The 57,671-nt window shown below is 64.0% G+C and carries 51 protein-coding genes (2 of these 51 only partly in view); 20 read left to right on the top strand and 31 right to left on the bottom strand.

Annotated elements, in window-relative coordinates; all coding sequences use genetic code 11:
- Together KUW00_RS21710 and KUW00_RS21705 are read left to right on the top strand one after the other, a co-directional pair.
- A protein-coding gene (locus KUW00_RS21710) for a carbon-nitrogen hydrolase family protein (protein ID WP_222570107.1) crosses the window boundary here: on the top strand, positions 1-124 show its end. The gene continues 743 nt to the left of window position 1, outside the view; only the last 124 of its 867 coding nucleotides appear in the window; its start codon lies beyond the left edge, outside the window; it ends in the stop codon at positions 122-124.
- 11 nt (positions 125-135) lie between these two features.
- The gene (locus tag KUW00_RS21705; RefSeq protein WP_249742892.1) at positions 136-663 is read left to right on the top strand and encodes a macro domain-containing protein; all 528 of its coding nucleotides are present in this window, start codon (positions 136-138) and stop codon (positions 661-663) included.
- A gap of 78 nt (positions 664-741) precedes the next feature.
- Here the strand turns inward: KUW00_RS21705 and KUW00_RS21700 are convergent, their stop codons facing one another.
- From KUW00_RS21700 to KUW00_RS21690, 3 genes are all read right to left on the bottom strand, one after another.
- The gene (locus KUW00_RS21700; protein ID WP_222570106.1) at positions 742-2,037 is read right to left on the bottom strand and encodes a TRAP transporter large permease; all 1,296 of its coding nucleotides are present in this window, start codon (positions 2,035-2,037) and stop codon (positions 742-744) included.
- Positions 2,027-2,503: a TRAP transporter small permease gene (locus KUW00_RS21695; RefSeq protein ID WP_045994089.1), complete on the bottom strand. Its 477-nt coding sequence runs from the start codon at positions 2,501-2,503 to the stop codon at positions 2,027-2,029. Before KUW00_RS21695 ends, KUW00_RS21700 begins: the two co-directional genes overlap by 11 nt.
- A gap of 89 nt (positions 2,504-2,592) precedes the next feature.
- On the bottom strand, positions 2,593-3,624 hold the full coding sequence (locus KUW00_RS21690) for a DctP family TRAP transporter solute-binding subunit (protein WP_045994090.1): 1,032 nt from the start codon (positions 3,622-3,624) through the stop codon (positions 2,593-2,595).
- Between the two features lie 415 nt (positions 3,625-4,039).
- On the opposite strand from KUW00_RS21690, the gene KUW00_RS21685 reads away from it, so the two are divergent.
- The gene (locus KUW00_RS21685; RefSeq protein WP_222570105.1) at positions 4,040-4,936 is read left to right on the top strand and encodes a DMT family transporter; all 897 of its coding nucleotides are present in this window, start codon (positions 4,040-4,042) and stop codon (positions 4,934-4,936) included.
- Here the strand turns inward: KUW00_RS21685 and KUW00_RS21680 are convergent.
- The 9 genes from KUW00_RS21680 to gcl all read right to left on the bottom strand — a co-directional run bounded on the left by KUW00_RS21680 (position 4,933) and on the right by gcl (position 14,653).
- On the bottom strand, positions 4,933-5,442 hold the full coding sequence (locus KUW00_RS21680) for a DUF192 domain-containing protein (RefSeq protein ID WP_213229144.1): 510 nt from the start codon (positions 5,440-5,442) through the stop codon (positions 4,933-4,935). The two genes, KUW00_RS21685 and KUW00_RS21680, sit on opposite strands and share 4 nt — an antisense overlap.
- 9 nt (positions 5,443-5,451) lie before the next feature.
- A complete protein-coding gene (locus KUW00_RS21675; protein WP_108132442.1) occupies positions 5,452-6,600 on the bottom strand; it encodes an ABC transporter ATP-binding protein in 1,149 nt (382 codons plus the stop codon).
- A gap of 2 nt (positions 6,601-6,602) precedes the next feature.
- The gene (gene modB / locus KUW00_RS21670) at positions 6,603-7,271 is read right to left on the bottom strand and encodes a molybdate ABC transporter permease subunit (protein ID WP_213229140.1); all 669 of its coding nucleotides are present in this window, start codon (positions 7,269-7,271) and stop codon (positions 6,603-6,605) included.
- A 7-nt stretch (positions 7,272-7,278) separates the two neighbouring features.
- The gene (gene modA / locus KUW00_RS21665; protein ID WP_213229138.1) at positions 7,279-8,094 is read right to left on the bottom strand and encodes a molybdate ABC transporter substrate-binding protein; all 816 of its coding nucleotides are present in this window, start codon (positions 8,092-8,094) and stop codon (positions 7,279-7,281) included.
- Between the two features lie 46 nt (positions 8,095-8,140).
- A complete protein-coding gene (locus KUW00_RS21660; protein ID WP_222570104.1) occupies positions 8,141-8,863 on the bottom strand; it encodes a GntR family transcriptional regulator in 723 nt (240 codons plus the stop codon).
- Positions 8,864-9,025: 162 nt separating this feature from the next.
- A complete protein-coding gene (pyk, locus tag KUW00_RS21655; RefSeq protein ID WP_045994096.1) occupies positions 9,026-10,501 on the bottom strand; it encodes a pyruvate kinase in 1,476 nt (491 codons plus the stop codon).
- 582 nt (positions 10,502-11,083) lie between these two features.
- Positions 11,084-11,995 carry a 2-hydroxy-3-oxopropionate reductase gene (locus KUW00_RS21650; protein WP_331281210.1) on the bottom strand — a complete coding sequence of 304 codons (912 nt, stop codon included), beginning with the start codon at positions 11,993-11,995 and terminating at the stop codon, positions 11,084-11,086.
- A gap of 19 nt (positions 11,996-12,014) precedes the next feature.
- The gene (hyi, locus tag KUW00_RS21645; protein ID WP_108132441.1) at positions 12,015-12,794 is read right to left on the bottom strand and encodes a hydroxypyruvate isomerase; all 780 of its coding nucleotides are present in this window, start codon (positions 12,792-12,794) and stop codon (positions 12,015-12,017) included.
- Between the two features lie 83 nt (positions 12,795-12,877).
- Positions 12,878-14,653, bottom strand: a complete 1,776-nt coding sequence (gene gcl / locus KUW00_RS21640; RefSeq protein WP_213229135.1) for a glyoxylate carboligase — start codon at positions 14,651-14,653, stop codon at positions 12,878-12,880.
- A 567-nt stretch (positions 14,654-15,220) separates the two neighbouring features.
- Here gcl and KUW00_RS21635 point away from each other — a divergent pair.
- A complete protein-coding gene (locus KUW00_RS21635) occupies positions 15,221-17,275 on the top strand; it encodes an EAL domain-containing protein (RefSeq protein ID WP_213229133.1) in 2,055 nt (684 codons plus the stop codon).
- A 60-nt stretch (positions 17,276-17,335) separates the two neighbouring features.
- On the opposite strand, the gene KUW00_RS21630 is transcribed toward KUW00_RS21635, so the two are convergent.
- The 3 genes from KUW00_RS21630 to puuE form a co-directional block, all read right to left on the bottom strand.
- A complete protein-coding gene (locus KUW00_RS21630) occupies positions 17,336-18,178 on the bottom strand; it encodes a bifunctional allantoicase/(S)-ureidoglycine aminohydrolase (RefSeq protein ID WP_213229131.1) in 843 nt (280 codons plus the stop codon).
- Between the two features lie 66 nt (positions 18,179-18,244).
- Positions 18,245-18,736 carry an ureidoglycolate lyase gene (locus tag KUW00_RS21625; RefSeq protein WP_108132437.1) on the bottom strand — a complete coding sequence of 164 codons (492 nt, stop codon included), beginning with the start codon at positions 18,734-18,736 and terminating at the stop codon, positions 18,245-18,247.
- A 77-nt stretch (positions 18,737-18,813) separates the two neighbouring features.
- On the bottom strand, positions 18,814-19,755 hold the full coding sequence (gene puuE / locus KUW00_RS21620; protein ID WP_045995184.1) for an allantoinase PuuE: 942 nt from the start codon (positions 19,753-19,755) through the stop codon (positions 18,814-18,816).
- A gap of 830 nt (positions 19,756-20,585) precedes the next feature.
- Between puuE and KUW00_RS21615 the strand changes: the two genes are divergently transcribed.
- From KUW00_RS21615 to KUW00_RS21605, 3 genes are all read left to right on the top strand, one after another.
- Positions 20,586-21,344 (top strand): aspartate/glutamate racemase family protein, encoded by a 759-nt coding sequence (locus KUW00_RS21615; protein ID WP_108132434.1) that lies wholly within the window; start codon positions 20,586-20,588, stop codon positions 21,342-21,344.
- A gap of 71 nt (positions 21,345-21,415) precedes the next feature.
- Entirely contained in the window at positions 21,416-22,777 is a 1,362-nt protein-coding gene (locus KUW00_RS21610) for an NCS1 family transporter (protein WP_108132433.1), read from the top strand.
- Positions 22,778-22,864: 87 nt separating this feature from the next.
- Complete coding sequence (locus KUW00_RS21605; protein WP_222570103.1) at positions 22,865-24,319, top strand: NCS1 family nucleobase:cation symporter-1; 1,455 nt, start codon at positions 22,865-22,867, stop codon at positions 24,317-24,319.
- Positions 24,320-24,441: 122 nt separating this feature from the next.
- On the opposite strand, the gene KUW00_RS21600 is transcribed toward KUW00_RS21605, so the two are convergent.
- The 3 genes from KUW00_RS21600 to uraH form a co-directional block, all read right to left on the bottom strand.
- A complete protein-coding gene (locus tag KUW00_RS21600; RefSeq protein WP_083970245.1) occupies positions 24,442-25,176 on the bottom strand; it encodes a GntR family transcriptional regulator in 735 nt (244 codons plus the stop codon).
- Between the two features lie 109 nt (positions 25,177-25,285).
- Complete coding sequence (locus tag KUW00_RS21595; protein ID WP_108132431.1) at positions 25,286-26,518, bottom strand: urate hydroxylase PuuD; 1,233 nt, start codon at positions 26,516-26,518, stop codon at positions 25,286-25,288.
- A 77-nt stretch (positions 26,519-26,595) separates the two neighbouring features.
- Positions 26,596-26,949, bottom strand: a complete 354-nt coding sequence (gene uraH / locus KUW00_RS21590; protein ID WP_045991737.1) for a hydroxyisourate hydrolase — start codon at positions 26,947-26,949, stop codon at positions 26,596-26,598.
- Between the two features lie 438 nt (positions 26,950-27,387).
- Between uraH and uraD the strand changes: the two genes are divergently transcribed.
- Complete coding sequence (gene uraD, locus KUW00_RS21585) at positions 27,388-27,906, top strand: 2-oxo-4-hydroxy-4-carboxy-5-ureidoimidazoline decarboxylase (RefSeq protein ID WP_045991736.1); 519 nt, start codon at positions 27,388-27,390, stop codon at positions 27,904-27,906.
- A gap of 689 nt (positions 27,907-28,595) precedes the next feature.
- On the opposite strand, the gene KUW00_RS21580 is transcribed toward uraD, so the two are convergent.
- Together KUW00_RS21580 and KUW00_RS21575 are read right to left on the bottom strand one after the other, a co-directional pair.
- On the bottom strand, positions 28,596-28,952 hold the full coding sequence (locus tag KUW00_RS21580; RefSeq protein WP_045991735.1) for a hypothetical protein: 357 nt from the start codon (positions 28,950-28,952) through the stop codon (positions 28,596-28,598).
- Positions 28,953-29,772: 820 nt separating this feature from the next.
- On the bottom strand, positions 29,773-30,486 hold the full coding sequence (locus KUW00_RS21575) for a glutathione S-transferase N-terminal domain-containing protein (RefSeq protein WP_108132429.1): 714 nt from the start codon (positions 30,484-30,486) through the stop codon (positions 29,773-29,775).
- A gap of 357 nt (positions 30,487-30,843) precedes the next feature.
- On the opposite strand from KUW00_RS21575, the gene KUW00_RS21570 reads away from it, so the two are divergent.
- A complete protein-coding gene (locus KUW00_RS21570) occupies positions 30,844-32,547 on the top strand; it encodes an L-lactate permease (RefSeq protein WP_108132428.1) in 1,704 nt (567 codons plus the stop codon).
- A 617-nt stretch (positions 32,548-33,164) separates the two neighbouring features.
- Here KUW00_RS21570 and KUW00_RS21565 read toward each other — a convergent pair.
- The 10 genes from KUW00_RS21565 to KUW00_RS21520 form a co-directional block, all read right to left on the bottom strand.
- Positions 33,165-33,689 (bottom strand): gamma carbonic anhydrase family protein, encoded by a 525-nt coding sequence (locus tag KUW00_RS21565; protein ID WP_045991732.1) that lies wholly within the window; start codon positions 33,687-33,689, stop codon positions 33,165-33,167.
- Positions 33,690-33,777: 88 nt separating this feature from the next.
- On the bottom strand, positions 33,778-34,806 hold the full coding sequence (gene ltaE, locus KUW00_RS21560; RefSeq protein WP_045991731.1) for a low-specificity L-threonine aldolase: 1,029 nt from the start codon (positions 34,804-34,806) through the stop codon (positions 33,778-33,780).
- Positions 34,807-34,907: 101 nt separating this feature from the next.
- The gene (locus tag KUW00_RS21555) at positions 34,908-37,916 is read right to left on the bottom strand and encodes an FAD-binding and (Fe-S)-binding domain-containing protein (protein WP_222570102.1); all 3,009 of its coding nucleotides are present in this window, start codon (positions 37,914-37,916) and stop codon (positions 34,908-34,910) included.
- 65 nt (positions 37,917-37,981) lie between these two features.
- Positions 37,982-39,205, bottom strand: a complete 1,224-nt coding sequence (locus tag KUW00_RS21550; protein WP_222570101.1) for a pyridoxal-phosphate-dependent aminotransferase family protein — start codon at positions 39,203-39,205, stop codon at positions 37,982-37,984.
- Positions 39,206-39,383: 178 nt separating this feature from the next.
- On the bottom strand, positions 39,384-40,571 hold the full coding sequence (locus tag KUW00_RS21545) for a CaiB/BaiF CoA transferase family protein (RefSeq protein ID WP_222570100.1): 1,188 nt from the start codon (positions 40,569-40,571) through the stop codon (positions 39,384-39,386).
- Between the two features lie 25 nt (positions 40,572-40,596).
- Positions 40,597-41,391 carry an enoyl-CoA hydratase/isomerase family protein gene (locus KUW00_RS21540; protein ID WP_222570099.1) on the bottom strand — a complete coding sequence of 265 codons (795 nt, stop codon included), beginning with the start codon at positions 41,389-41,391 and terminating at the stop codon, positions 40,597-40,599.
- A 28-nt stretch (positions 41,392-41,419) separates the two neighbouring features.
- Entirely contained in the window at positions 41,420-42,706 is a 1,287-nt protein-coding gene (locus tag KUW00_RS21535) for a TRAP transporter large permease (protein WP_222570098.1), read from the bottom strand.
- Between the two features lie 13 nt (positions 42,707-42,719).
- On the bottom strand, positions 42,720-43,286 hold the full coding sequence (locus KUW00_RS21530) for a TRAP transporter small permease (RefSeq protein ID WP_071211091.1): 567 nt from the start codon (positions 43,284-43,286) through the stop codon (positions 42,720-42,722).
- A 62-nt stretch (positions 43,287-43,348) separates the two neighbouring features.
- Positions 43,349-44,323: a TRAP transporter substrate-binding protein gene (locus tag KUW00_RS21525; protein WP_222570097.1), complete on the bottom strand. Its 975-nt coding sequence runs from the start codon at positions 44,321-44,323 to the stop codon at positions 43,349-43,351.
- Between the two features lie 436 nt (positions 44,324-44,759).
- A complete protein-coding gene (locus tag KUW00_RS21520) occupies positions 44,760-45,236 on the bottom strand; it encodes a GlcG/HbpS family heme-binding protein (RefSeq protein ID WP_222570096.1) in 477 nt (158 codons plus the stop codon).
- A gap of 237 nt (positions 45,237-45,473) precedes the next feature.
- On the opposite strand from KUW00_RS21520, the gene KUW00_RS21515 reads away from it, so the two are divergent.
- The gene (locus KUW00_RS21515; RefSeq protein WP_222570095.1) at positions 45,474-46,133 is read left to right on the top strand and encodes a GntR family transcriptional regulator; all 660 of its coding nucleotides are present in this window, start codon (positions 45,474-45,476) and stop codon (positions 46,131-46,133) included.
- Between the two features lie 46 nt (positions 46,134-46,179).
- On the opposite strand, the gene glcC is transcribed toward KUW00_RS21515, so the two are convergent.
- Complete coding sequence (gene glcC, locus KUW00_RS21510) at positions 46,180-46,953, bottom strand: transcriptional regulator GlcC (RefSeq protein ID WP_108132421.1); 774 nt, start codon at positions 46,951-46,953, stop codon at positions 46,180-46,182.
- A gap of 186 nt (positions 46,954-47,139) precedes the next feature.
- On the opposite strand from glcC, the gene glcD reads away from it, so the two are divergent.
- From glcD to KUW00_RS21460, 10 genes are all read left to right on the top strand, one after another.
- A complete protein-coding gene (glcD, locus tag KUW00_RS21505) occupies positions 47,140-48,639 on the top strand; it encodes a glycolate oxidase subunit GlcD (protein ID WP_108132420.1) in 1,500 nt (499 codons plus the stop codon).
- A gap of 393 nt (positions 48,640-49,032) precedes the next feature.
- Entirely contained in the window at positions 49,033-50,118 is a 1,086-nt protein-coding gene (gene glcE, locus KUW00_RS21500) for a glycolate oxidase subunit GlcE (RefSeq protein ID WP_222570094.1), read from the top strand.
- Positions 50,119-50,246: 128 nt separating this feature from the next.
- Positions 50,247-51,479, top strand: coding sequence for a glycolate oxidase subunit GlcF (gene glcF / locus KUW00_RS21495; RefSeq protein ID WP_045991719.1), 1,233 nt, complete (start codon positions 50,247-50,249; stop codon positions 51,477-51,479).
- 424 nt (positions 51,480-51,903) lie between these two features.
- On the top strand, positions 51,904-52,305 hold the full coding sequence (locus tag KUW00_RS21490) for a GlcG/HbpS family heme-binding protein (RefSeq protein ID WP_045991718.1): 402 nt from the start codon (positions 51,904-51,906) through the stop codon (positions 52,303-52,305).
- 141 nt (positions 52,306-52,446) lie between these two features.
- Complete coding sequence (locus tag KUW00_RS21485) at positions 52,447-53,343, top strand: DMT family transporter (protein ID WP_045991717.1); 897 nt, start codon at positions 52,447-52,449, stop codon at positions 53,341-53,343.
- Positions 53,344-53,525: 182 nt separating this feature from the next.
- Positions 53,526-53,840 (top strand): hypothetical protein, encoded by a 315-nt coding sequence (locus KUW00_RS21480; RefSeq protein ID WP_045991716.1) that lies wholly within the window; start codon positions 53,526-53,528, stop codon positions 53,838-53,840.
- Between the two features lie 533 nt (positions 53,841-54,373).
- Positions 54,374-54,724, top strand: a complete 351-nt coding sequence (locus KUW00_RS21475) for a hypothetical protein (RefSeq protein WP_108132416.1) — start codon at positions 54,374-54,376, stop codon at positions 54,722-54,724.
- Positions 54,725-54,999: 275 nt separating this feature from the next.
- Positions 55,000-56,574, top strand: a complete 1,575-nt coding sequence (locus KUW00_RS21470) for a bifunctional GNAT family N-acetyltransferase/carbon-nitrogen hydrolase family protein (RefSeq protein WP_045991713.1) — start codon at positions 55,000-55,002, stop codon at positions 56,572-56,574.
- A gap of 3 nt (positions 56,575-56,577) precedes the next feature.
- Complete coding sequence (locus tag KUW00_RS21465; protein ID WP_222570093.1) at positions 56,578-57,423, top strand: zinc-dependent peptidase; 846 nt, start codon at positions 56,578-56,580, stop codon at positions 57,421-57,423.
- On the top strand, positions 57,420-57,671 hold the beginning of the coding sequence (locus KUW00_RS21460) for a TVP38/TMEM64 family protein (protein WP_108132413.1). It continues 456 nt past the right edge of the window; only the first 252 of its 708 coding nucleotides appear in the window; its start codon is at positions 57,420-57,422; its stop codon lies off the right edge, out of view. Before KUW00_RS21465 ends, KUW00_RS21460 begins: the two co-directional genes overlap by 4 nt.

Genomic DNA, 57,671 nt, shown 5'->3' with positions numbered 1-57,671 from the left:
CGAGCGCGACACCCTGGAGCGTGCCAGGAAGCGGCTTCCACTGGCGGGCGACCGCCGTCAGGACATCGACCGGCTGGCCACAGGGCCGCTACCGTCACCGACGGTTACCACCGCAAGCCAATGACAGGAGTCTCCATGGACTATCCCTTGATCGAATGCATTACCGGTGACATCGCCCGCCAGGCCGACGTCGAGGCGGTGGTCAACGCAGCCAACGCCCAGCTGGAAAGCGGCGGCGGTGTGGCCGGCGCCCTTCACCGTGCCGCCGGCCCGGAGCTGGCCCAGGCCGGGCGGCCGCTGGCACCGATTCGCCCCGGCCAGGCGGTCATCACCGAAGGCTTTGCGCTGCCCAACGCCTGGGTGATCCACTGCCTCGGCCCGGTCTACGGCGTCGACGAACCGAGCGCCGAACTGCTCGCCGGCTGCTACCGAGAGGCGCTGGGCCTGGCCCAGCAGCAAGGCATCCGTCGGCTGGCGTTCCCGGCACTGTCCACCGGCGTGTTCGGCTACCCGCTGAACGAGGCGGCGGAAATTGCCGTGTCCACGGTCCTGACCACCCTGCCCGCCTGCCCCGATATCGAACTGGTACGCTTCGTGCTGTTCGACGAGGCTAGCCGAGACGTCCATCAACGCTGGCTCGAGACGCTGACCGACAACGACTGAAGACCATGAAAACAACAAGGCGCGAGCCATGCTCGCGCCTTGTGTCCCACCACTGCCCTGGGTACTGCCCCAGGCGGCCTAGACGTTGTAACCCAGCACCCGAGGCAGCCACAGCGCGATCTCCGGGAAGATCACCACCAATGCCAGCGCCGAGGCCATCGCCGCCACGAACACCATGGCCCAGCCCACGGTCTGCTCCAGCCTGACCTTGGCGACCTCGGTGGTCACCATCAGGTTGACCGCCACCGGCGGAGTAAACTGGCCGATGGCGATATTCATGGCCAGCAGGATGCCGAACCACACCGGATTCCAGCCGAAGTGCTGCATCACCGGGATCAGGATCGGCATCATGATCAGGTAGATCGAGATGGCGTCCAGCAGCATGCCCGCGGCCAGCACCGCCAGCATGATCAACAGCAGCAGCAAGGTGCCGTTATCGGATAGCCCGATGACCCACTCTGCCAGATGACGGAAGGTGCCGAGCATGGTGCCGGACCAGGCGAAGATGCCCGCCAGGGCGATGATCAGCATGACCACCCCGGACACCACCGCCGCCTCGCCCATCAGACCCCACAGGTCCTTGAGCGACAGCTCACGGGTCAGCACCAGGCCCACCAGGATGCCGTAGGCCACGGCGACCACCGCCGCCTCGGTGGGCGTGAACAGGCCACTGCGCAGACCGCCGAGGATGATCACCGGCGCGAACAGCGCCGGCAGCGCCTCGCGGAAGCTCTTGCCGATGGGTGGACGCTCCATCTCGGCAGGATCTTCCCAACCGAAACGCCGGGACAGCCACAACGCCGGAATCAGCAGCGAAGCACCGGCCAGCACCCCGGGAAAGAGTCCGGCGGCGAACAGCGCCCGCAGATCCACCCCCGGCACCACGATGGAGTACAGGATCAAGGCCACCGAAGGCGGGATCAGGATGGCGGTAGACGCCGAGGAAGCGATCAGGGTCGCCGAGAAGGGCCGCGGATAGCCCGCGCGGGTCATGCTCGGCAGCATCACCATCGCCACCGCCGCGGCGTCGGCGGGGCCGGAGCCGCTCATGCCCCCCATGATCATGCACACCACCACCGCGACCACCGCGAGGCCACCATGGCGAGGCCCGATCAGCGCCTGGGCGAAGCGCACCAGGCGTGCCGCGACCCCCGCCCGCTCGAAGATCAGCCCGGTCAGGATAAATAGCGGAATGGCGATCAGCGGATACTTGGCCACGCTGTTGTAGGTATTGGTGCCAAGGGTCGCCAGCATCGCCGGCGACAGCCCGGTGACGATGCCCACGGCGCCGGACAGACCCAGCGAAAAGGCCACCGGCACCCCGGCGATCAGCAGCACCAGAAAGGCGATCAGCATCCATACATCAGGCGTCATCGTGAGCACCTCCGCGCAGCCGCTCCAGGCTCGCCTGGCACTGGCGGAGGAACATCAGCCCCGACAATAGCGGCAGCCAGATCAGGTACCACCACTGGGGCAGCCCGAGTCCGGGCGACAACGACTGCCACTGGTACTCCTGCCAGGTCATGAGCGCACCGAACCAGGTGATCAGACCCAGCACCAGCAGCCCGCACAAGCCCTGGAAGATCACCAGCAGGCGATAGCCAAGCGGCGGCAGCGCCCGCTCCAGCAGGCCGATACGGATATGGCGATGGCTTCGCAGAGCCACCGAGGCGCCAGCGAAGGTCAACATGACCAGCAGAAAGACAGAAAACTCTTCGGTGAACGCAAAGGAACCACCGGTGATGTAGCGCACCACCACATTGACCAGGCTGATCGCACCGATGATCAGGATCGCCAGGGTGGCCAGGGTGCGCTCGATTCGTGCATCAGGACGTTTCATCGAGAAAGGGCGTCGGTCGGGAGTCAATCAACGCCGACCCTCGATCATGAGGGTCGGCACAAGGTTTACCGCCGCGTCAGAGCGGTTGCTCAGCGCGCGTCGATGGCGCTTCGGGCGGCCTCGACCAGGTCCTCGCCGATGCGCGGTACCCACTTCTCGTAAACCCCTTCGGTCGCCGCGACGAACGCCTCGTGCTGCTCCTCGTTCAAGTCGGTGACGGTCACACCACGCTCCTGAATGGCCGCCAGGCGCTCGCTCTCCTGCTCGCGGGTCATGGCGATCTCCCAGGCGCCGGCTTCGACCGCGGTCTCACGCAGCAACGCCTTCTCGTCATCGGACAGGGTGCTCCAGACCTGCTGGTTGGCGGCGAAGATCAGCGGATCGTTCATGTAGTTCCACAGCGTTACGTGCTCCTGGCCGACCTGGTCGATACGCGCCACGTCGAACACCGACAGCGGGTTCTCCTGGCCATCCACCGCGCCGGTGGTCAGCGCCGGCTTGGCGTCGGCCCAGCTCATCTGGGTCGGGTTGGCGCCCAGTGCGCTGAAGGTGTCCTGGAACAGCGGCGACCCCACCACCCGGATCTTCAGGCCTTCCAGGTCCGCCGGCTCGTCGATCACGCCCTGGGAATTGGACAGCTGGCGGAAGCCGTTCTCGCCCCAGGCCAGCGGCACCACGCCCCGCGACTCGATCGCCTGGAACACCAGCTCGCCGGCCTCACCTTCGGTGATCGCGTCCACCGCGCTCTCGTCCGGCATCAGGAAGGGCAAGGAGAACAGATTGAGTTCCGGCACCTGGGGCGACCAGTTGATGGTCGAGCCCACCGCCAGGTCGATCAGCCCCGAGCGCATCGCCGAGAACTCCCGGGTCTGGTCACCGCTGACCAGCTGGGAATTGGGAAAGACCCTGAGCGTCAGCTCGCCGTCGGAACGCTCCTCGACCAGGTCAGCCCACTTCTGAGCGGCCTGGCCCCAGGGGAAGGCATCGGAAAGCACCGTGGAGACCTTGAGTTCCCGCGCTTCGACGTCCGCCGAGGCGGCCAGCGAGCCAAGGGCGATGGCCGCACCGACCAGGGTGAGAGAGAAACGAGACGGCGAGCGCGAGCCGAACAGAGATGTCATGACGTGTCCTTGCATTGATGCCCCCTTGGCCAGGCCAACGCTGACCGGTACCTGACACAAACGCTGCATCAGAAGCCGGATCTAGCCTGGCGAAGGCTGGGGGTCGAGTGTGGTGATTAAGGGAGAAACGTATTGATCTTGTCGACTTTTCAATATGCCTGCAAACGGTAATCCGCGACAAGTGCCGCGCGATGCGCGAAAGGCCCGTTGGCCTTCGGACAAGCGCGCTCAGATGTCCTCGCCATGTCGTTCGTGCGAGGGCTGCACGGCTGGAGCGTGTGAGAGCGTGGGCATCGAGCGTCTGCGAAGGGGGGACCGATCATGACGTGGTGAACAAGGCAGTCGAACGAAGGCGCCCCTCGGACCGGCCCAGGGGCTCTGCTATGCTGCTCGTTTTACCCATCAAGGACGACCGGTGCCCCTACGCGACCTCCTTCTCGGCCTCCTGGTCATCGCCATCTGGGCGTTGAACATCATCGTCATCAAGCTTGGCGTGTCAGACATGCCGCCCTTGCTCCTGACCACCCTGCGCCTGGCATTGGTGGCCGCGCTGCTGGCGCCCTTTCATCCGGTGGCGCGCCATCAGCTGCCCTTCCTGGCACTGCTGTCGGTGACCTTCGGGGTGATGAACTTCGCCCTGCTGATCATCGGGCTCGGCCAGGCCGAGGCGGGTACCGGTGCCTTGCTGGTGCAGATGGGTACGCCCTTCGCCACCCTGCTGGCGGTGATCTTTCTCAGGGAGCGGCTCGGCGCAAAACGCCTGGTGGGACTGTTGCTGTCTTTCGGCGGCATTGGCGTGCTGGCCGGCGGGCCGACCCTGCCGGCGCCGCTGCCTACCGCACTGCTGCTGGCCAGCGCACTGGGCTGGGCGGTATCCCAGCTATTGATCAAGCTCGGGCCCAAGGTCTCGCCGATGGCGATGGCCGGCTGGATCGCGCTGTTCGCCACTCCCCAACTGGCGCTGGCCTCCTGGTGGTTCGAGGACAACCACTGGCAGGCCATGCTCGACGCCGGCCTTGCGGGATGGGGGGCGGTGCTCTACACCGCCCTGATGTCCTCGATCCTGGCCTACGGCATCTGGTTTGGCTTGATCCGGCGCCACGACGTCAACCGGGTGGTACCGCTGACGCTGCTGGTGCCGGTGCTGGCGGTGATCCTCGGCATCGTGCTGCTGGGTGACAGCGTCAACGCCTACAAGCTGGGCGGTGGTGGCATGGTGGTCGCCGGGGTGGCGCTGATCGTCATCCGCTTCGGGCCTGGTCGTGCTCCCGCCACCCCGCCGGTACCCACCGCCGTCAGCAAGGACCCCTAGCCGCTGCAGCTCCCGCTGCTGCCCGGCCAGCTGACACAGTCGCCGGGACCGACGCCCAGCGCCTCGAACGTCCCGGCCTTGACCTCCAGGGCAGCGTGGTAGCGCGACGCCGGACGGGTGGTCGGACATTCCTGGGCCTCGCCCTGGCAGGGCTCCATGCGACGAATCTCCTGGATGCGTCCGTCGGCACCGATAAAGGCGATATCCAGCGCCAGCAGGGTCTGGTACATCCAGAAGCCATTATGTACCCCCTGGGGACTGGCGTAGAGAAAAAGCATGCCGGCGTCATCGGCCAGTCGCTCGCGCCCCATCAGCCCACGGTTGCGCTCCGCCGCCTCGTCGGCCACCTCGACCGTCAGACGACTCGGCCCCTGGGATCCATGGACCACCAGGGTCACCTCTTCCCTGTCGGCGGCGGCAAAGGCCGACGTCGCCAGAAAGGGCGTAGAGAACGCCACCGGCGCGAGCGCCAGGGAGCTGAGGAATCGACGGCGAGTCAGGGTCATGGAGGCCTCTCAGTCAGGATGGTCATCGGCAGGCAAGGCAGGCAGCTTATCCGCTTGCATCAGGTGGATGCCAGCAGCCAGCAACGAGACATTGACCCAGGCACCCTGTGCAAGCCCATTGCGCCTGGCGGCGTGGGTCGAGATATCAAAGCGCAGGGGCTGGCTTTCGTGGGGCACCCTCAGGGTCACGGAACTCTGTCCGCCCAGCACCAGCAGCTCATCCACCCGCGCGGTGACCAGGTTTTCCCGCACCCCGCGGGAGGGCCGGTCGCGGCGCTGCAGCACGATATCGGATTCCGGCAGGTACCAGGTCACCCTGGCTCCCTCGCCGAGCCCCTCGAGGCCTGCGGCTACCTCAAGACACCACTCGCCCCAGCCAAGGCGCAGTCCCTGGGCGGTATCGACCACTCGGCCGCTGAAGATGTTCGGCCGGTCCAGCAGGCGCGCCACCTCGGGACTGTCGGGGCGCCGGAACAGCTCGCTCGGGGTGCCCTGCTGCAGGGTCCGGCCGCCATGCAGCACACACAGGCGATCGGCCAGGGCGCTGGCCTCGTTGAGGTCGTGGGTGACCAGCACGATGGGGATATTGAGGCGTTCGCGCAACTGCACCAGCTCACGCTGAAGCCGCCGGCGCGTCACCTGGTCCACTGCCGAGAAGGGTTCGTCGAGCAGCAGCACCTGTGGCTCCCTGGCCAGCGCCCTGGCCAAGGCCACCCGCTGACGCTGGCCGCCGGACAGCTCTCGCGGCAGGCGCCGCTCCAGCCCTTCGAGGTTGACTCGCTCGAGCCAGTGCGCGGCTCGCAGGCGACGTTCACGCCGCGGCAGGTGGCCCAGGGCGGTGGCAATATTGTCGGCGGCGTCGAGATGAGGAAACAGCGCATAGTCCTGAAACACCAGCCCCACCCTGCGCCGCTGCGGCGACCACACGACCCCCTGTTCGGCGTCAAACCACCGCTCGCCGCCACAGCGCACCGTCCCCGAGGCAGGAGCATAGAGCCCCGCGATGGCGCGCAGCAGGGTCGACTTGCCGCTGCCCGAAGGACCGACCAGCGCCAGCAACTCCCCCGGGCGGCAGGCGAACCGTGCCTCGAGCGGGATCGGCCCGGGCTGGGCCAGGTCGACGTCGAGTCCCGTATGGACATCCTGGTGATGGTGCATGCTCAACGCCCCCGCCAGCGGCGGCGCGCCGCCAACCCGTAGACCACGGCAATGGTCACGAAGGAGACCACCAGCAGCAGCGCCGACATCACCCCGGCGGCCCCCTCGTTGAAGGCCTGGACGTGGTCGTAGATGGAAATCGCCAGGGTGCGAGTCTCGCCATCGATGGCCCCTCCCACCATCAGGATGACGCCGAACTCCCCCAGGGTGTGGGCAAAGGTCAACGCCAGCGCCGAGATGACGCCAGGCATCACCAGCGGCAATTCGATGGTCATAAAAGTGCGCCAGGTCGATAGCCCACTGCACCAGGCGGCCTCACGCAGGTGGTCCGGCAAGGCCTCGAAGGCACGCTGGATCGGCTGTACCGCGAAGGGAATGTTGACCACCAGCGAGGCCAGCAGGATGCCGCTGAAGGAGAAATTCAGGCTGGTACCGGTCAGCGCCTGCCAGGCGCCGCCCAGCGGGGCGTCGGCACTGAAGGCGAGCATCAAGTAGAAGCCCATGACGGTGGGAGGCATCACCAGCGGTAGTGCCACCAGGGATTCCGCCAGCGGCCGCCAGCGTGACCGGCTGTGGGCCAGGCGCCGCCCCAGCCAGATACCCGGTGCCAGCAACAAGAGACTGGTCAGCAAGGCCAGCTTGAGCGAGACGACCAGCGCCAGAGCGTCCATAAAGCGGCTACTCGCCGGTCACGGGCGCAGTAAAGCCATAATCCCGCAGGATCTCCTGCGCCTCGGGCGTCTGCAAGAAGTCAAAGAAGGCCTCGGCGCCAGCGCCCGCCCCTTCGAGCAGCACCATGCGCTGTACCAGGGGTCGATGCCAGTCTGAGGGGATCAACCGCCAGCCAGCGCGCTCGGCCAGGCGTGGCGCCTTGACCAGGGAATAGGCGACCAGGCCACCGGAGGCCTCGGCGGACAGCGCGAACTGGGCGGCCTGGGCGACGTTTTCACCCAACAGTTGCAGGGGTTCACTTGCCTGCCACAGCCCTTGGCGTTCGAGCACCTCGCGGGCGGCCATGCCATAAGGGGCGTGGCGCGGGTTGGCCAGAGCGATACGCCGCGCAGGGCCTCCCTGCTCAAGCCCTGCGACCGCCTCGCGCACCGCCTCAAGCGGTGCGTCCTGCGGCGGCAGCGGTCGGTCGTCACGCTGCAGCCAGACCAGCCGGCCCTGGGCATAGTCGACGCCATCGCCCTGGGTCAGCCCGGCCTGCTCGAGGTCCCGGGCGCGGCGCTCATCCGCCGACAGAAACAGTGCGAAGGGCGCCCCCTGTTCGATCTGGCGCTGAAGATTGCCCGAGGCGCCGAAGGTGACGCTGAGATCGATGTCGCCATCCTTGCTGACACCGCTGTCGCTCGTCTTGAAGCGCTCGATCAAGGAGGGCATCGCGAACTGCAGCGAAGACGCCGCCGCGACGTGAACCCGGTCGGCCACGGCGGACATCGGTGCAAGCCCGAGAGACAGGCCAAGGAGAAGGATCGACAGGGGAAAACGCATGATCAACACGGCTCGCGGCGGCAATCAGGAAGAAAGGAGTCTCGCCTCAACCCTCGCCGCCCAGGATCGACTTGAGGTCGATACGGCTGTCCCGTGGTCCCAGGTCGAGAAGGCCCATCAGGCTGTCGAGGTGATGCTCGATGTCGTTGCGACTGGCTGCGGCGTCGCCACTGCGCAGGTGCTCGAGCAGACGGTGGTGATCGCCCTCGAGATAGCAGCTACCGAGCCCCTGGCGCTTGTACAGGGCGATGACGATCGAAGTGCGCAGGATCAGATCAGTGAGCATGGTGCCCAGCACCCGGTTGGGAGAATGCTCCGCCAGCAGGTGGTGGATCGCCAGGGAATGTTCGATGCGTGAAGGCTCATCATTGGCGAGAAAGGCCTGACGCTCACGGTCGGCACGATCCTCGATCTGCAGCAGTACCGTCGATGGCAGCGTGCCGGCGGTCAGCGCCGCCAGCTCACCTTCCACCAGGCGTCGGGCGGCAAAGGTCTGGCGGGTTTCGTCCACGTCCGGTGAGCGCACCCGCGCCACCTGATTGGGACGCTGGTCGACCACGTACTCGGAGGCCAGACGGGTCAGCGCCTTGCGCACCACCGAACGACTCACGCCGAACACCTCGCCCAGCGCCACCTCGGGCAGTCGAGTGCCCGGCGGCAGCCGCTGGGCCAACACGGCTCGGCGAACCTGGCGTACGATATCCCCATCGCTGATGCGTCCCCCGGCCTTGATCTCGGCCAGCACCTCCTGCTGCCAGGCGTTGCTCATTGCTGCCTACCCATCATCTTGGAAAGCTTGACCTTCTCACGTTTTCTGCCATTGCACCACATTCGGCGCATCATATGTATACACCAGTGGTGGCACCCCACAACGACCGCGCCCGATCCATTGGATCGGGCGCGGAACCTGTGCATCGGGCTGAGTGACGGTTCAGCCAGCGACGTGACCGTCGTTGACGTCCAGGATCTTCAGGGTATTGGTGCCACCGTGGGCGTTCATGTGGTCGCCGCGGGTCAGGATGACGTGGTCCCCCGGCACGGCCACACCGTGGTTGACCAGACGCTCCAGGGCACGGTCGTTGAGCTCGGAGGCGGACATTTCGCTGGTGTCGAAGGGCAGCGAGATGACCCCGCGATACAGCGCCATGCGCCGCTGGGCGATGGGGTTGTGGGCCAGCCCGACGATCGGCAGGCCCGAGCGGATGCGCGAGGCGATCAGCGGCGTATAACCGGTGGAGGTCATGCAGGCGATGGCGGCCACCCCCTCCAGGTGGTTGGCGGCGTACATCGCCGACAGCGCGATGGTCTCGTCGATGCGCTCGAAGCCTTCGTGGATGCGGTGTCCGGACTCCTGGGCGATACGCTCGCGCTCGGCGCCCAGACAGACACGATCCATGGCTTCGATGGTCTCCACCGGGTAGTCGCCGGCGGCGGTCTCGGCCGACAGCATCACCGCGTCGGTGGCGTCCAGCACCGCGTTGGCCACATCGAACACCTCGGCCCGGGTGGGCAGCGGCGACTCGATCATCGACTCCATCATCTGGGTGGCGGTGATCACCGCACGGTTGTGGCTGCGGGCATGCTTGATGATGCGCTTCTGGGTACCGATCAGCTTCTCGTCACCGATCTCGACGCCCAGGTCACCACGCGCCACCATCACCGCCTCACTGGCCTCGATGATGCCATCCAGGGTCTCATCGGAGGCCACCGCCTCGGCGCGCTCGAGCTTGGCGACCAGGCCGATCTCGGCACCGGCCTCGCCCAGCAGGCGACGCGCCTCCAGCATGTCCTCGGCGGTACGCGGAAAGGACACGGCCAGATAGTCGACGCCGATATCGATGGCGGTCTTGAGGTCTTCCTTGTCCTTGTCGGTCAGTGCCGGCGCCGACAGGCCACCGCCCTGCTTGTTGATGCCCTTGTTGTTGGACAGCTTGCCGCCGACCACCACACGGGTATGGATCTGGCTGCCGTCGACGCGGTCCACGTCCAGCACCACGCGGCCGTCGTCCAGCAACAGACGGTCGCCACCGGCCACGTCGTCGGCCAGTTCCTTGTAGTCGCAGCCGACCCGAGTGGCGTCGCCGGCCTGGGAATCCATCGACACATCGATGACGAAGTCAGCGCCTTCTTCCAGATTGACCGCCCCCTCGGCGAAGCGGGCGATGCGGATCTTGGGTCCCTGAAGATCCCCCAGCGCGGCCACACTGCGACCGAGTCGATCGGCGATGGTCCGGACCTCGTTCAGGCGGCGGCGATGGTCGTCGGCGCTGCCATGGGAAAAATTGAGGCGAACCACGTCGACGCCGGCACGCAGCATCTCCTCCAGGACCCCTTCACGATCACTGGCGGGCCCGAGGGTGGCAACGATCTTGGTACGACGTACGGGGGTATGCGGGAGTTGGCTCATGCTGTCCTCGACTGGTTCGAAAATGACGCAAGCAGGATAGGTGGAAGCCACTTCGATGGCATCCAGATCCGAATCCTGTAATTTTACTACAAAATGATCGCTGTAGCGACCACCACTAAAGGCCAAGATGCTGGTGCCGCCACCTATACAATGCGCCAAGGTTAGGCGCAACCTGATGATAGACAAGGATCATCACGGAATTCGAGCACGCCAATTCCAGCGCAGGAAAATTTGATCGCGGCCTGTAATTAAACTACAAAACTTTCGTGATAGCGGGGCTCGCCAGCAGTGATACCTGTTCAAGGCTGCCTTGCTCAAGAGGCTATCGCAATCCCTCTTTCCGTCGATACGACAGAGATGCCCAGGACGAAAGGCAGAGAGGGCTCAGGTCAGCATCGCCTGGCATCAAGCGTCGCCTGTCAGCAAAAAGAGCTCACCGATGGGAAAAATGGGGGGGGCCCATCGGCGAGCAAGGATCGCCTGCGCGATCCCGACGAGTGACGACCTCACACCCGCCGTTCAGGGAGCAGTCATCTCCCTGCCCGGCCCCCGGACCTTGCCGGCCCGAGGGCTCGAACCCGTCTACTGCCCGATTTCGTGATCGGCCAGGGCCTCGAGGGCACGCACGATACCGGCGTGATCCCAGTCGCTGCCACCCAGGGCGGCACAGGACTGAAACAGTTGCTGAGCGTTGGCGGTACCCGGCAGCGCCAGATTGAGCCCTCGCGCTCCTTCCAGCGCCAGATTGAGATCCTTCTGATGCAGGCGAATACGGAAGCCCGGGTCGAAGGTCCGCTGGATCATCCGCTCGCCGTGCACGTCGAGGATCTTCGACTGGGCCAGACCACCCAGCAGCGACTCACGCACCTTGGCCACGTCGGCACCTGCCTTGGAGGCGAACAGCAATCCCTCGGACACCGCCTCGATGGTCAACGCCACCACGATCTGGTTGGCCACCTTGCAGGTCTGCCCGGCCCCATGGCCGCCGATATGCGTAATGGTCTTGCCCATCACCTCCAACAGCGGCAAGGCACGCTTGAAGCCTTCCTCGGTGGCGCCCACCATGATCGTCAGGGCGGCATTGATGGCGCCCCCCTCGCCGCCGGATACCGGCGCGTCGACGTACTCGCCTCCGGCCTCGTGAATACGACGGGCAAATTCCTGGGTCGCCAGGGGCGCGATCGAGCTCATGTCGATCACCAGAGTGCCGGGCTTGAGCCCTTCGATCACGCCGTCTTCGCCGAACAGCACGTCTTCGACATCCGGGGTGTCGGGGACCATGGTGATGATCACCTCGCTGGCCTCGGCCACGGCCCTGGGGCTTGCGACCTCACTGAGCCCCTTTTCCGCCAGGGTCGCGTCGAGCTTGCCGCGCTTGACGCTGACCAGCTCATGCCCAGCATCCAGCAGATGTCCCGCCATGGGACGCCCCATGATGCCCAATCCGATAAAACCGATCTTGCTCATTGTGATTCTCCTTGCCTGATATTTCAGGGGGTTACGAATATCGGGATCACGCCCTGGCCTGGTCGAACCAGCCCAGGCCTTCCTGGGTGGTCGTGGCCGGCTTGTACTCGCAGCCGATCCAGCCCTGATAGCCGATCCGGTCGAGGTGGGCGAACAGGAAGGGATAGTGGATCTCGCCACTGCCCGGCTCGTGACGTCCGGGGTTGTCCGCCAGCTGCACGTGGGCGATGCGTGCGAGATGACGCTCCATCGTCGGCGCCAGATCCCCTTCCATGATCTGCATGTGATAGATGTCGTACTGCAGCTTCAGATTGTCGCTGCCCACCTCATCGAACAGCGCCAGCGCCTGTTCGGTGCGATGGAGAAAGAAGCCCGGGATGTCACGGGTATTGATCGGCTCGGCCAACAGCACGATACCGGCGTCGGCCAGGCGTTTGGCGGCGTAGCGCAGGTTGTCGACCAGCGTACGGTGAGCCTCGTCCTGACTGACGCCCTGGGGCACGATGCCGGCCAGACAGTTGACCTGACCGCAGCCCAGGGTGGTGGCGTACTCAATCGCGGTGTCGACGCCGGCACGAAACTCTTCGACGCGATCTGGATGGCAGGCGATACCGCGTTCTCCGGCGGCCCAGTCGCCGGCAGGCAGGTTATGCAGCACCTGGGTCAGGCCATGGGCGTCGAGCCGCGCCTTGATCTCCTCGGCGGGATGGTCATAGGGAAAGAGGTACTCGACACCCTGGAAGCCGGCCTTGGCGGCGGCCTCGAAGCGATCGAGAAAGTCCACTTCGGTGAACAGCATGCTCAGGTTGGCGGCAAACTTGGCCATGAAAATCTCCTGTTGCGCGTAGGACACTTCGTCGATCGACGACCGCCAGACCACGGCGGCCGTCGCTCTCAGTTAGAGCTGAATCAGGTCAAGGCAGCGATGGAACTCGGTGCGTCCTCGAGGTTCTCGGCCAGCGCCTCGAACTCGTTGATACCGGTCAGGTCGGTGCCCATGGCGATATTGGTGACCCGCTCGAGGATGACCTCGACCACCACCGGCACCCGATGCTGACGGGCCAACTCGCGGGCCTGCTCCAACGCCGGCGCAATGTCATCGGGCCGGCTGACCCTGAGCGCCTTGCAGCCCAGCCCCTCCACCACCGACACATGGTCGACGCCGTAGCCGTCGATCTCCTCGCAGTTGATGTTCTCGAAGGCGAGCTGCACGCAGTAGTCCATGTCGAAGCCGCGCTGGGCCTGGCGAATCAGGCCGAGATAGGCGTTGTTCACCAGCACGTGGACGTAGGGCAGCTTGAACTGCGCCCCCACCGCCAGCTCCTCGATCATGAACTGGAAGTCATAGTCCCCCGACAGCGCCACCACCTCGGCCTCGGGGTCCGCCCGGCAGACACCGAGGGCGGCAGGAATGGTCCAGCCCAGGGGGCCTGCCTGACCGCAGTTGATCCAGTGGCGTGGCCGATAGACGTGCAGGAACTGGGCACCGGCGATCTGTGACAGGCCAATGGTGCTGATGTAGCGGGCGTTGCGGCCGAAGACCTTGTTCATCTCCTCGTAGACCCGCTGGGGCTTCACCGGCACATCGTCGAAGTGGGTCTTGCGCAGCATGGTGCGCTTGCGCTCCTGGCAGGACTCGGCCCAGCCGCTGCGATCCTTGAGCCGCCCCTGTTCACGCCACTCGCGGGCCACCTCGACCATCATCTCGAGCGCCGCCTTGGCGTCGGAAACGATGCCGTAGTCGGGGCCGAAGATGCGCCCGATCTGGGTCGGCTCGATATCGACGTGCACGAAGGTGCGGCCTTCGGTGTAGGTCTCGAGATTGCCGGTGTGACGGTTGGCCCAGCGGTTGCCGATCCCCATCACGAAGTCCGACTCGAGCAGTGTCGCGTTGCCGTAGCGGTGGGAGGTCTGAAGCCCCACCATGCCCGCCATCAGCGGGTGATCGTCCGGCACCGCGCCCCAGCCCATCAGGGTCGGAATCACCGGCACTCCGAGCAGCTCGGCCAGGGTCTGAAGCTCGCCGGCGGCGTCGGCGTTGATGATGCCTCCTCCCGCCACCAGCAAGGGGCGCTCGGCCTCGTTGAGCATACCCAGGGCCTTTTCGCACTGGGCACGGCTGGCCCGCGGCTTGTAGGCCGCCAGGGGCTCATAGGCGTCTACATCGAACTCGATCTCGGTCAACTGGACGTCGATGGGCAGATCGATCAGCACCGGCCCCGGACGCGAGGAACGCATGATCTGGAAGGCCTGCTGGAAGGCGTGCGGCACCTGGGCCGCCTCCCGCACGGTGATCGCCCACTTGGTCACGGGCCCGGCGATGGCCTGGATATCCACCGCCTGGAAGTCTTCCTTGTGCAGCTTGCTGACCGGAGCCTGGCCGGTGATGCAGAGGATCGGTATGGAGTCGGCGCTGGCGGAGTAGAGCCCGGTGATCATGTCGGTCCCGGCAGGCCCGGAGGTGCCGATGCAGACCCCGATATTGCCGGCCTTGGTGCGGGTATAGCCTTCAGCCATGTGGGAGGCGCCCTCGACATGGCGCGCCAGCACATGGTCGATCCCGCCGACGCGTCGCATCGACGAATAGAAGGGGTTGATCGCGGCCCCGGGCACGCCGAAGGCCACCTCGATACCTTCCTTGATGAGTACGTGAACAGCGGCGTCGGCAGCAGTCATGCGAGTCATGATGCATCTCCTGAGCTATCTATTATTGTATACATTTTTGCACTGCAACATTATACGAAAATGATTTTTTGGAATTTCTTTCCATTATTTCTAGCAGCCAGGCAAGCGCCCCGCAAACATTTTTGGAAATTTTTTCCATTAGCCCATTGGCGTCAGCCAACTTGCGTAGGCAAGTCCCTGATACAACGAGTGATCGGCGAGATGTGCCGTAACGGGCGTCACCCATCAGGGCGAATCGCGCGACAACTGGCGGTCGCGCGGACAAGGAAAGGTTCGAAAGCACGGCGCCGTGCGGATGAACCAGAGGAAACGTCAAGAAGAGTGAGTGGAACAGCAACACTCACCCGCACAGCGAAGGGCTATACTCGATAAACTGTGCGGTCTAAAGCACGACAGGCCGCCGGATTGGCGGGCACCCTCCCTATTCGCCTCTGATGACCAGACGGGAAGGCAACCTTGACCTGCGGTTCACGGTGCGCCAGCCAATGACGCTCTTGCCCCTGCCCCGCTCTCCTGCGCGCAAGCGTCACCGGGCGCTCGAGATCGACTGCCACGGTGATCGACACGATGGCCAACTTTCGCGATATCGATGAGCGCTTGTCCAGCCTGTCGGCGCATCGCACCCTGCTGGCCATTCGCAACGCCTATCTGTCGATCCTGCCCTACGTCATCGTGATGGCAGCGGTGACCGTGGCCGCCAATCTGTTTCACTTCGCTGGCATCGACACCGGCATCGCCGTCTATGTCAGCCACCTGGCGCGCTATCTCGGAGAGCTGTTTCCCGAAGTGATCCTGCTGTCGTTGAGCTGGTCACTGAACAGCCACAACCGTATCCGAGCGCCGGCCGTCATGCTGGTGTCGCTGCCGGTGTTCTGGATCCTGTGTGGCTGGGACCAGCTCTACGCCGAAGTCGGCCAGCAGACCCGCAGCCTGGGGTCGACCATCGCCATCTACCCCGCGATCCTGCTGACCCACACCACCTTCAAGCTGTTCGCCCGGGAGAACACCCGGAGCCATCCCCAGCGCGTGGTCATGAGCCAGATGATCACCTTCAACCTGCGCTACGTGCTGCCTGGCGTCATGGCAGTCATGCTGGCCATTGTGCTGCGATTTGTCTTCGTTGCCCTTGCCGATCGCTACGCCCAGGACATCTATGCACTGCTGGTCGACCGTATTCCCTATCACCTGGAGGTCATCCTGTTCGTGATGTTTCTGCAGGTGCTGTCGCTGTTCGCCATCCACGGCTACGCCACCATGCTGGGGGTGTTCGAATACCTGCAGAACAAGAGTGACGTGCTGGGGCTGCCTTCGCCGGAGTTCTTCACCCTCTACGCCACCCCGGGCGGGGCGGGCTCGGTGTTGTGCCTGATGCTGGTGATGCTGGTGGTGAGTTCACGCCGGGAGTACAAGTCGCTGGCGCGCATCTCCGCCCCGCTGACCTTGTTCAACATCAGCGAGACCCTGGTCTTTGGCATACCGCTGGTGTTCAACCTGCGCATGGCCTGGGCCTTTATCTCGGTGCCGACGATCAATGCCAGCCTGGCCTACGCCGCCATGTCCATGGGCTGGGTGGCGCCGCCACCCAACAGCGTCCACTGGGCGGTGCCTTATCTGATCTCGAGCTACCTGGCCTTCGACGGCGTCTACCTGCCATCGATGCTGCTGCAACTGACCTGTATCGGCTGCGGGGTGCTGATATACAGCGTGGCGTGGCGCCGCTATGTTCACCGCGAGCGCTCCAGCAAGGACGAGTACCCGGTTTTTCCCTCGCGCAATGCAAGCGACTCGGCGTTTGGCGATGACGCCCTGGATATCGTGCTGATGGAAGAGAACGTCAGCCGCTGGAGTCGTATCAAGCAGGCAGACCGAACCCTGAAATGGCTGAACGAAGGCCAGCTCGAACTGGTTTTCCAGCCCATCGTCGACGTCAGGACTCACCGCATCAAGCACATCGAGGCCCTGCTGCGCTATCGCGATGCCCAGGGCCTGCTGCATCCCCCGCAGTTTCTGGACGTGCTGCGCCACCACGCCGGCGTCATGGAAGGCATCGAATGCTGGGTGATAAGGACTGCCGCTCACCATGTGCGGCAGTGGAATGAGGCGGGGTTTTCCAAGCGTCTGTTCATCAACGTGACGCCACTGTTCTTTTCCAGCGGCAACGTCCGGCGATGCTTCTTCAATGCGCTCAACGATTGCCCGGTCAACTCGCTGGGCATCGAGATCACCGAACAGGCCCTGCTAGAGGACCTTCCCCGGACGCTTTCCGATATCAAGCTGTTTCAATCCATGGACGTCCAGTTCGCACTGGATGACTTCGGCAGCGGTTACTCCTCCTTCAACTACCTGAGCCAGCTTGGCGTGGACTTCATCAAGCTGGACAAGACGCTGATCGACGATATCCACCTGCCCCGCCAGGCCAGTGTCGTCGAATCGGTGTACCAGTTGTGCCGGCACTTGAGCCTGCAGGTCATCTGTGAGGGCGTGGACAAGGACGCCAAGGAGGCTCGCCTCGAGCGAATCGGCGTCACCCTGATGCAGGGCTTCCTGCTCTACCGCCCGATGGAGGCCCCCGCGCTGGAAACCCTGCTGCGTCAGGAGCAGCACGCAGCAGGTTCCGAGTAAAGGGCGTGAGGGGTCGGGGGCCTCGATCGAGCTCGCTTTCCGGGTCGAGGCCCTGGTCGGTCAGTCCAGCGTCGGCAGCTTCATATGCCGATTGACGTCCTTGTACAGCAGATAGCGGAACGGACCGGGACCACCGGCGTAGCATGCCTGCGGGCAGAAGGCGCGCAGCCACATGTAGTCACCCGCCTCGACCTCGACCCATTGCTGGTTGAGGTGATACACCGCCTTGCCCTCGAGCACGTAGAGGCCGTGCTCCATGACATGGGTCTCGTCGAAGGGAATCACTCCGCCGGGCTGGAAGGTCACCACCGTCACATGCATGTCGTGACGCATGTCGTCGGGATCGACGAAGCGGGTGGTCGCCCACACCTCGTTGCAATCCGGCATCACCGTCGGCGCGATATCGTTCTCGTTGGTGACGATGGGCTCGGGCAGATCGATACCGTCGACGCGTTCGTAGGCCTTGCGTATCCAGTGGAAACGCACGGCTTCCTTGCTGCGATTGTGCACCTGCCAGTCGCTTCCAGGGGGGATAAAGGCGTAGCCGCCGGGCACCATCACGTGTACCTGGCCCGCCAGGGTCAGCTCCAGCTCCCCCTCGACGACAAACAGCACGCCTTCCGCCTGAGGGTTGGGCTCCGGACGTTCACTGCCGCCCTCCGGGCCGACTTCCATGATGTACTGGGAGAAGGTTTCGGCGAACCCCGACAGCGGCCGTGACAGCACCCACAGCCGGGTGTTGTGCCAATGGGGCAGCTTGCTGGTGACGATGTCCCGATAGACGCCCTTGGGGATCACCGCGAAGGCCTCGGTGAACATCGCCCTGTCGGTGGTCATCACCTTCTGGTCCGGATGCCCACCGCGGGGCGCATAGTAGTGTCGTGTCGGTTGAGAAGTGCTCATTGAAAAATCCTTGTTGTTGGCCCGTATGCCATGCAGCCGTGTCTTTCGCCCGGTCGATGGGGCTCGTCACTCACCCAGGGTGACGCGAATCTCGAGGGGGTATTCGTCGCAATTGTTGCCGTCACCACCGCGATCGACGACGAGAAACTCGCCTTCACGCTCCAGCACGGACTGGATGGCGTGCCAGGTACCGGCGCGGTAGTTGACGCCCTGACGGCCGTCGGTGACGAAGGCTCGCACCTCGGCAGGGTCGATGCTATCGCCGGCCGGAGCCACCACGATGATGAAGCGTTCCTCATGCAACGGCATGAAGGCCTGGCTGCCGAGAGGATGGCGCTCCAGAAAGGACAGCGTCAGCGGCAACTCGATGGGCTGGCTGACGAACAGGCTGATCATCGGCCGCGCGTTGTCGCCCAGGGTCTCGATCGGCACCAGATCATGGTGGCGCTGGGTGCGGCCAGCGTTGATCGGAAAGGAGGCGGAGCTGCGCGCGTCGATGACCTCGCCAAAGGGGGCGAAGGCCTCCGCCGTCAGGGGATGTGCGGTCAATTCGAGCATGGTATTTCCTGAAGTACGGGCGAGAAAGGGCTCCCCGAGGCGGTCGACACTCGGGGAGATCAGGGCGATGGCTTGCGTCAGCCGATCGGCGCCGGCGTCGGCGCGGGAAACTGCTCCGCCCAGTGACGGGCAATATCGATCCGCCGGGTGACCCAGACCCGATCGTGGGCCTCGATATGGTCGAGAAAGCGCTGCAAGGCGCGAAAACGTCCCGGACGGCCAATCAAGCGGCAGTGCAGGCCCACCGACAGCATCTTGGGAGAGTCCTCGCCCTCGGCGTAGAGCACATCGAAGGCATCACGCAGATAGGTGAAGAAGTGATCGGCGGTGTTGAAGCCCTGGGGCGCGGCGAAGCGCATGTCATTGCTGTCCAGGGTATAGGGCACCACCAGATGCGGATGGTGCTGGCCCTGGCTGTCGGCCTCGCAGGTCCAGAACGGCAGGTCGTCGCCGTAGTAGTCGCTGTCGTAGAGGAAACCGCCTTCGTCGAGTATCAGCCGCCGCGTGTTGGGGCTGTCGCGGCCGGTGTACCAACCCTGAGGACGCTCGCCGTAGAGCCGCTCGAAGATCTCGATGGCCTTGCGCATGTGCTCCCGCTCGACCTTCTCCGAGACCTGCTGGTAGTGGATCCAGCGATAGCCATGACAGGCGATCTCGTGCCCCAGCTCCTTGAAGGCGTGGGCCAGTTCAGGGTGGCGTTCCAGCGCCATGGCGACTCCGAATACCGTCAACGGCAGCCCCCGCCGCTCGAATTCCCGCAGCACTCGCCAGACCCCGGCACGGGAGCCGTACTCGTAGATCGATTCCATGCTCAGATGGCGATCGGGATAGCTGTCGGCACCGATGATCTCGGACAGAAACTGCTCGGAGCCCGCGTCACCATGGAGCACACAGTTCTCGCCGCCCTCTTCGTAGTTGAGCACGAACTGCACGGCGATCCTGGCCTTGCCTGGCCAGTTGGCATGGGGAGGCGTGCGACCATAGCCGATCAGATCACGCGGATAGGATGTTGTTGTCATGGGTAGCTTCTCCTGAAAGTCGGGCGATGGCCGGGGCCACCACTGCCGTGCGAGCGTGCAAGTACATAGGCGACAGAGCAAGGTGGCGTACCTGCGGCCCCGGACGCCTGCGGTTGAATGGGCACCTGAAACACGGTTTCTGAAACCTGGTGCCCGGGTCGTGGTGGCAGGCACACGGGACCAGGCGCTTTTAGCCAGACACATGAGCAACGACGCCTGGGGCTTCCTGAATGGCGCGCTTGGGCTGATCGTTTCAACGAGACACTTCCGCTGAACGCTACCTTCCGGTCGCAGCGTTTGCGCCTGCCTTCGCTCCTCCCTTGCGCCTCCTTTGTGCCTGGCTTGCGCCTGCCTTTGCGTGCCGTGCGTGACGTCACCGCACGCCATTATGTATACAAACTAAAAATAGACTGTACTCACTTTCTTGGCAACACCTTCATCGATCCCCTACCAGGGGAAAAAGGCACATCGTACTTCGCCGCAGAACTCGCCGCAGAACTCGCCACAGAATTCGCCGCGAGGCAACGCCCACGCCCCTCCCCTCACTGCCCATACCGTTCATGACGACAGGCCACATGAAGTCCATACACGAGAAACTGTATACAACAATCACCATTATATTGTACCGACTATATTGACAACCCAGTATTCACTTACAGTTTACACTCCTCATGATCGTGACCTTCGCACCACAAAAATACTCAATACGCTGTTTTTTAAAGCGTTTTCCCGCCAACCGCGTTCGACCAATTCAGCCCTTGATGCGTATCCGATATCGATCTATTTTGTGTACAAAGATATCTATTCCTCGTCCATGAAGGAAGACAGGCATGCATCTCCACCTGATCAACCCCAACACCACCGCCGGCATGACCGAGACGATTCGCCTCGCCGGCAGTGCCATCGCCGCGCCAGGCACGCGCATCACCGCCTCCCAGCCGGTCAGTGGCCCGGTTTCCATCGAGGGCCATTTCGACGAGGCGATCAGCGCCGTGGGCGTGGTCGAGGAAGTCCTGCGCATGGACAGGGAAGCCCAGGTCGATGCCTACGTGGTGGCCTGCTTCGGAGACCCGGGCCTGTTGGCGGCGCGAGAAGCCACCCGTGCACCGGTGATCGGGATCGCCGAGGCGGCCTTCCATATGGCCAGCCTGATCAGCACGCGCTTCTCGGTGGTGACCACCCTGGGACGCACCGTGATCATCGCCGAGCACCTGCTCGACCAGTACGGTTTCCGCCACCAATGTCGCCGAGTGCGTGCCGCCGAGATCCCGGTGCTGGACCTTGAAGACGATAGCGACTGCGCACTCGACAAGATCATCGAGGAGAGCCGTCGTGCCAGGGACGAGGACGGCATCGGCGCCATCGTGCTGGGCTGCGGCGGCATGGCCGACCTGACCGAGACCATCAGCCGCGAGGTGGGCCTGCCGGTGGTGGAAGGGGTGACGGCGGCGGTGAAGCTGAGCGAGGCACTGGTAGGGCTGGGCCTTGGCACCTGCAAGACCGGTGACCTCGCCTTTCCCCGACCCAAGGCTTTCAGTGGCACCTTCCAGCATCTGTCCCATCTGGATCTGGAGACCACCGGCCGCTGACCCCTTCCCTCTGCCCCCTGACCGCATGACAAGGCTTGACCCATAACAATCCACAACGAGCGAGGTCCAAGATGACCACTTCCACTTCCCGGCCAGGCGAGCCCCAGGGCGTCGCCGAGGCCACCACCAAGAGCGTCGGCGACGAATCGCTGGCCCCCCAGAAGACCCGTATCATGGGGCGCACCTCCTACCTGCTGGCCTGGTTCGGTGGCTGCGTCTCGATCGGCACCTTCACCATGGGCTCCAGCGTGGTCGGCACCCTCAACCTGATCCAGGCCACGGTGGCCATCGCCATCGGCTGTTTCGTCATCGGCATCGCCCTGGCCATCAATGGCGCCGCGGGCTACAAGTACGGCATTCCCTTCATGGTCCAGGCGCGCAGCGCCTTCGGTTTCCAGGGCACTCGTCTGCCAGGACTGGTCAGGGCGGTGCCGGCCATCGTCTGGTACGGCTTTCAGAGCTGGATCGGAGCGGGCGCCCTGAATCTGGTGTCGGCCACCCTGTTCGGCTACGACAACCTGATCGTGTTCTTCATCGGCTTTCAGTTTCTGCAGATCGGCCTGTCGGTGCTCGGCTTCCAGGGCATCAAGTGGCTGGAGAACGTGGGTAGCGCCTTCATCCTGGCCTCGCTGGTCTACATGTTCTACAGCACCGTGGTCCGCTACGGCGATGCCCTGTCGGCCAACCTGTTGACCATGGAAGGCTCCTGGGGGCTGCCTTTCTGGGGTGCCACCATGCTGTTTCTGGGCATCTACTCGACCATGATGCTCAATGTCAGCGACTACTCCCGCGAGCACGTCAAGGGCACCGGGCCGGGTCTGTTGACCACCATCTACGCCATGTCGATCCTGCCGTGCACGCTGTTCATGGGGTTGATCGGCTACATGGTGTCCGAGGCCACCGGCGTGGCCGACCCGATCAAGGTCTTCGCCAACGCCGTGGACAACACTCCGCTGTTGATGACCACCCTGCTGTTCATCGCCTTCGCCCAGGTCACCACCAACGTGCTCAACAACGTGGTGCCGCCCACCTACGTGCTGATGGACACCTTCAAGATGAGCTTTCGCAAGGCGACGGTGGTCGTCGGCCTGCTGGCCTTCGCGACCTTTCCCTGGGAGCTGGTCAAGGACGAGTCCGCCGCCGGCCTGCAGGTGTTCGTGCAGACCTACTCCTCCTTCCTCGGCCCGATCTTCGCGGTGCTGGTGGTGGACTACTACCTGATTCGCCGCCGCACCCTGGATCTGGACAAGCTGTACGACGAGAACGGCCCTTACCGTGGCGTCAATCTGGCCGCCTTCATCGCCACCGCGGTGGGTGTCGTCGCCGCCTTCAGCATGCCCACGGTGTCCTGGTACGCAAGCCTGATCCCGGCGGGCCTCACCTACCTGCTGCTGATGCGCTACTGGAAGGGCTGCCAGCGCTTTACTCAGTAACACTACCTATCAGTACAGCTATCGACGGGGCCTCTGGCCTCGTCGTCTCCATGTCATTCCATCTCTCCAACAACAAGAGACACCTTTATGTCCCATGACGATCTAAGCCTCGATACCTCCCGGGTCGATCCGGACCTGTACAACGAGGACCTGGCCCCGCTGCCCCACGCTCGGCGCAACTGGGGCGCCTTCGAGATCTTCAACGTCTGGTCCAACGACATCCAGAGCCTGTTCGGCTACACCCTGGCCGCCTCGCTGTTCTTGTCCTACAACCTGAGCGGCTGGGCGGTGATGGCGGCGATCATCCTGGCCGGGGTGATCGTGATGTTTCTGGTCAATCTGACCGGTGCCCCCAGCGTGCGCTACGGCATCCCCTTCCCGGTCATGGTGCGGGCGAGCCTGGGCGTGCGCGGCTCCAACCTGCCGGCGCTGTTGCGAGCCCTGGTCGGGATCTTCTGGTACGGCGTCCAGACCTACTTCGCCTCCACCGCCGTCACCCTGATGATCACCGCCCTGATCGGTACCGACGGCGGGGCCGGCATGCTCGGTCTGTCACCGGTCGCCTGGCTATCCTTCGTGCTGGTGTGGCTGTTTCAGATCGCGATCTTCTGGTCGGGGATCGAGCGTATCAAGCACTTCCTCAACTGGGCAGGGCCGCTGGTCTACGTGGTCATGGTGGCGTTGATGGTGGTGGTCTGGTGGCAGGCCGGCAGCGAGCTGCTGCCTGCGGTGGGCACCATCTTTTCGGCCAGTGGGGAAGGCGGTGGTGGCATCGGCGCCTTCGCTGCCGTGGTCGGTACCATGGTGGCCTACTTCGCCGCCGTGGTGATCAACTTCGGCGACTTTACCCGCTTCGTCAGAACCGAACGTCAGATGAAGCTTGGCAACCTGCTGGGGCTTCCCCTCAACGTCGCCTTCTTCTCCTTTATCGCGCTGATCATCACCGCCGGTACCCTGGTGCTGTTCGGCGAGGCCCTGACCAACCCCACCGATATCGTCGAACGGGTCGACGCCTTGCCGTTGACGCTGCTGGCGGCGGTCACCTTCTTCGCCGCCACCGTCGGCATCAACCTGGTGGCCAACTTCATTCCCCCGGCCTACGACCTGGCCAACCTCTTTCCTCGGGTGATCAGCTTCAAGGTCGGCGGCCTGATCACCGCCTGCGTGGCGTTCTTCGTCGGCGCGTTGTGGGTCTCGGTGATCAGCCAGATCGGCGTGCCCGGCTTCGTCAACGCCGTGGGTGCCATCGTCGCTCCGTTCTACGGCATCATTGTGGTCGACTTCTACCTGATCAAGGGCCGCCGACTCGACGTCCAGGCGTTGTTCTCGTCCCGTGAAGGCGACGCCTACACCTACACCAACGGCTGGAACCTGCGCGCCGTGGTGGCCTTTGCGCTGGCCGCGATCTTTTCGCTGGCGACGGTAGTGGTGCCGGCCCTGCAAGGACTGGCCGGCTTCGGCTGGATGATGGGGGCAGCACTCGGTGGCGCTATCTACTACGCGCTGATGCGCCAGCACAAGCAGGCGGTGACGGCCCACTGAGACTAGGCCCGGTAGCCGAGCTTCTTCGAGCAGCTCTCGGCAACCAACCAGCAACAAGGCTCCCGGCGATCGCTGGGAGCCTTGTCGTTTCGGAGCCAGGCATTCTAGAGACGCGGTGAGCGTCAGGGCGCAAAGATATCGAACAGGTTGGGCGCCTCGTCCTCTTCCTCGACGATCGACAACGAGGCCTCGATGGCCTTGAGGTGGCGGCCCATGAAGGCGGCGGCGCGCTCGCCCTTGCCGTCTTCCAGGTACTGGATCAGATCCTGATGGTCATGTGACTCGCAGCCCAGGTGCCCGGCGTTGCCGTAGACGGCCAGAATCAGCGAACTGCGCGAACACAGGCGCTCGACGAAATCCGCCAGGGTGCGGTTGCCGGAGACCCGGGCCAGATAGGTGTGGAAGTCGGCGGACAGGCGAATCGCGACGCTCTGCTCGCCGCTGCGCAGCGCTTCCCGCTCGCGCTGGGCCATGTCCTTGAGGGTGACGATGTCGTCCTGGGTGATGCGCCTGGCGATATCCGACATCAGCCCGCACTCGACCATCTGGCGGGCGTCGAACACGTCCTTGGCTTCGTCAGCGGTAGGACGCGTCACGCTGGCGCCACGGCGTGGCGTCAGGGTGACGAGCTGCTCCAGCGCCAGGCGCTGCAGGATCTTGCGAATGCCGGTACGACTGACCCCGAACACCTCAGACAGGGCATCCTCGCGCAAACGTGCGCCCGGCTTGAGCCGGTGCTCGATGATGGCGTCGCTGATCGAGCGATGAATGGCCTCGTGACGCTCGGCGCCGTCACCGTTCTTGCCCTGTCTGGGGGCCGGTGAGGCGGGGGGCGAAGGCTTCACGCGCTGATTCATCGACACTGTCCTCGGATGCAATATATCCCCATTGTATACGAGATATACCGACAGGAAAGAACCGCAGTTCCCCGCGTCTCGCCGGGGCAACTGCGGCTCATCCTGGCCTCTATTCGCCCCAGTTGGCGACCAGAGCGCGCTCCTCGTCGGTCATCTGGGTCAGGTTGCCAAGCGGCATATAGCCGCTGGCGACCACCTGCTGGATCGCGGCCTTCTGCTGCTCGACCTGGGCCTCGGTTTCCAGCGCCACACCGGCGGGCGGAGCGGTGAATCCGGCGTGGGCGGGCTGGGCGGCGTGGCAGCTGACACAGCGCTCCTGCATGACAGCATGCACCTGGGCCAACGGCGAAGCGTCTGCTGCAACCGGTGCACTGCTGCCGCTGTTGGCGTTGTCGGCGGCCGGACTGGTCGTCAGGCTCGGAGCCCCCACCGCGAAGGCCACCAGAATCAGCGCCACCCCGGCGGCCGGGTAACTCGGCTTGTGCTGACCGCTGTGCATCAGCACGAAGTACTGGCGAATCAGGGCGCCGGCAAAGATCAAGAGCGCCATGATCACCCAGGCCCAGTCGCTGGTATAGGCGAAGGAATAGTGGTTGCTGATCATCAGCAGCACCACCGGCAGGGTGAAGTAGGTGTTGTGCACCGAGCGCTGCTTGCCGCGCTTGCCGTCCAGGGGGTTGGGCGTCTCGCCCGCCTTCATCGCCTTCACCATGCGGCGCTGACCCGGAATGATCCAGAAGAAGACGTTGGCGGACATGGCGGTGGCCATGACGGCACCGGTCAGCAGGAAGGCGGCACGTCCGGCGAAGATATGCACGCTGAGATAGGCCACCACCACCATCATGACGGCGACACCCAGGCTCAAGAGGCCATCGCGCTCCATATTGGGGCTGACACGCTTGCACATCTCGTTGTAGACGACCCAGCCACCGAGCAGGAACAGCAGCGCCACCACATTGGCCTGCCAGCCGGACAGATTGGCGGCCCACTCCCAGGGACTCTGGGGGTTGACCAGGTAGAAACTGGGGTTGGCCATGTACAGAATCACGAACAGCGCAAAACCGGACAGCCAGGTGGTATAGGCCTTCCAGAAGGACCAGTGCAGATCGTCCGGCAGCTTGGCCGGCGCCGTGGCGTATTTCTGATTGTGGTAGAAGCCGCCCCCGTGGACCGCCCACATTTCGCCGAACACACCCTTGCCGCGGTCTTCTTCGTCCTTGGGGGTCTTCAACGAGTTGTCCAGCATGACAAAGTAGATCGACTCGCCTATCCAGGCGATGGCCGCGATGACATGCAGCCAGCGCAGCAGAAAATTGCTCACGTCCAACAGGTACGATGACATGGCCCTATCCCGACTTCAGTTGTTGTTGGAAGGCAGTCAGTATCGATGGCTGCCTGGTTGATCGTGCTCGATGACGCTCAGCTTCCGCGGTAGGTGGAGTAGCTATAAGGCGACAGCAAGAGCGGCACATGGTAGTGCTCACTGGCATCCGCCACGCCGAATCTCAGGGGAATCCGATCGAGGAAACGCGGCTCCGAGGCCTCGACACCCAGGGCGCGCAGATAGTCACCGGCGTGAAACAGCAGTTCGTACTCTCCTTCGACGAAGTCGTCGCCTTCGAGGATCGGGCTATCGCAGCGCCCGTCATCGTTGGTCATCGTCTCCCCGAGGCGCTGACGTTCGTCGCCAAGGATGCGGAAGAGCTCAATACGAATCCCCTGGCCTGGGCGGCCAAGCGCGGTATCCAGTACATGGGTGGTCAGGCGTCCCATAAGTGTCCTCCCCTCTCGCGGGTCATCAGCGGGTCGATCAGCGGGTCAATGTATCCAGTCCTGGACTGGCTAAAGTGAATCACTGATATGGAGCATCATCGTCTCTCGTCACACCTGGCCAGAGGCTTTCGCCGGTCGTGGCTTGCAGCAACACGAAGGTGACTTCAGTGATGCCGGCATGGCGGAACCAGTGCATGGTGGTGTGGAACCATGACAACATACATCATTGACCAAATTAAGAGTACATTTCAAACTATTTTTTGTATACAGTTTGAGCATGCATAGCTGCCTGGTGTTTGCCGACAGCAACAGAGGCTCGACCGACCTCTTGCCGTCTGCGCCTACGCCCGCTGCCAACAAGGTGTGACCGACACCAACGAGTCATCAGAGCTATGCTCGTCCCCATCTACCTTGCCGTCATGACAGGAGCCACTCCCCATGCCTAGCCTCACCCAACGCCCCAGCCAGATGGACAAGACCCAATTCGTGACCACCTACGGAGACGTCTTCGAGCACTCACCCTGGGTGGCGGAGCGTGCCTTCGATCGTGGCCTGAACGAGCAGCATGACGACCCGGTACGTCTTGCCGAGCACATGGGCCAGGTCCTCAGCGACGCCTCCCCGGAGGAACAGCTGCAGGTCATCCGGGCGCACCCTGATCTTGCCGGCAAGGCTGCCGCCGCAGGCGAGTTGACCAACGACTCCACCCGCGAGCAGGCCGGGGCCGGGCTGGACCAGTGCACCCCGGAGGAGCTGGAGCGCTTCACCCGCCTCAACGAAAGCTACAAGGCGCGTTTTGGTATTCCCTTCATCATGGCGGTCAAGGGCGGCAATCGGCACACCATCCTCGCCGCCTTCGAACAGCGCCTGAACAACTCAGCCGAGCAGGAAAGGCAGGAAGCCGTGGTGCAGATCAATCGGATCGCTCGGTTCCGACTGGAAGATCGCGCTAGCTGAAGTAGCAAGCACACAAAAACGGCCGGTCACCTGGTGACCGGCCGCCAAACCCTACGTCGATGACCAGAGGCCTTGGCGCTCTCGTCATCCTGAAATCGTCACGCTTTTCGCGTCCGGGCTGGTTGTAGACGAACGGCCCCATGTGGATGGCGGCCTACCAGACCCTTTTACGTGACGTTCAGCGAACCACCGGGTCATGCTCTGGGCCCTGCCAGCTGCACGACAGTAGAGTTGCGCTACCTCACTTCTGGGGCTCGTCGCTCTCGCTTGAGTTGCACTACCTCATCTCACGACCATGCTGAAACTGCACCCAAGGCGGGACCATTACGCTCGTGCCCACCTTTCCGCGACTTGCGCAGCGCCTGTCGCTCGGGGCCAGGCATCTTTTTACTGCTTTATTTACTTCTGACTAATCTCTTTCTAGCTAATCTCTTTCTAGCTAATTTCCTGCTAGCTAAACGCTTGCTGGTGACGTTCCTGCTGGCTCCATTCTTCTTTTTTGATATCTCTGCTTGAGCCTGCCGGTGTCATCATCGACATGTCGACGTCGATATCTCCGGGCCATATCGCCGAGCCATGTATCCGGGCCGTGTCTCAGGGCCGTGTCTGCGGGCAATATTCCTCGACGATGACGCTAGCCGATGTCTCCAGCCGACGCCCCTGGCGTCCAGAACGTACCAGCTTCGCCGCTACTCCTTGGCCGAATCCAGCGCTTCCTTGGCCACTCCCTGACACTTTTCCTGGTACTCCTTGCTCAACTTGAGCAACGTCTCGCTCTCCTCGCGCAGGCTCTCTCCGATCACCGACAGGGTTTCCTGCTGGGACTGGCTGGCGTTCTTCAGACTTTCGGCATCGCGCACTTCGCACCAGGACCGGGCCTGTGCGATACCTGCCTTCATGGCGGAGTCCATGGTCTTGAAACGCACATCCAGCATCTTCTGAGAATACTCCAGCGTCAGCAGGCTCCCCTCACGCCACGGACTCAACAATTTGTCCATGGAGGGGATCATGTTTTCCATTGTCGGCATTGCCTTGTTCTCGCTCATGTTGGTACTCCCTATAGGTATGCCAGCACGCTCGGCCCACGGGCAGCCTGACCGCCGTAACAACGACGAGACGAGGCAGCCTGGCAGTATCTTGTGCTGCACCGGTTACATATCGCCTTCAAACGAGCACAGAATCGTCTCGCATGTGAAGACTAGAACGCACCTTGCTGCACCGCAACATCATATAAGGCATATACGAGCCACTAATTACACTAACGCGGGTATAGTCACCCAGCATTCTCAGTATCTACCCAGCGGCGCACCATTCGCACCATAGCAGTAGATGATTGACGCTCTGATGACAGCAGCGGCGCCAGCTCCAGAAGCACAACAAACACGCTTTTGTAAGAAATAACGACAAGAACAATCGCTAATAACGACAGTCGTCAATAGCGACAATCGACAGTTTCGTCATCAAACACAAGACCGCTGCTTCGCCATTTCCGACGGGCCACCGGAGCAACTTGCAAGCAGATTCACCAGCTCGGTACAGCTACCGCAGCGTTGTCCGATGGCCTTCCAAAAGATATCTGCAAGATTAGCCAAGACGAGGGCCCTTGCCGGCGATCCTCTAAAGCCATGATCGACATGCGGTAATAACCGAGGGGTCATGATCGCCGCAGACTAAAGGCGAAAGCTTACCGAAGGAAACTGAGGAGGGAAGCGCAACGAGGAGTCGAGAGTCGAGAGTCGCGAGCAGAGAGCAGAGAGCAGAGAGCAGAGAGCAGAGAGCGGAGAGCAGAGAGCAGAGTGCGAGACAGAGCAGAGAGCAAAGAGCGAGACGACGAATTCAGGGCGTCGCCTCGCTCGGCAGCAAGGGTCAGGCGCGATAGGCGCCTTCGATATCACAGATGCGCACCGCGTTGCGGCCGACACCGCCATTGGCATCAAGCATCCGCTCGATCCAGGCGTAGACCGGATCGGCATTGGACACCAGATCCGCGGTGGACACCGAACGCGCCCACATGAAGTTGGCAAACACCAGATAGTCCGCCGCACCGGGCGCATCGCCATCGATGAAGTCGCTTCCCGACAGCTGGCCACGCAGGGGCTCCAGGGCGCTATCGAGCTGGCTGAGCCCCTTGGCCGGAGAATGGAACTGCTCCAGCGTCATGCCCAGGCGTTTTTCACGAGTGGTGCGGAAGTAGTCGCGGTCCTTGGGATGGATGGCGTTCATCAGGTCCATCACGATGGTACGCAGGATCGGCAGCTGCAGGGCGCGCTCGCTGTAGTGCTTGAAAAAGCGGGCGCGGGATTCGGCCAAGGGACCGCCAAGCAGCGTCGGGGCCTCAGGGTAGGCACGATCCAGGTAACGCAGGATCTCGAAACTGTCGGTGATCACTTCGTCGCCATCGATCAGCACCGGGACCTTGTCATGGTCCGTGAATTCGAGCTTTTCCTTTTCGGTAAAGCACCAGGGCCGCGCCTCCACCTCGAGTCCCTTGTGTGCGATGGCCAGCTTGGCTCGCCAGCAGAAGGGAGAAAAACGCAGTGATTCGTCGATGCCACACAGGTCGTACATCACCAGGGCCATGCCAGATACCTCTAGAAGGGGAATGTCTGCCGATAGTGCCATCAACCGCCCACCTCGCCAACGCCATGATTTCCTGAGGGATGGAGACAAACCTGTCCATTAGTCTAAGAAACTAGCCTCGTTCGCACCCGCCTCCAGCGGCTTTGTCGACTCTAACCTACTGTTAAACAATAAATTTGAAGAATGATCGGACGAGGAGTCATCAGCACTGCATTGGTCTGACCAATATCCCAGTCTAGAACGATTTCGCTAGTCGGCTTATCGTGCCGCCTTGTCCGAGCCTTACCCCGGCGTGAGACCGCCAACTTCGACACAACGGATATTACAAACAAGGACACGACAAGAGACCCCAACACCATGACCGACACCACTCTAGCCTTGATAGCCTTTGTGCCGCTCATACTGGCCGGCATCCTGCTGATCGGCATGCGCATGGCCGCCAAGGTCGCCATGCCCATCGTCTTTCTGGTCACCGCGCTGATTGCCCTGGTGGCCTGGGACATGACCTTCACACGGGTCCTGGCCTCGACCCTGCAAGGATTGATCCTGACCGTGGCGATCCTGTGGATCATCTTCGGCGCCATCCTGCTGCTCAACACCCTGAAGCACTCCGGCGGTATCGCCGCCATTCGCAATGGCTTCTCCGGCATCAGCCCGGACCGCCGCGTCCAGGCGATCATCGTGGCCTGGCTGTTCGGCTGCTTCATCGAGGGCGCCTCGGGCTTCGGCACGCCGGCGGCGGTGGCCGCCCCGCTGATGGTCGCGCTGGGCTTCCCGGCACTTGCCGCTGTGGTGGTGGGCATGATGATCCAGTCCACTCCGGTGTCCTTCGGCGCTGTCGGCACCCCCATCGTGGTCGGTGTCGCCGGTGGCCTGGACAGGGTCGGCATCACCGAGACGCTGGAAGCCGGTGGCTCCACCTGGATGGAGTACTTCCGCCTGATTGCCGGAGAAGTCGCGCTGGTGCATGCCGTGGTCGGTGTGCTGATGCCGCTGATCATGGTCAGCGTCATGGTACGCTTCTTCGGTGCCAACCGCTCCTGGAAGGAAGGCCTGGCGATTGCTCCCTTCGCGATCTTCGCAGGCGTCGCCTTCGTGGTGCCCTACGCCCTGGCTGGAGTCTTCCTGGGCCCCGAATTCCCGTCGATGATCGGCGCCATGGTAGGCCTTGCCATCGTGGTCCCGGCCGCCCGTCGCGGTTTCCTGATTCCCGAAAAGAGCTGGGACTTCCCGGAAAGTGACAGCTGGCCTGCCCACTGGATCGGCAAGCTCAGCATCAAGGCCGACGAGGTCGTGGGCCGCGCACCGATGAGCACCTTCATGGGCTGGCTGCCCTACGTGCTGCTGGCGGTACTGCTGGTGGCGTCACGTACCATCGAGCCGTTCAAGCAGGCACTGACCTCGGTAAGCCTGGGCTTCAGCGACATCCTGGGTGAGGCCGGTATCTCCGGCAGCCTGCAGCCACTCTACCTGCCCGGCGGAATCCTGCTGATGGTGGTGCTGATCACCGCTCTGATGCATCGCATGAACGGCAATCAGCTCAAGGCGGCCTTCAGTGAATCCAGCCGTACCCTGCTGGGCGCCGGCTTCGTGCTGGTGTTCACCATCCCCATGGTGCGCATTCTGATCAACTCCGGCGTCAACGGCGCGGATCTGGCCTCCATGCCGGTGGCCATGGCCACCGCGGTGGCCAACGGTGTCGGCGACATCTATCCGCTGTTCGCTCCTGCCGTCGGCGCGCTGGGTGCCTTCATCGCCGGCTCCAACACCGTGTCCAACCTGATGCTGGCAGACTTCCAGTTCAACGTGGCCCAGCAACTCGGTGTGTCCACCGCGCTGATGGTGGCGCTTCAGGCCGTCGGCGCCGCCGCCGGCAACATGATCGCCATCCACAACGTGGTAGCCGCCTCGGCCACCGTGGGCCTGCTGGGACGCGAGGGCATCACCATTCGCAAGACCATCCTGCCGACCATCTACTATGTGCTCGCGGCGGGGCTGATCGGGCTGGTGGCGATGCAGGTCGTCGGTATCTCCGACCCGCTGATGGGGCTGTTGCAGTAGGCACTACGCCAAGCCAGGCGCCACCTGGCTGACCGACAAGGGGGTGTCATCGACGATGACACCCCCTTCTTGTTGGCGACAGGCGCCACCTTTGCTCGAGAACTGCGCCACTCTAAGCACAGTTTGACTACCTCTGTGCCGATATGGCGGCCCTTATACCCTGCGCCTAGAGTTAATTCAGTGTAGTACGCACGTGCAGCATTCTTGCTTTCAGGTTCACCGGCAAGGCGCGTTGCCTTCGTACTGACCAGGGGATGGCTCTTCGTGAGCGCCCACGCACGCATGGCCTCGACAAGGGCCACGACTCTCGACCAGGGGAAATTCAGATGTCCTATCTGCTGCTTGCCATGATCACCGTGATCGCCGTCGTGGTGATTACCAACGGCGCGAGATCCTCGGAATCCATGCTGTTGCTGAGGCACAAGGCTCCCGGTCCACACAGGGTCAAGCGGCACAGAAGACCGACCCGACGGCATCTCTAGGCCGGGGAGGCTGCTCCCTCCAGGGTGTTGACGAGTTGCCCGCAGACCACAGACAGCGCGGCGAAGTGTCCGTGGCCTCTTGCGAAGGGGGGCCAGGCGCTGTCCGAAACGTCGACGAGCGCAGGCTCTGATGACCTAGCCGATGCGAGCCAGCCGGGTACGATGTAGCCGCGCCTTGGTCACGTAGCCCTCGGCATTGGTCTTGAGTGCGGCGATGGCCTTGTCGTCCAGTTGCCGGATCACCTTGCCCGGCGAGCCGACGACAAGGCTGTTGTCGGGGATCTCGGCACCTTCCTTGACCAGCGCCCCTGCCCCGATCAGGCAGTTCTTGCCGATCACGGCGCCATTGAGCACCACCGCCTGGATGCCGATCAACGAGCCCTCGCCCACGGTGCAGCCATGCAACATCGCCTGGTGCCCCACCGTGACGCCCGGTCCCACCGACAGCGGGTAGCCGGGATCGGCGTGCAGCACGGCGCCATCCTGGATATTGCTGCCTTCGCGCACTTCAAGTGATTCGGTGTCGCCCCTGAGTACCGCCTGGTACCAGATGCTGGCGTCTTCATGGATTTTCACCTGGCCGATGACCTCGGCGCTCTCGGCGACGAAGACGGTGCGATGAATATGGGGGGAATGGTTACCCAGACGATAGATGGCCATGGCCCGCTCCTGACGAGGTTATCCTTGTGGATGGGGGGCGCTGGGCGCCCACCCTGCCTATATAGTGGACGCTGTTTCCAAACTCTGCCTACTCCGTTATCGGTTCCTGTGCGAGAGAGGCAAAGTACGCTGCGATCTCCGTCGCCACTCGGCGTACATCCGACTCGCTGACCCCCAGATGGGTCACCAGGCGGGTGCGCGGCCTCACCGCGATCAAGATGCCACGCTCGGCAAGAAAGCCCTCCAGTGCGGCGCAGTGAGGAGCCGGCACGTCGAGAAAGACCATGTTGGTGGCCTGACCTGCCACCCCGATGCCTTCAATACCACCTAGCCACTCGGCGAGCTGGCGGGCATGACGGTGGTCGTCGGCCAGTCGCTCCACATGGTGATGCAAGGCATGCCGGCAGGCCGCCGCCAGCAGCCCCGACTGGCGCATGCCGCCTCCCAGCGTCTTGCGCCAGCGACGGGCCGCGGCGATAAAGCGCTCGCCGCCGACCAGCAACGAGCCCACCGGCGCACCCAGCCCCTTGGAAAAGCACAGCGATACAGAATCGAAACCGGCGCACAGCTCCGCCAGCGACTTGCCGGTGGCGACACTGGCGTTGAACAGGCGGGCGCCATCGAGGTGACAGGCCAAGCCTCGCTCGGCGGCAAGGCCGGTTACCTCCTGCACATAGTCCTGGGGCAATACCCGGCCCTGAAAGGTATTTTCCAGTGCGATCAGTCGGGTTCGCGCATGATGGATATCGTCTCCCTTGATGGCCTCGGCGATATCCTCCAGCGCCATGCGTCCGTCTGCCTGCTGGGCCAGGGGCTGGGGCTGGATGCCGCCAAGGACTGCAGCACCGCCGCCTTCATCGCGATAGATGTGCGAGCGTTGCCCGGCGATCACTTCGTCGCCACGCGCGCAGTGGACCAGCATGGCGGTCAGATTGCTCTGGGTGCCGGAGGGAAAGAAGGCCGCCGCGGCGAAGCCCGCGCGATCGGCCACCTCAGCCTCGAAGGCGGCGACGCTGGGGTCATCACCCCAGACGTCATCGCCCACCGGTGCGATGGCCATGGCATCACGCATGGCCTCGGTCGGTTGGGTCACGGTATCGCTGCGTAGGTCGATCATGGCGCTCTCCTTGTTCGCGCTGCCCTTTCCCCGAGTATGCCAGTTCGGCCTTCACCTGAGGACTGCCCTCACGCGCATTGGCCCCCTGCCCTCCCGACGACTCAGGCCAGCGCCTCGGCCAGCACCCTGGCGACATGACGCGCCTCACGTGCGGCACCGTCACGAATCTGGTGACGACAGCTGGTGCCGTCGGCCACGATCAGCGCATCCTCGGCGTCGCGCACCGCCGGCAGCAACGAGAGTTCCGCCATCTGCATGGAGGCCTCATAGTGCTCACGCTCGTAGCCGAAACTACCGGCCATGCCGCAGCACGACGACTGGATGGTCTCCACCTCGAGCTCGGGAATCCAGGACAGCACCTGCTGCACCGGCGTCAGGGCATCGAACGCCTTCTGGTGACAGTGGCCGTGGAGCAGCGCCCGCGACACCGGTAGCGCCTCGAGCGAAAGCTCCAGCCTGCCGGCATCCTTCTCGCGCACCAGAAATTCCTCGAACAACAGGCTCGCCTCGGCCAGTCGCTTGGCGGGCTCGCCCAGGCCGAAGCCCAGGAACTCGTCGCGCAGGGTCAGCAGGCAGGATGGCTCGAGCCCGACCACGGCAAGCCCTTTCTCCACGTGGGGGGTCAGCGCCGCCAGGGTCCGCTCGGCCTCCGCCCGGGCCCGATCGACCTGACCGCTGGCCAGGTAGGTACGCCCACAGCACAGCGGACGACGATCCGCAGCGCTCGCCAGGATCACCCGGTAACCCGCGGCTTGAAGCACGCGCATGGCGGCCTCGGCGTTGTCGGCTTCCATATAGTTGTTGAAGGTGTCGACGAACAGCACCACCTCCTTCATCGCCTGGTCGGCAACGGCCGGTCGCTCGCCCTGTCGGGCCCGCCCCAGGTAGTCGTCGGTGACGCGTGGCAGCGCGCGCTCCTCGGCCAGCCCCAGCGCCCGCTTCAGCGGTGAGGCCAGCCAAGGCGTGCCGTCGATGGCCTTCACCAAGGGTGACAGACGTCGCAGCACCGGAGCGCGCCTGGGCAGGTCACCGATCAGTCGCTCGCGCAGCGATACCCCGTCCTTGGCGACCCGTGCCGCCCGGGCCTCGATCTTGATCCGCGCCATATCGACGCCGGTGGGACAGTCACGTTTGCAGCCCTTGCAGGAAACGCACAGATCGAGCGCCTCCTTGACCTCGTCGCTGGCCAGGCCGTCGCGACCGAGCTGGCCGGACAACACCAGGCGCAGGGTATTGGCGCGGCCGCGGGTCAGGTGCTTCTCGTCGCGGGTGATGCGATAGCTAGGACACATGGTGCCGGCATCGAACTTGCGGCAGTGGCCGTTGTTGTTGCACATCTCCACTGCGCTGGCGAGGCCGCGGGTGACATCGCGGCCGCTACCCGGTGGGGTCTGCTCGCCGTTCAAGGGATCTCGCTCGACGTTCCAGGGCGACCAGTCCAGCACCGGCGTCAGTTCGATGCGCTGGTACTCCCCGGGAAAGCGGAAAAGCCGCGAGTCGTCCATCTTCGGGGTATCGACGATCTTGCCGGGGTTGAGCAGGTTGTCCGGGTCGAACAGCCCCTTGACCTCGCGGAAGGCGTCGTTGAGTGTCTCGCCAAACTGCCAGGCCACCCACTCGCCGCGACAGATGCCGTCGCCGTGCTCACCGGAGTAGGCGCCCTTGTAGGCCTTGACCAGTGCCGAGGCCTCCTCGGCGATGGCGCGCATCTTCTCGGCGCCGTCCCGGCGCATGTCGAGAATCGGGCGCACGTGCAGGGTGCCGACGCTGGCGTGGGCGTACCAGGTGCCCTCGGTGCCGTGACGATGGAACACTTCGGTGAGCTTGTCGGTGTACTCGGCCAGATGCTCGAGCGGCACCGCACAGTCCTCGATGAAGGACACCGGCTTGCCGTCGCCCTTCATGCTCATCATGATGTTGAGTCCCGCCTTGCGCACGTCCCACAGCGCCTTCTGGGCCTTGGGTTCGGGCATGTCGACGACACAGTCGGGCAATCCCAGGTCGGCCATCAGCTCGTTCAACCGGGCCAGGCTCGCCAGCAGCTCGTCTCGGTTCTCGCCGGCGAATTCCACCAGCAGCACCGCCTCTGGCTTGCCGATCAGGGCCTTCTCGATCACCGGACGGAAGGACGGATTCTCCAGCGACAGCGCGATCATGGTCTGATCGACCAGCTCCACCGCCGTCGGTGACAGGGTCACGATATGCTGGGTCAGGTCCATGGCCTGATAGAAGGTGGGGAAGTTCACCACCCCCAGCACCTTGTGCTGCGGCAACGGTGACAGCTTCAGGGTCAACTGGCGGGTCAGCGCCAGGGTGCCCTCGGACCCCACCAGCAGATGGGCCAGGTTGGCGCGACCGTCGGCCTCGTAGGGCAGCGGGTTCTGACAGTCGAACAGATCGAGGTTGTAGCCCGCCACCCGCCTGAGCACCTTGGGATAGTGCTCGCGGATGCGCTCGCCTTCGCGCCGGGCGATGGCCTCGACCTGCTCGGCCAGCCGCGCCGCCCGGGAACCGGCGGCCAGCTCGTCGACCAGACCGAGGTGCACCTTCTCGCCGTCAGCCAGCAGGACGTCCAGTGCCTGGACGTTATGCACCATGTTGCCGTAGTGGATCGAGCGCGAGCCGCAGGAGTTGTTGCCGGCCATGCCGCCCAGGGTGCACTGGGCGCTGGTGGAAACATCCACCGGGAACCACAGGCCACGGGGCTTGAGCCAGGCGTTGAGGTGATCGAGCACGATGCCGGGCTCCACCACCACCGTGCGCGCCTCCTTGTCGAAGGACACCACACCGTTCAGATGGCGGCTGGCGTCGATCACCAGCGCCTCTCCCACCGTCTGTCCGCACTGACTGGTGCCGCCGCCGCGAGGCAGCACCGGAATGCCTTCCCCACGAGCGATCTCCAGGGCCGTGGCCAGATCATCCTGATGGCGCGGGATCACCACGCCCACCGGGGTGATCTGATAGATCGAGGCGTCGGTGGAATAACGGCCGCGACTGGCGGCGTCGAACAGCACCTCGCCCTGGATTTCCCTGGCCAGGCGCGCGGCAAAGTCCGGCAGCGGCTGGATCCGTGCATCCCGCCCCTTGGCGGCAGACGTCAACGAGTTCATCACCCTCTCCTTGATAACCCTGGGTAGACCGTCGGCGACAGCGCCGCCGACGGGCGGGCGGTGGTTCAATCGCGAGCAAGGCGGGCCACGTGGGGCGCCGGGTTCTCGGAGAAGTACGCCATGGCAGCCTCGACGCCGCTGCCGGCAAGGCTCACCCCGGAGAGTTTCAGCCCCATCTCGCAGCCGGCCAGGGTCGCCATCAGCGTCAGGTCGTTGCAGTCGCCCAGGTGGCCGATACGGAACATGCGTCCCTTGGCCTTGCCAAGCCCGGTGCCGAGCGACAGGTCGAAGCGCTCGTAGATCAGCTTGCGCACGGCATCGGCGTCGACGCCCTCCGGCATCACCACGCCGGTCAGCACCGGCGAGTAGACCTCGGGGTCCTGGCACTGGATCTCGAGTCCCCAGGCGTTCACCGCCGCGCGCACGCCCGCCGCCCAGCGCTGATGACGGGCCAGGACGTTATCCATCCCCTCGTCCAGCAGCATGTCGATGGCCTCGTTGAGGCCGTAGAGCAGATTGGTATTGGGGGTATAGGGCCAGTAGCCGCCCTGGTTGGCCTCGAGGATCTCGTCCCAGGCCCAGAAGCTCTTGGGCAGCCGCGACTCGCGACTGGCGGCCAGGGCCTTGTCGGAGATCGCGTTGAAGCTGATCCCCGGCGGCAGCATCAGCCCCTTCTGGGAGCCGGAAATAGTGACGTCGACACCCCACTGGTCGTGGCGATAGTCGGCGCTGGCAAGCCCCGAGATGGTATCGACCAGCAACAGCGCCGGATGACCGGCGCCGTCGATCGCGCGGCGCACCGCGGCGATGTCGCTGGTAACACCGGTGGAGGTCTCGTTGTGAACCACGCACACCGCCTTGATCCGCTGCTCGGTGTCTTGCTTGAGGCGTGCCTCGATCATGTCGGCCTGGACACCGTGGCGCCAGCCCTCGGCCCCCGGCAGGCCCAGAAACTCGGGCTCGAGTCCGAGACGCAGGGCCAGACGATGCCACAGAGAGGCGAAGTGGCCGGTCTCGAACATCAACACCTGATCCCCCGGCGACAGGGTATTGGCCAGGGCGGCCTCCCAGGCCCCGGTACCGGAAGCCGGATAGATGATCACCGGCTTGTCGGTCTTGAAGATCTTGCCGACCTTGCCGAGCAATTCGCGCCCGAGGGCGCCGAACTCCGGGCCACGGTGATCGATGGTCGGCAGGCTCATGGCCCGCAGGATACGATCCGGTACCGGCGAGGGGCCGGGGATCTGGAGGAAGTGACGTCCGGTGGGATGAAAGTCGAGATTCAGCATGTAAGGCCTCCTGGCCAGGCGTCGCACTGGGCGACGCCTGGATAGCTGTTCGGGCGCCAAGCGCTGCCGCGCCCCTCTTGTAATAATCTGTAATAATGAATGCAATTTTTATGGTGGCACCGCCCCACCGATTCGGCGACATGCCAGACGCTAGCTGCCGATCACGGTGGTGCCGGTGTCAGCGCACGGCACCCTGCTGACGCAGCGCGTCGATCTCGTCCGCTGCCAGCCCGATCTCCCCAAGCACCTCGTCGGTGTGCTGGGCGAACAGCGGCGCCGGCTGGCGAATCGCCAACGGGGTCGCCGAGAACTTGCTGGGAAAGCCCAGGGTCTTCATCCGCCCCATGGTCGGATGATCGACCTCCAGCACCATCTCGCGGGCCAGGTAGTGTTCGTCGTGCATGGCCTGGTCGAAGTCGTTGATCGGCCCTGCCGGCACCCCGGCGACGTCACAGCGATCGAGCCAGTAGGCGCGATCCTGTTGCCCGAGGATGTCCTCGAGGATGGCTTCCAGCGCCTCGACGTTGGCCCCGCGGTCGAGGTTGGTCTTGAAGCGCTCGTCGACCATCAGCTCGGGGCGCTCGATGACGTCCTCGCAGAAACGCTCCCAGGTACGCTGGTTGGCGCAGCCGAGCATCATGTAACCGTCGCGTACCCGCATCGCCTGGTAGGGCGCGGACACCCGATGGCGCCAGCCGGTGGCCTCGGGCACTCGGCCTTCGGAGAAGTAGGCGCCCGCCTCCCAGGTGAACCAGGGCAGGCCACACTCGGCGATGGCGATGTCCAGGTGCTGGCCTTCGCCACTACGCTGACGGTGGATATAGGCCGCCAGGATCGAGTAGATGGCGGTCAGCCCGGCGCCGATATCGTAGACGGCGACCCCGGTCTTGAGCGGACGCCGGCCCGGTTCGCCGGTCATCGACATCAGCCCACTCATGCCTTGGGCCACCAGGTCGAAGCCGCCCTTGTGACGCGACGGACCGGTCTGGCCGTAGCCCGAGATCGAGCAGTAGATCAGCCCCGGGTTGATCGCCTTGAGGCTGTCGTAGTCGATCTTCAGCGACTGGGTGACGCCGGGTCGATAGTTCTCGACCACCACGTCGGCTTCCTTGGCGAGGCGATAGAACACCTCGCGGCCCTTCTCTTCTTTCAGGTTGAGCGAAATGCTCTTCTTGTTGCGGTTGATCTGGGCGAAACAGGTCGATTCATCCTCGACGTAGGGGCCCATCTGGCGGCTGTCGTCGCCGCCGTTGGCCTTCTCGACCTTGATCACCTCGGCGCCCATGTCTCCCAGCACCATGGTGCAGTAGGGGCCGGCCATGATCTGCGAAACGTCGAGTACCTTGATCCCATCGAGTGGCAGCATTGTGGTTCTCCTTGCCTCAGGGCCTTTACTGACCCTGCCAGCGGAAGGGTGTCTTGTTGACGAACTTGTCCACCGCGGCCTTGAAGTCGCGGCTGGTGTAGCAGGTGGCGATCCAGTCGTCGCTGGCGTCGAAGGCCGGGCGGCGCTGTTCGATGACCCGCTGGATCACCTCCTTGGCCGCCCGAACGGTCAAGGGGGCACGCTCCTTGAACGCCTGCGCCCGCTCGGCCACCGTCGCCTCGATGGTCTCGGCGTCGACGATCTCGCCGACCAGCCCCAGGGCCAGGGCCTCCTCGGCACGTACCAGTTCGCCCGCCATCAGTACCTGCTTGGCCCGGGCGATGCCGGCGTGCTCGACCAGCCGCGAGACGTTGGTGATCGACAGGCAGTTGCCCAGCGTCCTGGCGATGGGGATACCGAACTTGAGACTCGGTGTCGCCAGGCGGAAGTCACAGGCCAGGGCGATGGCCGCGCCACCGCCGACACAGAAGCCTTCCAGCAGCGCCAGCGTCGGCAGCGGCAGGATCTCCACCCGCCCGACCACCCGGTCGATGCGACGCTCGTAGGCGATGGCGTCTTCGCCCTTGTCAAAGGCGGCGAACTGCTTGATGTCGGTGCCGGCGACGAAGGCTTCGCCGCCGGCGCCACGCATCACCACCGCGACCAGCTCCGGGTCGTTCTCGATGGTCTCGCAGTGGGCCTCGAGCTGGTCGTACATCTGCCAGGTCATGGCGTTGCGGCTGGCGGTGCGATCGAAGGTCAGCCAGGCGACGCCATCTTCGCTGTGGTAGTGCACCTGGCCCTGATCGTTGTCGCTCATGTCGTTGTTCTCCTTGTGGTGGTCGCGATCACACGCCGTAGATCAGGTTGACCAGCGCCAGGGCCACGGCGGGCACGTAGGTGTTGATCAGCAGGATCACGAACAGCACCGCCAGGAACCACAGATTGGTGCGCGTGGTGGCCCAGATGTCGGCCTTGGCGATGGAGCAGGAAGCGATCAGTACGCTGGCCACCGGCGGGGTCTGCTGGCCGATGGCCAGGTTCAGCGTCACGATCAGACCGAAGTGCAGCGGATCGATGCCCACCGCGGTCACCAGCGGCAGCACGATGGGCACCACCAGGATGATCGCCGCCGCCGAGTGCAGGAAGATGCCCAGCACCAGGAAGATGACGTTCAGAAGCGCCAGTACCACGTACTTGTTGTCGGTCATCTCGGCGATCGAGTTGGCCAGCTGCTGGGGAATCTGGGTCTCGGTCAGATACAGACCGACCACTGCAGAGGAAGCCACCAGCAGCATCACCACCGCCGTCTGCACGCCAGCATCGAGACAGGCCTTGTAGAAGATCTTGAGGCTGAACTCGCGATAGATCACCGCGCTGATGAAGATCGCCACGACCACCGCCAGCGCCGCGCCTTCAGTGGCGGTGACGATGCCGCCGAAGATGCCGCCGAGGATGATCACCGGAATCAGCAGCGCCCAGATGGCGCCCTTGAAGGCCTCCCACAGACGCGAGGCCCGGAAGCTCTGCTCCGCCGGCAGGTTGTGACGACGTGCCAGGAAGTAGCACATGGCCGCCAGCCCCAGGGCGCCGAGCAGACCAGGGAAGATGCCGGCGACGAACATCTTGACCACCGACTCGCCGGACATGACCGCGTAGAGGATCATCGGGATCGACGGCGGCAGGATGATCGCCAGGCTCGCCGCCGAGGACGAGATGGCGGCGGCGAACTCCTTGGAGTAGCCCTTCTTGCGCATGGCCGGAATCAGGATCGAGCCGATCGCCGAGACACCGGCGACGGCGGAGCCAGATATCTCGGCAAAGAAGATCGAGGCGCCGATGGTCACCATGGCGAGACCGCCCTTGATGAAGCCGACCATGGCCGAGGCCAGATCGATCAGACGGCGCGAGATGCTCGAGGCGTTCATGATGGCGCCGGCCAGGATGAACAGCGGTATCGCGATCAGCGGGAACTTGGTAGCACCGTCGAACATCACCATGCCGACATTGGGCAGGGCCAGGGTGCCGTAGCTGGCCACGGTGGCCAGGGCGCCGACGAGGCCGAGGGCGATGGCCACCGGCACGTTGATCAGTATCAGCCCGATCAGGCCGAAGAACATGGAAGCAATGATCATGGGGTTCTCCTCGTCAGCTGGCGCGCTGCGGACCGGTGGGTGAATCGTCGGTACGCACGTCGTCGGCCAGCACACCGGCCTCTTCGAGCTCGTGATCGACGAAGCCGGCTCCCTTGGCAGCCCGGATGACCTCGGGGAGCCTGAGCAGCTGGGCGAGAATGAACATCGCGGCACCGATCGGAATCACCGACTGGGTGAACTGCACCGAGATGCTGGGCAGGCTCACCAGGGTGGAGCCTTCAAGAATCTGCACCACCTGAAAACCAGTGACGCCGAGCAGCACGAAGAAGCCGATGGTGATCGCCTCGGCGAGCAGCGCGATGGGCAGGCGAATGGACGGCGAAACCATGTTGATCACGCTGGGACAGGCGATATGGGCGCCCTTGAGGGCGGCCAGGGCGGCGCCGTAGTAGGTCAGCCAGGCCAGTCCGATCGAGGCGACCTCGTCGTACCAGCTGAAAGGAGAGCCCAAAAGGCGTGACGCGAACCCGATGGTCACCACCAGGGTCAGCGCCAGCACATTGAGAAAGACGATGACCTCCAGAATCTTCTGGTAGGCCGCGGAAATGGTGGTAAGCACAGAGCATCCTCCGAAGGTGGATGCGGCCTCACCGAAGGTGGAGAGGCCGCAGTGGACAGGCGTTATTCGCGCAGTGCTTCCACCCGCGACAACAGTTCCTCACCACCTTCCACCTCGGCGGCGAACTTCTCGTAGATCCCGCGGGAACCCTCGACGAAGGCGTCGGTGTCGACCTCGTTCACCTCCATGCCTTCCTCCTCCATGGTGCTGACCAGGCTTTCGTCAAGCGAGGCGCCCTGCTCCAGTGCGAAGGCCTCGACCTCTTCGGCGGTCTCGATCAGCACCTCGCGAACGTGCTCGGGCAGGCGGGTCCAGCTGGCACCTGCCAGCACATAGGCCGGGGAATAGACGTGATTGGACAGCGACAGGTAGTCCTGGACCTCCTGGAAGCGCTGGGAATAGATCTGTACCAGCGGGTTTTCCTGACCGTCCATGGCACCGGTCTGCAGCGCGACGAAGGCCTCGGACAGCGCCATGGGCGCCGGCGATGCGCCGTAGCTCTTGAACATCTCGACCCGCCACACACCGTTGGGGGTACGCAGCTTGATGCCATCGAGATCCTCAGGGACCACGATCGGGCGGACGTTGTTGGTGATCTGACGGAAGCCGTTCTCCCAGATGCCGATGATGCGGTAGCGCTTGTCTTCGGCGACCGGATACAGGACATCACGCAGTACCTCGTCGCGGACTCGGGCGAGGTGCTCCCGGTCCTCGATCAGGTAGGGCATCTCGAACAGCGAGAATTCCGGCGCCACGCTGCTCATGATCGACGACGGCAGCGACAGATCGATGGTGCCGAGCTTGAGCTTGTTGAGCATCTGCTCGTCGGAACCCAGCTGGCTGGAGCCATAGGTCACCACCTCGGCCTCGCCTTCCAGGCGCTGGTTGGCCAGACGGGCGAACTCGTTGGCGGTCTTCTCGAACAGCGATCCCGGGCCACCGACGTGGCCGAACTTGATCTGCACCTCGTCGGCCTGAGCGGCACCGACGCCAAGCGCCAGTACGGATGCGGCCAGTACGGTCTTCAGCAGTTTCATAACCCTCACTCCGATTGTTGTTGTCCATCGTGGTCTGGCGGTGGGCGCCGGCTGGCACCCTGGAGGAAGCCTCAACGGGAGCTGGCGTGCTCTTCACGTAACGGTTCCGTCAGTCGCGGATTCCGTCACTTGAGCTTTCCGTTTCCAGGGCGTTCAGGGCCTGGGGACAGGAGTCGCTTCCCGCTGGGTCAGGGTCAATATGGATACATAATTCAAAATTAGGTATTATACTTTTGTCTTTCGCAAACTCGCCTTAGAGAATATTTATTTCTTAGCTTTCAGTGGCTTATATCGAAACAACGAGCTATCCAAGCCACTCGCTCCCTTGCTGCATCCCTGGAGACATACACAAAAAAAGCGAGCTCGAAGGCTCGCTCTGTCGCTTGCTGACGGGTCTGGCATCCATCCCTGTCGCCAGACAGTTGCCAGACCGGGATCAGGGATCTGAGACCGTCTCGGGCTCCAGCCCGGCTTGCCAGCCTGCCGCCTCGATGCCAGCGATGGCGGCGGCCTGATCGTCGGCCGAGGAAGCGCCGCTGACACCGACCGCACCCAGGATGCGCTGATCGTCATCGAGGATCAGTACTCCCCCGGCCACCGGCACGAAGCGGCCCCCGGAGGCCTCGGCCACCGCCGCCAGGAAGGCGGGACGCTCGCGGTTACGCTCGCCGGTGGTACCACTGGATACCCCGATACCCAGCGCGGCGTAGGCCTTGCCGTTGGCCACCGACCAGCGCAGCGGGCTGCAGCCGTCTTCACGCTCGGCCGCCACCGGATTGCCGCCGGCGTCCAGCACCACCGCGGTCAGAGGAGGCAGTTCGCCCTTGCGGGCAAAGGCGAAGACGGCGTCGAGCAATTGCCGCGCCGACTGACGCGACAATTGTACCTGTGCAAGAAATACGTTTCCGGCCATAGCAACTCCAGCGCAAGATATGAGAGAAGACAGAAAAGGCAGGCAGCAAGACAGCGGTCGAAAAATTGATCGACGCCGCTCGGCTCCCCGCCCCTCGCTGCCTCACAGGGTTACCCGAGTGCCTGGCCAAATACGCTCGCCAACACTCGCATAATTTGAATAATGAATTCATAATACGGAAAAGTTGAACCGTCAAGCGTTCGACCGTCAAACGATGATGAGCCCGGGAAATCCGCTATGGAAAAGATTCAGCCGCGTAGCCTGTACCTGGAAGTGGCCGACAGGATCCGCGACCTGATCGAGCAAGGCAGCCTGCTGCCCGGCGAGAAGATCGCCGAAAAGGCCCTGTGTGAAACCTTCGGTGTGTCACGCACCCCGCTCAGAGAAGCCCTCAAGGTGCTGACCTCGGAAGGGCTGGTCGAGAACCTGCCCAACCGAGGTTCCCGCGTGGTGCGCCTGACCCGGCGTGGGGTCAAGAACACCTATGACGTCATGGGCGCCCTGGAAGGCCTGTCCGGTGAGCTGGCCTGTCAGCACCTGACAGATGCCGACGTCGAGGAGATCCGTCGTCTGCATCAGCTGATGCTGGGCCACTACCAGCGCCAGGAGCTGGCCCCCTACTTCGAGGTCAACCAGCAGATCCACGAACGCATCCTGGCCGCGTCGAACAACGACGTGCTGATCGAGATGTACAACAACCTGAGCCAAAGGGTGAAGCGCATTCGCTACAGCGTCGAGATGGGCTCGGCCAACTGGGCCAAGGCCGTCGACGATCACGAGGCCATGCTGGAGGCGATCGAGGCCCGCGATGGCAAGCGCCTGGGCGACATCCTGCGCGCGCACCTCGGCCACAAGCTCGAGGTAGCCGCCGTCAGCGGCATCATCGACGAGGAATAGCAGGTCCCCGGACGGCGCGCAGAAGTCTCTGCCGTCGTCCCGGCACTTACCACTCTTCCAGGCGCATGGCCGAGCGCTCCAGACGCTGATCCTCGGCCTCGATCTCGCGCAGCATGTCACCGATGGTGGACAGGTGCTCCAGCGCCACCCGCCGCGCCAGTTGTGGTTTGCCCTCTACCACCGCGCGGTGCAGGCGGGCGTGCTGGCGGTTGATCATGTCCCTGGCGTCAGGACGATGATAGAGGTGCTTGACCGAGGCGAACACCGAGCTCAGCAGCAGGTCGGTCAGGCTCTGCAGCGTATGCGCCAGCACCGGGTTATGCGACGCCTGGCAGATGGCCAGGTGAAAGGCGTGGTCGAGTCGCGCCAGACGCTCCACCTCGAGGGGGTCCGCCTTTTCCACGTAGTCCGCCATCTCGCGATAGCGTCGGGTGATCAGCACCCTGTCCGAGGCGGTGCCGCGGCTCGCGGCCAGGCTCGCCGACTCCCCTTCCAGCAGCGCACGCACCTCGAGCAGGTCGTACAGGGTGCGTGGGTGCTCGCGAAACAGGTGCATCAAGGGCGTGGCATGGGGCGCCTCCACCAGTGGCGCCACCTCGGAGCCACGCCCCTGGCGAGTCACGATCACCCCTTTGCTTCGCAGGCTGCCGAGCGCCTCGCGCAGCGACGAACGCCCCACCCCCAGCCGCTCACACAGCCGCCGTTCCGAGGGCAACAGCTGGCCCGGGCGAAAGACACCGTCAAGGATCAGCGTCTCGAGCTTCGAGGCGATGGCCTGGGAGGTGCTGCTCGGTGCCAGTCGTTCTTCGTTGTCCCACATGTCCTACCTCCCGCAGCGTGCGCGGTTCGTCGTCCGTATTGATGCCCTGAACCGAGCACATCTGCCAATAACTGGTCAGACCAGCAAACCAAAATCTGGACACCGAGGTCAAGACAACGCAGATTGTAGTGCAGACAATAACCATCATTAGCCGCACGACCGTGCTAGCTCAACCGAGGAAGCGTCATGAACATCCTCTATGACGAACGCCTGGACGGCGCCTTGCCACGCCGCGACAAGAACGAGGTGCTCGCCGAACTCACCCGCGTGGTCCCCGACCTCACCCTGCTGCACCGCGAGGAAGACCTGCGCCCCTTCGAATGCGACGGCCTGTCGGCCTACCGCGTACTGCCCATGCTGGTGGCCCTGCCAGAGCGCCTGGACCAGGTCGAGGCGCTGCTCAAGCAGTGTCGTGAACTCGGCGTGCCGGTGGTCACCCGCGGCGCTGGCACCGGACTTTCCGGTGGGGCCCTGCCGCTGGAACAAGGCGTGCTGCTGGTCATGTCGCGCTTCAATCGGATTATCGACATCGACGCCGACGCCCGCATCGCCCGGGTCCAGCCAGGGGTGCGCAACCTGGCCATTTCCGAGGCGGCGTCGCCCTACGGGCTCTACTATGCGCCGGACCCCTCCTCCCAGATCGCCTGCTCGATCGGCGGCAACGTGGCCGAGAACGCCGGCGGCGTGCACTGCCTCAAGTACGGCCTCACCGTACACAACGTGCTGAGGCTCGAGGTGATGACCATCGAGGGCGAGCGCATGACCATCGGTTCCGAGGCGCTCGACAGCCCCGGTTTCGACCTGCTGGCGCTGATGATGGGCTCCGAGGGCATGCTCGGCGTGGTCACCGAGATCACCGTCAAACTGCTGCCCAAGCCCGAGACCGCCAAGGTGCTGATGGCCAGTTTCGATGACGTGGAAAAGGCCGGCGCCGCGGTCGGTGACATCATCGCCGCCGGTATCATCCCAGGTGGCCTCGAGATGATGGACAACCTGGCCATCCGCGCCGCCGAAGACTTCATCCGAGCCGGCTACCCGGTGGACGCCGAGGCGATCCTGCTGTGCGAGCTCGACGGCGTCGAGGCCGACGTGGACGACGATATCGAGACCGTGCGTGAAGTGCTGGCCAAGGCTGGCGCCAGCGACGTTCAGCTCGCCCGCGACGAGGCCGAACGCGCCAAGTTCTGGGCCGGTCGCAAGAACGCCTTCCCTGCGGTCGGCCGCATGTCGCCGGACTACTACTGCATGGACGGCACCATTCCTCGCCGCGAGCTGCCGAGGGTGCTCAAGGGCATCAGCGATCTGTCAGAGCAGTACGGGCTCAAGGTGGCCAACGTCTTCCACGCCGGCGACGGCAACATGCACCCCTTGATCCTGTTCGATGCCAACCGCGAAGGGGAACTCGAAACCGCCGAGGCACTGGGCGGCAAGATTCTCGAGCTATGCGTGGAAGCCGGCGGTTCGATCACCGGTGAACACGGCGTCGGCCGCGAGAAGATCAACCAGATGTGTGCCCAGTTCGACAGCCTGGAGATCACCGCCTTCCACGCGGTCAAGGCCGCCTTCGACCCGGAGGGACTGCTCAACCCAGGCAAGAACATCCCGACGTTGGCCCGGTGCGCCGAGTTCGGCGCGATGCACGTGCACAACAACGAGCTGCCGCACCCGGAACTGCCAAGGTTCTAGCCATGACAGCCACGAGAGCGTCCCGACGCTGGCGCGCTGCGCGCGATCAAGGTTCAGTGCGATGCACGTGCACAACAACGAGCTGCCGCACCCGGAACTGCCAAGGTTCTAGCCATGACAGCCACGAGAGCGTCCCGACGCTGGCGCGCTGCGCGCGATCAAGGTTCAGTGCCATGCATGGTGCACAACAACGAGCTGCCGCACCCGGAACTGCCAAGGTTCTAGCCAGAGCCGCCGCGATTCCAGGCGCCGCAGGAAAGGGTCACGGTTCAGGCAGGAAGGCGGCAAGCCTCGTCTCCTGCCAACGACCGTGACGCCCTTGCAGCGCTGCCGTGCTCCGTGTGTCGCGCCTTGTCGACGTTTGTCCCTCTTTGTCGGAATTCAGGTACCACCATGTCCAACAATGACGTTTCCCCTTCCGCCTTCGACGGCCTCGCGGCTCTGTCCGAAGCGATCCAGTCGGCAAGCGCCGAACGTCCGCTTCGCATCGTCGGCGGCAACACCAAGGCCTTCTATGGCCGCCCGGTGGAAGGTACGCCGGTATCCACCCGCGAACACCGCGGTATCACCAGCTACGATCCGGTCGAGCTGATTGTCTCGGTGCGTGCTGGCACCCTTCTCTCTAAACTCGAGGAGGCGCTGGCCGATCAGGGCCAGATGCTGCCCTTCGAACCCCCGCACTTTGGTGCCGAGGCCACCGTCGGCGGCACCATCGCCGCCGGACTGTCCGGCCCCCGCCGCCCCTGGGCCGGCTCGGTGCGAGACTTCGTGCTGGGCCTGCGGGTACTCGATCACCAGGGGCGTGAACAGCGCTTCGGCGGCGAAGTCATGAAGAACGTGGCAGGTTACGACCTGTCACGCTTGATGGTCGGCGCCCAGGGCACCCTGGGACTGATCACCGAAGTCACCCTCAAGGTGCTGCCGCTACCCACCGCCAGCGCCAGCCTGCGTCTGGAAATGTCCCAGTCAGAGGCTCTGAGTCGTCTGGCCGAATGGGGACGCAAGCCGCTCCCCTTGAGCGCAGCGGCCTGGCACAGTGGCGCCCTGCATCTGCGTCTCGAAGGCGGTGCAAGCTCGGTGGCCGCCACCCGCGAGGCGATCGGCGGGGACGCCCTCGAGGCCGACTTCTGGCGCGGGCTCAGAGACCTGTCGCTGCCCTTCTTCAGCGACGCCAGCACGCCGCTGTGGCGGATCAGCCTGCCGACCAACACCCCGAGCCTGGACATCGCCGGCGTCGAGCCACATCAACTGCTGCTCGACTGGGCCGGCAATCAGCGCTGGCTCAAGGGGCAGGTCGACGCCGAGTCGCTGCGCGACGCCGTCGCCCAGGCAGGTGGCCACGCCACCTGCTTCACACCGGGCACCGCCGAGCCCTTCACGCCACTGCAGCCGGTGGTCGCCAAGTACCACCAGCGGGTGAAACGCAAGCTCGATCCCGACGGCATCTTCAATCCGCGCCGACTGTATCCGGACTGGTAGACCGGGCGCTGAACGATCACAGCCGCCCGGCGAAGGCGGCATGATCGGACAGCCATCGACAGACGACCTGATCCCCCGTTTGGCCCCGGCGAAGGTCCGGGCCTCGACCATGACTAGCGGATAACAACATGCAGACCCATTTCAGCGAAAAAGACCTCGAGAAGCCGCATATTCGCGAGGCCGACAGAGTCCTGAGAAGCTGCGTCCACTGCGGCTTCTGCAATGCCACCTGCCCGACGTACCAGTTGCTTGGCGATGAGCGCGACGGTCCGCGCGGCCGCATCTACCTGATGAAGGAGATGCTCGAAAGCCCTGAAGACGACGACCAGATCACCGAGGAAACCCGTCTTCACCTCGACCGCTGCCTCACTTGTCGCAACTGCGAGACGACCTGCCCCTCAGGCGTCGAGTACCACAAGCTTCTGGATATCGGCCGCGCCGAGATCGAGCGGCGTGTGCCGCGCAGCACCTCCGACAAGGCGCTTCGCTTCGGCCTGCGCAAGGCACTGGTCGAGCCCGGCCGGTTCAAGGCCCTGCTGGCGCTGGGCCAGACCTTCAAGCCGCTGGTCCCCGGGGCGCTCAAGAGCAAGATGCCCCCGGCCCCGGTCGACGCTGGCAAGCGCCCCGACGGCAAGCGTCATCCGCGCCAGATGCTGATTCTCGAAGGCTGCGTGCAGCCTGGTCTTTCGCCCAACACCAATGCCGCCACTGCCCGCGTGCTGGACCGCCTGGGGATCGGCCTGACGCCTGCCCCCGAGGTCGGCTGCTGTGGCGCCATCGACTTTCACCTGAACGCCCAGGAAGCCGGACGCGAGCGAGCCAGACGCAACATCGACGCCTGGCTGCCTCACTTGGACGCCGGCTGCGAGGCCATCATCCAGACCGCCAGCGGCTGCGGCGCCTTCGTCAAGGAGTATGTCGAAGTGCTGGCCGACGACCCCGACTATGCCGAGAAGGCGCGCCGGGTCAGCGAGGCCGCCAAGGACCTGGTCGAGGTGCTGGGGCAGGAAGACCTGACAACCCTCGACGTGCGCGCCGACCAGCGCCTGGCCTTCCATTGCCCCTGCACCCTGCAGCACGCCCAGAAGCTCAACGGCGCGGTGGAAACGGTACTGACCAGGATGGGCTTCACCCTGACGCCGGTGCGAGATGGTCACCTTTGCTGTGGCTCCGCCGGTACCTACTCGATCACCCAGCCCGAGCTGTCACGCCAGTTGCGTGACAACAAGATGGACGCGCTGGAGGAAGGCAAGCCGGAGGTGGTTGTCACCGCGAACATTGGGTGCCAGACCCATCTGGCCGCCACCAATCGCACCCCGGTGCGCCACTGGATCGAGATCGTCGATGAGGCCCTTGGCTAAGGACGGATGGTCACCGCGCCGACATCTTCAGGTGCCAGACCCATTTGGCCGCGACCAATCGCACCCCGGTGCGCCACTGGATCGAGATCGTCGATGAGGCCCTTGGCTAGCATGTGATCATGGCGCAATGGACGGATGGTCACCGCGCTGACATCTTCAGGTGCCAGACCCATCTCGCTGCGACTAACCGCACCCCGGTGCGCTACTGGATCGAGATCGTCGATAAAGCGCTGGGCTAAGGACGGATGGTCACCGCGCTGACATCTTCAGGTGCCAGACCCATCTCGCTGCGACTAACCGCACCCCGGTGCGCCACTGGATCGAGATCGTCGACGAGGCTCTGGTCAGACAGGCCCAGAGCGCCTAGACTAAAAACGAAAATATTTTCCACATTAACCACAACCCTCAATCACAAGGACTCCCCATGCCGACCAAGCCTTACCTCGACCAGTCCCAGGTCAACGCCATCCTCGACGCTGCCCAGAAGGAAGCCGAGGCCAATGGCTTCGCCGTGACCATCGTCGTCAGCGATGATGGCGGCTACCCGCTAGGCCTGCGCCGCCTCGACGGCGCAGCACCGTTCAGTGCCGACGTCGCGATGGCCAAGGCCCGCTCCGCCGCCATCGGTCGCAAGGAGACCCAGGTCTTCGAAGACATGATCAACGGCGGCCGCAACGCCTTCCTGTCGGCGCCCATGGAGGGCCTGATGTCCGGTGGCGTGCCGGTGATCATCGACGGCCAGGTGGCCGGTGCCGTTGGCATCTCCGGCGTCAAGCCGGACCAGGACATCCAGGTCGCCAAGGCCGGTGCCGCCGCTATCGGCTAAACGCCTGGGCAGGACACAGTGATACGTCACTCGAATCCTGTACAAGCCTGCTGTACAACTGGTATTGCGTTATCGACCGCCGCCTTGACTGGCGGCGGTGCCTTTTCCGCCAGACCTTCTCGATGACATGGACCCGTCCCGATGCCCCTCCTGCCCTTTCTGGCCCCCCTGGGCGCCGTCTTGATCTGGTCCGGCAACATGACCATCAACCAGCTGACCGTCGGCACCATCGCCCCCAGCAGCATCGCCTTCCTGCGCTGGTTACTGGCGGTGGCCGTGTTGACGCCCTTCGTCTGGCGCCAGAGCTGGCGCGAGCGACACGCCATCGCCACGCATTGGCCCAAGCTTGCGCTTCTGGGACTGCTGGGCATGGCCCTGTGGCAAGGATTGGCCTACGTCGCGGCGGCCTCTACCAGCGCCACCAACATGGGCATTCTGGCGGCCATGGTGCCGCTGTTGACGATTCTGCTCAGCGCCCTGGTGCTGCGTGAGCCACCTAGCTGGGGCGGCTGCCTGGGCGGCGTGATGGCTCTCGCTGGCGTGCTGTGGCTACTCGGCCGAGGTGACATCGCCGTCCTGGCCAATCTGGAAGTGGCCCCTGGCGATGCGCTGATGGTGGTGGCCGCGACCTGCTACGCCCTTTACGGGGTCATGCTCAAGCGTTGGCCGCTTGCCATATCGCCCTGGGTCATGCTCTACGTTCAAGCGGTGTTCGCCGTCCTGCTGTTGCTGCCGGCCTACCTGCTGGGCCCAATGACACCGATCGACACAAGCAACGCCGGCCTGATCCTGTACGCCGGCATCCCCGCCTCTATCATCACCACCTATCTGTGGATGTTCGCGATTCGCCACATCGGCGCCAGCCGCGCCAGCATCTTCATCAATCTGATGCCGCTGTTCAGCGCCCTGATCGCCATGCTCTGGCTCGGCGAACGGCTTGGCTGGTACCACCTCAGCGGCGGCGCTCTGGTGCTTGCCGGCGTACTGACGGCCCAGACCTTCCGGCAGCCGATCCGCCGTCACGGCGAGGCCCGCTGACTTTCGTCCCGCGGCCCCGTCACAAGGGCCGAGGACGTCAAGATGTCGCTGAAACGGCTAACCATAGTTAGACAGGAATAACGTCCGTATTTGCAAATCCACCATGCGTTGTATAGGTTTAGTACAACCGTTGAGCACAGGACGCCAACGGCCTCTGCAAATCCAGCGACGAGAGGTTCCGCATGAAACACATCGTCAAGGCCGCAGCACTCATGAGCACGATGGCACTGTTCTCCAGCATGGCCATGGCCGCTCACCATGAGGAAAACGAAGCCCAGGAAAGCGGCGTCGATACCTCAAACAATGTGACCGAACAGCAAGACTCTTCCAGCATGGCCGATGACAGCGCCATGAATGCCGACAAGCCCCTCGTCGAAGACGGTGGCGTCGACTCTTCCAACAGCGCCGAGCAAGCCGACGACAGCATGTCCGAGACCCAGCCGAAGGGTGAGCTGGCAGAGGATAGCGGCGTCGACTCAGCCAACGACACCGAATAATCGCCAGGCCACGGACGGTCACAGTGGCAGGGACTCGCCACGGCAGGGCGGCCAGGATGGCTGCCGGTGGTTCCAGGAAGGAACCGCAGGGCAGGATGCCCACGACTGAGCGATGGACAGGCTCGCGCCCGATATCCCCATGGACGATCTCGGGGCCCACGGAAGGGCCCAGGCCTTGACCCGAACAGCCGCGTGGCAGTGGTTGCCGCGTGATAGCGGCCAGGATGGCCGCAAGAGGTTCCAGGAAGGAACCGCTGGGCAGGAAGCCCAACAGAGCCAGCGGACAGGCTCAGTGCCCGACACCGACAGGGAAGAACACAGGGCCCACGGAAGGGCTCAGGCCACCCACTCGATGGCGTCACCAGGAAGGTGACGCAATATGTCGCGAGCAGGCCTGCTCACGACCCGCCCCACATCCCGCCCCCCACCCTTCAGTCCCCGCATGAAGCGACGGACAATGAAAGGTCGACGACGGGAATGCCGTTGGGCCGTCATCAGAGCATCATCAACAGCTACAACCCGGAGGTACTACGATGAACACCTACCAGACCACACTGCTGAAGCGCCTCGCCCTGGCCGGCTTGATCGGCCTGTTCTCCAGCGCCGCCCTGGCCGATCACCACGCCGAGGGAGACGAAGAGATGAAGCAGGAGCAAGTCATGCCTGAAGATAGCGGCGTCGACTCCTCCAACGATTCAGCGAAGGCCGAGGGCGAAGATGGCGCCATTCCCGGAGGCGAGATCGTCAAGGATGGCGGTGTCGACTCCAACCACGCGCCCAGCGACGACGCTTCCGCCAGCGACAGCCAGTCGGCGCTGGACGAGGGCGACCTGGTGGAAGACAGCGGTGTCGATTCGGCCAACGAGCCGGAAAACGACGTCTAAGCCTCCAGATTGCAGGACACCTGCGCTGCAGAGCTTGCACGCAGCATCCCAAGGCTCCGCTACGGCGGGGCCTTTGTCGTGGCAAGGCCCGCTGTTTGTTGGACGTGTTCTTTCCAGCGCTCTCTCCAGCGCTTCATGCTTCCCTTGATGTGCACTACTGCCCCCCGAACTTTAGATGCATAACGCTTATGCTTTTGCGCTATGCTGCACACCTCGTTCCGCCTTGCCCTGGGCGGCATGTTAGACTATGCGGTCCATTTCCGGAGGAACGCTTCATGTCCCTCGATGATCTTCAGCTCAATCTCCGTAACCTCACCTGTGACGACTACCCTCAGCTCAAGGGGCTGATGGACAAGGTCTACCACGACATCGGCGGAGCCTGGCCCAGGATCACCATCGACAGGCTGGTGGCGGAGTTTCCTGACGGCCAGATCGTCATCGAGGACGACGGCCGGGTCATCGGCGTGGCGCTTACCGCCCTGGTCGACTACGAGGAGTTCTCCAACCCGCACAAGTACGACGACCTGATCGGCAAGCGCGAGACGATCCAGAACGCCAAGGACGGCGATGCCATGTACGGCATCGACGTGCTGATCGACCCCGACTACCGCGGCTATCGCCTTGGCCGTCGCCTCTACGAGGCGCGCAAGGAGGTCTGTCGCCAGCTCAACCTCAAGGCCATCCTGGCCGGCGGACGCATCCCCGAGTATCACCGGGTGGCCGACAGCATGTCGGCGAGCGAGTACATCGACAAGGTCTCGCGCAAGGAGCTGCATGACCCGATCCTGTCGTTCCAGTTGTCCAACGACTTCCAGGTCAAGCGCCTGCTGCGCAAGTATCTGCCCGAAGACGAGAAGTCCCAGGGCTACGCGACCCTGCTCGAGTGGAACAACATCCTGTTCGAGCCGGCCGAACGCATGCTGGAAAGTCGTCCGACCCAGGTTCGGGTCGGCGCCGTGCAGTGGCAGATGCGCGAGTTCGCCTCGGTGGAGGCGGTGCTGCAGCAGGTCGAGTACTTCGTCGATGCCTTGTCCGACTACCAGAGCGACTTTGCGGTCTTCCCGGAGCTGTTCAATGCACCGCTGATGGGCCTTCAGGACCGCGCCGCCCAGCAGGACCAGATGGCGGCCATCCGCTTTCTGGCCGGCTTCACCGAGCGCTTCAAGACCGAAATGTCGCGCATGGCGGTGGCCTATAACATCAACATCATCGCCGGATCGATGATCGAGGAAGGTGACGACGGACGCCTCTACAACGTGGCCTACCTGTGCCACCGCGACGGCTCCATCGAGCGCCAGGCCAAGCTGCATATCACCCCCCAGGAGCGCCGCGACTGGGTGATCGAGGGCGGCGAGGATCTGTGCGTATTCCAGACGGATGCCGGACGCATCGGCATCCTGATCTGCTACGACGTGGAGTTCCCGGAGCTAGGCCGACTGCTCGCCGATCAGGACATGGACCTGCTGTTCGTGCCCTTCTGGACCGACACCAAGAACGGCTATCTGCGGGTTCGTCACTGCGCCCAGGCCCGAGCCATCGAGAACGAATGCTACGTGGTGCTGTGCGGTAGCGTCGGCAATGTGCCGTCCATCGAGAACCTGGACATCCAGTACGCCCAGTCATCGGTGTTCTCGCCTTCCGACTTCGCCTTCCCCCACGACGCAGTGATGGCAGAGACCACCCCCAACACCGAGATGATCATGTTCTCCGACCTGGATCTGTCGCGGTTGACCGTGGTGCGTGCCGAGGGCTCGGTGACCAACCTCAAGGACCGCCGCAAGGACCTGTTCGACCTGCGCCTGCGCGACTGGTCGTGGAAGTCCGGCGCCAGGGACCAGGACGACAGCTAGGCTGTGTTGTCACGACTCAAGCGCTGGCGGGCGGCCCGCTTCGATGCCCGCCATCCCTTCCCCGCCGACACCTGGGCCAGCGCGCGGGCGCGGCTGCCCCTGCTGGCCCGGGTGCCCGAGGCTTCGGCCCAGCGTCTGGGTCAGCGCGCCTGGCGGTTTCTTCACGACAAGCGTCTGAGCCTGCACCCGGACCTGGACCCTGCGGCACTGGATAGCGAGGAACGCCTGGCCCTGGCGGCCCAGGCCTGCCTGTTGACGCTCGGCTGGAGCGAGCACGAGCACCAGGAAGCCTTTGCCAACGTGCACGAAGTACTGGTGTTGCCCGACGCCTTTCGTCGCCAGGTCGAAGAGATGGACGAGGCCGGGGTGATGCACGTCTACGAGGACGAGCGCGCCGGCGAGACCTTCTACCAGGGGCCGGTGGTGATCGCCTTTCCCGATCTGGTCGAGAGCGGTGGCCTGGATGGCTTCAACGTGGTCATCCATGAATTCGCCCACAAGCTCGACATGGGCAATTCCCAGGACGTCGACGGGTTTCCACCACTGCCGGTCGCCATCGCCTCCAGGGAGTGGCATCGCGAGTTCACGGCGGTCTGGCAGGATCTGCAAAGGCGCCTCGAAGCAGGCGACCCCACGCCCATCGACGACTACGCCGCGAGCCATCCCGGCGAGTGCTTTGCCGTCTGCTGCGAGACCTTCTTCAGCGCCCCCGACCGTCTGATGGAGGCCTACCCGGGACTCTACGATCTGCTCTGTCGCTACTTTCAGCAGCAGCCCCTCAAATGGGCGCTGACTGCCGATAACGACCATCCCGCACCCTCACCCGCCACTCAGGAATCCCCCCGATGACGAGGCGCTGGCTACTGCCGACCCTGGCCATCACCGTGCTGGCAGCGCTGGGACTGACCTGGCAGTGGCTGGCCATGCATGACCTGCTTACCGTCGACACCCTGATGAAGCTTTCCCAGGGTGGCACGGCGTGGCGCGACAGCCCCTGGGCCATCGTCGTGGTGGCTGCTGTCTATGCAGGGCTATCGCTTGTGATGTTTCCGCTGAGTCTGCTGGTGGCAGCGACCGGGCTGGTATTTGGCCCCTGG

This window comes from Halomonas sp. DP5N14-9 (assembly GCF_019802175.1).
GTDB lineage: Bacteria > Pseudomonadota > Gammaproteobacteria > Pseudomonadales > Halomonadaceae > Halomonas > Halomonas litopenaei.
This window is presented reverse-complemented; position numbering and strand designations above follow the sequence as displayed.

Coding starts and splice junctions, on each gene's coding strand:
- KUW00_RS21705 (WP_249742892.1), top strand. CDS start 136: ATGGACTATCCCTTGATCGAATGCATTACCGGTGACATCGCCCGCCAG.
- KUW00_RS21700 (WP_222570106.1), bottom strand. CDS start 2,037: ATGACGCCTGATGTATGGATGCTGATCGCCTTTCTGGTGCTGCTGATC.
- KUW00_RS21695 (WP_045994089.1), bottom strand. CDS start 2,503: ATGAAACGTCCTGATGCACGAATCGAGCGCACCCTGGCCACCCTGGCG.
- KUW00_RS21690 (WP_045994090.1), bottom strand. CDS start 3,624: ATGACATCTCTGTTCGGCTCGCGCTCGCCGTCTCGTTTCTCTCTCACC.
- KUW00_RS21680 (WP_213229144.1), bottom strand. CDS start 5,442: ATGACCCTGACTCGCCGTCGATTCCTCAGCTCCCTGGCGCTCGCGCCG.
- KUW00_RS21675 (WP_108132442.1), bottom strand. CDS start 6,600: ATGCACCATCACCAGGATGTCCATACGGGACTCGACGTCGACCTGGCC.
- modB (WP_213229140.1), bottom strand. CDS start 7,271: ATGGACGCTCTGGCGCTGGTCGTCTCGCTCAAGCTGGCCTTGCTGACC.
- modA (WP_213229138.1), bottom strand. CDS start 8,094: ATGCGTTTTCCCCTGTCGATCCTTCTCCTTGGCCTGTCTCTCGGGCTT.
- KUW00_RS21660 (WP_222570104.1), bottom strand. CDS start 8,863: ATGAGCAACGCCTGGCAGCAGGAGGTGCTGGCCGAGATCAAGGCCGGG.
- pyk (WP_045994096.1), bottom strand. CDS start 10,501: ATGAGCCAACTCCCGCATACCCCCGTACGTCGTACCAAGATCGTTGCC.
- hyi (WP_108132441.1), bottom strand. CDS start 12,794: ATGGCCAAGTTTGCCGCCAACCTGAGCATGCTGTTCACCGAAGTGGAC.
- gcl (WP_213229135.1), bottom strand. CDS start 14,653: ATGACTCGCATGACTGCTGCCGACGCCGCTGTTCACGTACTCATCAAG.
- KUW00_RS21635 (WP_213229133.1), top strand. CDS start 15,221: ATGGCCAACTTTCGCGATATCGATGAGCGCTTGTCCAGCCTGTCGGCG.
- KUW00_RS21630 (WP_213229131.1), bottom strand. CDS start 18,178: ATGAGCACTTCTCAACCGACACGACACTACTATGCGCCCCGCGGTGGG.
- KUW00_RS21625 (WP_108132437.1), bottom strand. CDS start 18,736: ATGCTCGAATTGACCGCACATCCCCTGACGGCGGAGGCCTTCGCCCCC.
- puuE (WP_045995184.1), bottom strand. CDS start 19,755: ATGACAACAACATCCTATCCGCGTGATCTGATCGGCTATGGTCGCACG.
- KUW00_RS21615 (WP_108132434.1), top strand. CDS start 20,586: ATGCATCTCCACCTGATCAACCCCAACACCACCGCCGGCATGACCGAG.
- KUW00_RS21610 (WP_108132433.1), top strand. CDS start 21,416: ATGACCACTTCCACTTCCCGGCCAGGCGAGCCCCAGGGCGTCGCCGAG.
- KUW00_RS21605 (WP_222570103.1), top strand. CDS start 22,865: ATGTCCCATGACGATCTAAGCCTCGATACCTCCCGGGTCGATCCGGAC.
- KUW00_RS21600 (WP_083970245.1), bottom strand. CDS start 25,176: ATGAATCAGCGCGTGAAGCCTTCGCCCCCCGCCTCACCGGCCCCCAGA.
- KUW00_RS21595 (WP_108132431.1), bottom strand. CDS start 26,518: ATGTCATCGTACCTGTTGGACGTGAGCAATTTTCTGCTGCGCTGGCTG.
- uraH (WP_045991737.1), bottom strand. CDS start 26,949: ATGGGACGCCTGACCACCCATGTACTGGATACCGCGCTTGGCCGCCCA.
- uraD (WP_045991736.1), top strand. CDS start 27,388: ATGCCTAGCCTCACCCAACGCCCCAGCCAGATGGACAAGACCCAATTC.
- KUW00_RS21580 (WP_045991735.1), bottom strand. CDS start 28,952: ATGAGCGAGAACAAGGCAATGCCGACAATGGAAAACATGATCCCCTCC.
- KUW00_RS21575 (WP_108132429.1), bottom strand. CDS start 30,486: ATGGCCCTGGTGATGTACGACCTGTGTGGCATCGACGAATCACTGCGT.
- KUW00_RS21570 (WP_108132428.1), top strand. CDS start 30,844: ATGACCGACACCACTCTAGCCTTGATAGCCTTTGTGCCGCTCATACTG.
- KUW00_RS21565 (WP_045991732.1), bottom strand. CDS start 33,689: ATGGCCATCTATCGTCTGGGTAACCATTCCCCCCATATTCATCGCACC.
- ltaE (WP_045991731.1), bottom strand. CDS start 34,806: ATGATCGACCTACGCAGCGATACCGTGACCCAACCGACCGAGGCCATG.
- KUW00_RS21555 (WP_222570102.1), bottom strand. CDS start 37,916: ATGAACTCGTTGACGTCTGCCGCCAAGGGGCGGGATGCACGGATCCAG.
- KUW00_RS21550 (WP_222570101.1), bottom strand. CDS start 39,205: ATGCTGAATCTCGACTTTCATCCCACCGGACGTCACTTCCTCCAGATC.
- KUW00_RS21545 (WP_222570100.1), bottom strand. CDS start 40,571: ATGCTGCCACTCGATGGGATCAAGGTACTCGACGTTTCGCAGATCATG.
- KUW00_RS21540 (WP_222570099.1), bottom strand. CDS start 41,391: ATGAGCGACAACGATCAGGGCCAGGTGCACTACCACAGCGAAGATGGC.
- KUW00_RS21535 (WP_222570098.1), bottom strand. CDS start 42,706: ATGATCATTGCTTCCATGTTCTTCGGCCTGATCGGGCTGATACTGATC.
- KUW00_RS21525 (WP_222570097.1), bottom strand. CDS start 44,323: ATGAAACTGCTGAAGACCGTACTGGCCGCATCCGTACTGGCGCTTGGC.
- KUW00_RS21520 (WP_222570096.1), bottom strand. CDS start 45,236: ATGGCCGGAAACGTATTTCTTGCACAGGTACAATTGTCGCGTCAGTCG.
- KUW00_RS21515 (WP_222570095.1), top strand. CDS start 45,474: ATGGAAAAGATTCAGCCGCGTAGCCTGTACCTGGAAGTGGCCGACAGG.
- glcC (WP_108132421.1), bottom strand. CDS start 46,953: ATGTGGGACAACGAAGAACGACTGGCACCGAGCAGCACCTCCCAGGCC.
- glcD (WP_108132420.1), top strand. CDS start 47,140: ATGAACATCCTCTATGACGAACGCCTGGACGGCGCCTTGCCACGCCGC.
- glcE (WP_222570094.1), top strand. CDS start 49,033: ATGTCCAACAATGACGTTTCCCCTTCCGCCTTCGACGGCCTCGCGGCT.
- glcF (WP_045991719.1), top strand. CDS start 50,247: ATGCAGACCCATTTCAGCGAAAAAGACCTCGAGAAGCCGCATATTCGC.
- KUW00_RS21490 (WP_045991718.1), top strand. CDS start 51,904: ATGCCGACCAAGCCTTACCTCGACCAGTCCCAGGTCAACGCCATCCTC.
- KUW00_RS21485 (WP_045991717.1), top strand. CDS start 52,447: ATGCCCCTCCTGCCCTTTCTGGCCCCCCTGGGCGCCGTCTTGATCTGG.
- KUW00_RS21480 (WP_045991716.1), top strand. CDS start 53,526: ATGAAACACATCGTCAAGGCCGCAGCACTCATGAGCACGATGGCACTG.
- KUW00_RS21475 (WP_108132416.1), top strand. CDS start 54,374: ATGAACACCTACCAGACCACACTGCTGAAGCGCCTCGCCCTGGCCGGC.
- KUW00_RS21470 (WP_045991713.1), top strand. CDS start 55,000: ATGTCCCTCGATGATCTTCAGCTCAATCTCCGTAACCTCACCTGTGAC.